Origin of the sequence: Halovivax asiaticus JCM 14624 (assembly GCF_000337515.1) — an archaeon.
GTDB lineage: Archaea > Halobacteriota > Halobacteria > Halobacteriales > Natrialbaceae > Halovivax > Halovivax asiaticus.
Map to the genome: position 1 here is coordinate 392,091 of NZ_AOIQ01000021.1, position 56,159 is coordinate 448,249.

At 61.7% G+C, this 56,159-nt stretch carries 59 protein-coding genes and 1 tRNA gene (2 of these 60 cut by a window edge); 43 read left to right on the plus strand and 17 right to left on the minus strand.

Annotated elements, in window-relative coordinates; genetic code table 11:
- From C479_RS14480 to C479_RS14510, 7 genes are all read left to right on the plus strand, one after another.
- A protein-coding gene (locus C479_RS14480) for a VWA domain-containing protein (RefSeq protein ID WP_049907366.1) crosses the window boundary here: on the plus strand, positions 1-1,767 show its final stretch. The gene continues 5,391 nt to the left of window position 1, outside the view; 1,767 of the gene's 7,158 nt are visible here — the last part of the coding sequence; its start codon lies beyond the left edge, outside the window; it ends in the stop codon at positions 1,765-1,767.
- Positions 1,768-2,143: 376 nt separating this feature from the next.
- Entirely contained in the window at positions 2,144-2,476 is a 333-nt protein-coding gene (locus tag C479_RS14485; protein WP_007704151.1) for a hypothetical protein, read from the plus strand.
- Between the two features lie 290 nt (positions 2,477-2,766).
- On the plus strand, positions 2,767-3,750 hold the full coding sequence (locus C479_RS14490) for an aldo/keto reductase (RefSeq protein ID WP_007704154.1): 984 nt from the start codon (positions 2,767-2,769) through the stop codon (positions 3,748-3,750).
- 72 nt (positions 3,751-3,822) lie between these two features.
- The gene (locus tag C479_RS14495) at positions 3,823-4,176 is read left to right on the plus strand and encodes a four-helix bundle copper-binding protein (protein ID WP_007704156.1); all 354 of its coding nucleotides are present in this window, start codon (positions 3,823-3,825) and stop codon (positions 4,174-4,176) included.
- A 108-nt stretch (positions 4,177-4,284) separates the two neighbouring features.
- On the plus strand, positions 4,285-4,680 hold the full coding sequence (locus tag C479_RS14500) for a RidA family protein (protein ID WP_007704159.1): 396 nt from the start codon (positions 4,285-4,287) through the stop codon (positions 4,678-4,680).
- Between the two features lie 98 nt (positions 4,681-4,778).
- Complete coding sequence (gene dph5 / locus C479_RS14505; protein ID WP_007704162.1) at positions 4,779-5,552, plus strand: diphthine synthase; 774 nt, start codon at positions 4,779-4,781, stop codon at positions 5,550-5,552.
- A 104-nt stretch (positions 5,553-5,656) separates the two neighbouring features.
- Complete coding sequence (locus C479_RS14510) at positions 5,657-6,949, plus strand: MFS transporter (protein ID WP_007704165.1); 1,293 nt, start codon at positions 5,657-5,659, stop codon at positions 6,947-6,949.
- Between the two features lie 83 nt (positions 6,950-7,032).
- Here C479_RS14510 and nirK read toward each other — a convergent pair whose 3' ends face one another.
- The 3 genes from nirK to C479_RS14525 all read right to left on the minus strand — a co-directional run bounded on the left by nirK (position 7,033) and on the right by C479_RS14525 (position 9,026).
- A complete protein-coding gene (gene nirK, locus C479_RS14515; RefSeq protein WP_007704166.1) occupies positions 7,033-8,067 on the minus strand; it encodes a copper-containing nitrite reductase in 1,035 nt (344 codons plus the stop codon).
- 187 nt (positions 8,068-8,254) lie between these two features.
- Entirely contained in the window at positions 8,255-8,569 is a 315-nt protein-coding gene (locus C479_RS14520) for a thiamine-binding protein (protein ID WP_007704169.1), read from the minus strand.
- A 109-nt stretch (positions 8,570-8,678) separates the two neighbouring features.
- Positions 8,679-9,026 carry a HalOD1 output domain-containing protein gene (locus tag C479_RS14525; protein ID WP_007704172.1) on the minus strand — a complete coding sequence of 116 codons (348 nt, stop codon included), beginning with the start codon at positions 9,024-9,026 and terminating at the stop codon, positions 8,679-8,681.
- Positions 9,027-9,316: 290 nt separating this feature from the next.
- Between C479_RS14525 and C479_RS14530 the strand changes: the two genes are divergently transcribed.
- The 5 genes from C479_RS14530 (at position 9,317) to C479_RS14550 (ending at position 16,844) form a co-directional block, all read left to right on the plus strand.
- Positions 9,317-10,798, plus strand: a complete 1,482-nt coding sequence (locus C479_RS14530) for a type I restriction-modification system subunit M (RefSeq protein ID WP_007704176.1) — start codon at positions 9,317-9,319, stop codon at positions 10,796-10,798.
- The gene (locus tag C479_RS14535) at positions 10,791-12,191 is read left to right on the plus strand and encodes a restriction endonuclease subunit S (protein WP_007704178.1); all 1,401 of its coding nucleotides are present in this window, start codon (positions 10,791-10,793) and stop codon (positions 12,189-12,191) included. Before C479_RS14530 ends, C479_RS14535 begins: the two co-directional genes overlap by 8 nt.
- Positions 12,192-12,568: 377 nt before the next feature.
- The gene (locus C479_RS14540) at positions 12,569-12,823 is read left to right on the plus strand and encodes a hypothetical protein (RefSeq protein ID WP_007704182.1); all 255 of its coding nucleotides are present in this window, start codon (positions 12,569-12,571) and stop codon (positions 12,821-12,823) included.
- Positions 12,824-13,180: 357 nt separating this feature from the next.
- Positions 13,181-16,138: a type I restriction endonuclease subunit R gene (locus C479_RS14545; protein ID WP_007704185.1), complete on the plus strand. Its 2,958-nt coding sequence runs from the start codon at positions 13,181-13,183 to the stop codon at positions 16,136-16,138.
- Positions 16,122-16,844, plus strand: coding sequence for a M48 family metallopeptidase (locus tag C479_RS14550; protein ID WP_007704188.1), 723 nt, complete (start codon positions 16,122-16,124; stop codon positions 16,842-16,844). Before C479_RS14545 ends, C479_RS14550 begins: the two co-directional genes overlap by 17 nt.
- A 284-nt stretch (positions 16,845-17,128) precedes the next feature.
- Here the strand turns inward: C479_RS14550 and C479_RS14555 are convergent, their stop codons facing one another.
- Entirely contained in the window at positions 17,129-17,923 is a 795-nt protein-coding gene (locus tag C479_RS14555) for a zinc-ribbon domain-containing protein (protein WP_152415921.1), read from the minus strand.
- Between the two features lie 623 nt (positions 17,924-18,546).
- Positions 18,547-18,617, minus strand: a tRNA-Gly gene (locus C479_RS14560).
- Between the two features lie 298 nt (positions 18,618-18,915).
- On the opposite strand from C479_RS14560, the gene C479_RS14565 reads away from it, so the two are divergent.
- The 25 genes from C479_RS14565 to secY are packed head-to-tail and all read left to right on the plus strand — an operon-like array spanning position 18,916 to position 33,440.
- Entirely contained in the window at positions 18,916-19,791 is an 876-nt protein-coding gene (locus C479_RS14565; protein WP_007704194.1) for a putative RNA uridine N3 methyltransferase, read from the plus strand.
- 4 nt (positions 19,792-19,795) lie between these two features.
- On the plus strand, positions 19,796-20,818 hold the full coding sequence (locus C479_RS14570; RefSeq protein WP_007704197.1) for a 50S ribosomal protein L3: 1,023 nt from the start codon (positions 19,796-19,798) through the stop codon (positions 20,816-20,818).
- A 3-nt stretch (positions 20,819-20,821) separates the two neighbouring features.
- Positions 20,822-21,574, plus strand: a complete 753-nt coding sequence (gene rpl4p / locus C479_RS14575; RefSeq protein WP_007704200.1) for a 50S ribosomal protein L4 — start codon at positions 20,822-20,824, stop codon at positions 21,572-21,574.
- Positions 21,571-21,825, plus strand: a complete 255-nt coding sequence (locus C479_RS14580) for a 50S ribosomal protein L23 (protein WP_007704201.1) — start codon at positions 21,571-21,573, stop codon at positions 21,823-21,825. The genes rpl4p and C479_RS14580 overlap by 4 nt, the downstream gene beginning before the upstream one ends.
- 2 nt (positions 21,826-21,827) lie before the next feature.
- On the plus strand, positions 21,828-22,550 hold the full coding sequence (locus C479_RS14585; protein WP_007704202.1) for a 50S ribosomal protein L2: 723 nt from the start codon (positions 21,828-21,830) through the stop codon (positions 22,548-22,550).
- The gene (locus C479_RS14590; protein WP_007704203.1) at positions 22,547-22,969 is read left to right on the plus strand and encodes a 30S ribosomal protein S19; all 423 of its coding nucleotides are present in this window, start codon (positions 22,547-22,549) and stop codon (positions 22,967-22,969) included. Before C479_RS14585 ends, C479_RS14590 begins: the two co-directional genes overlap by 4 nt.
- 7 nt (positions 22,970-22,976) lie before the next feature.
- Positions 22,977-23,453: a 50S ribosomal protein L22 gene (locus tag C479_RS14595; RefSeq protein ID WP_007704205.1), complete on the plus strand. Its 477-nt coding sequence runs from the start codon at positions 22,977-22,979 to the stop codon at positions 23,451-23,453.
- Positions 23,453-24,397, plus strand: coding sequence for a 30S ribosomal protein S3 (locus tag C479_RS14600; protein ID WP_007704208.1), 945 nt, complete (start codon positions 23,453-23,455; stop codon positions 24,395-24,397). The genes C479_RS14595 and C479_RS14600 overlap by 1 nt, the downstream gene beginning before the upstream one ends.
- Positions 24,397-24,609 (plus strand): 50S ribosomal protein L29, encoded by a 213-nt coding sequence (gene rpmC / locus C479_RS14605; RefSeq protein WP_007704210.1) that lies wholly within the window; start codon positions 24,397-24,399, stop codon positions 24,607-24,609. Before C479_RS14600 ends, rpmC begins: the two co-directional genes overlap by 1 nt.
- Before the next feature lie 2 nt (positions 24,610-24,611).
- Positions 24,612-25,076, plus strand: a complete 465-nt coding sequence (locus tag C479_RS14610) for a ribonuclease P protein component 1 (RefSeq protein ID WP_007704212.1) — start codon at positions 24,612-24,614, stop codon at positions 25,074-25,076.
- Positions 25,067-25,516, plus strand: coding sequence for a 30S ribosomal protein S17 (locus C479_RS14615; RefSeq protein WP_007704213.1), 450 nt, complete (start codon positions 25,067-25,069; stop codon positions 25,514-25,516). Before C479_RS14610 ends, C479_RS14615 begins: the two co-directional genes overlap by 10 nt.
- Positions 25,516-25,914 carry a 50S ribosomal protein L14 gene (locus C479_RS14620; RefSeq protein WP_007704216.1) on the plus strand — a complete coding sequence of 133 codons (399 nt, stop codon included), beginning with the start codon at positions 25,516-25,518 and terminating at the stop codon, positions 25,912-25,914. Before C479_RS14615 ends, C479_RS14620 begins: the two co-directional genes overlap by 1 nt.
- Positions 25,915-25,918: 4 nt before the next feature.
- The gene (gene rplX, locus C479_RS14625; protein ID WP_007704217.1) at positions 25,919-26,275 is read left to right on the plus strand and encodes a 50S ribosomal protein L24; all 357 of its coding nucleotides are present in this window, start codon (positions 25,919-25,921) and stop codon (positions 26,273-26,275) included.
- The gene (locus tag C479_RS14630; RefSeq protein ID WP_007704218.1) at positions 26,272-27,006 is read left to right on the plus strand and encodes a 30S ribosomal protein S4e; all 735 of its coding nucleotides are present in this window, start codon (positions 26,272-26,274) and stop codon (positions 27,004-27,006) included. The genes rplX and C479_RS14630 overlap by 4 nt, the downstream gene beginning before the upstream one ends.
- Positions 27,003-27,536, plus strand: a complete 534-nt coding sequence (locus tag C479_RS14635; protein WP_007704219.1) for a 50S ribosomal protein L5 — start codon at positions 27,003-27,005, stop codon at positions 27,534-27,536. The genes C479_RS14630 and C479_RS14635 overlap by 4 nt, the downstream gene beginning before the upstream one ends.
- Positions 27,529-27,705, plus strand: a complete 177-nt coding sequence (locus C479_RS14640; protein WP_007704220.1) for a 30S ribosomal protein S14 — start codon at positions 27,529-27,531, stop codon at positions 27,703-27,705. The genes C479_RS14635 and C479_RS14640 overlap by 8 nt, the downstream gene beginning before the upstream one ends.
- A complete protein-coding gene (locus C479_RS14645; protein WP_007704222.1) occupies positions 27,702-28,094 on the plus strand; it encodes a 30S ribosomal protein S8 in 393 nt (130 codons plus the stop codon). The genes C479_RS14640 and C479_RS14645 overlap by 4 nt, the downstream gene beginning before the upstream one ends.
- A 4-nt stretch (positions 28,095-28,098) precedes the next feature.
- Positions 28,099-28,635, plus strand: a complete 537-nt coding sequence (locus tag C479_RS14650) for a 50S ribosomal protein L6 (RefSeq protein ID WP_007704224.1) — start codon at positions 28,099-28,101, stop codon at positions 28,633-28,635.
- A 2-nt stretch (positions 28,636-28,637) separates the two neighbouring features.
- Positions 28,638-29,381, plus strand: a complete 744-nt coding sequence (locus tag C479_RS14655) for a 50S ribosomal protein L32e (RefSeq protein ID WP_007704226.1) — start codon at positions 28,638-28,640, stop codon at positions 29,379-29,381.
- On the plus strand, positions 29,378-29,827 hold the full coding sequence (locus tag C479_RS14660; RefSeq protein ID WP_007704228.1) for a 50S ribosomal protein L19e: 450 nt from the start codon (positions 29,378-29,380) through the stop codon (positions 29,825-29,827). The genes C479_RS14655 and C479_RS14660 overlap by 4 nt, the downstream gene beginning before the upstream one ends.
- Entirely contained in the window at positions 29,827-30,378 is a 552-nt protein-coding gene (locus tag C479_RS14665; protein WP_007704230.1) for a 50S ribosomal protein L18, read from the plus strand. The genes C479_RS14660 and C479_RS14665 overlap by 1 nt, the downstream gene beginning before the upstream one ends.
- The gene (locus C479_RS14670) at positions 30,371-31,024 is read left to right on the plus strand and encodes a 30S ribosomal protein S5 (protein ID WP_007704232.1); all 654 of its coding nucleotides are present in this window, start codon (positions 30,371-30,373) and stop codon (positions 31,022-31,024) included. Before C479_RS14665 ends, C479_RS14670 begins: the two co-directional genes overlap by 8 nt.
- Positions 31,021-31,488, plus strand: coding sequence for a 50S ribosomal protein L30 (gene rpmD, locus C479_RS14675; RefSeq protein WP_007704234.1), 468 nt, complete (start codon positions 31,021-31,023; stop codon positions 31,486-31,488). The genes C479_RS14670 and rpmD overlap by 4 nt, the downstream gene beginning before the upstream one ends.
- Positions 31,489-31,490: 2 nt before the next feature.
- Positions 31,491-31,976 (plus strand): uL15m family ribosomal protein, encoded by a 486-nt coding sequence (locus tag C479_RS14680; protein ID WP_007704236.1) that lies wholly within the window; start codon positions 31,491-31,493, stop codon positions 31,974-31,976.
- 3 nt (positions 31,977-31,979) lie between these two features.
- Entirely contained in the window at positions 31,980-33,440 is a 1,461-nt protein-coding gene (gene secY / locus C479_RS14685; RefSeq protein ID WP_007704238.1) for a preprotein translocase subunit SecY, read from the plus strand.
- A 106-nt stretch (positions 33,441-33,546) separates the two neighbouring features.
- Here secY and C479_RS14690 read toward each other — a convergent pair whose 3' ends face one another.
- Positions 33,547-33,954, minus strand: a complete 408-nt coding sequence (locus tag C479_RS14690) for a high-potential iron-sulfur protein (protein ID WP_241430198.1) — start codon at positions 33,952-33,954, stop codon at positions 33,547-33,549.
- A 227-nt stretch (positions 33,955-34,181) separates the two neighbouring features.
- Between C479_RS14690 and C479_RS14695 the strand changes: the two genes are divergently transcribed.
- A complete protein-coding gene (locus C479_RS14695) occupies positions 34,182-35,501 on the plus strand; it encodes a 4Fe-4S ferredoxin N-terminal domain-containing protein (protein ID WP_007704243.1) in 1,320 nt (439 codons plus the stop codon).
- A 119-nt stretch (positions 35,502-35,620) separates the two neighbouring features.
- On the opposite strand, the gene C479_RS14700 is transcribed toward C479_RS14695, so the two are convergent.
- From C479_RS14700 to C479_RS14715, 4 genes are all read right to left on the minus strand, one after another.
- The gene (locus tag C479_RS14700) at positions 35,621-35,887 is read right to left on the minus strand and encodes a cytochrome C oxidase subunit IV family protein (protein ID WP_049907419.1); all 267 of its coding nucleotides are present in this window, start codon (positions 35,885-35,887) and stop codon (positions 35,621-35,623) included.
- Between the two features lie 213 nt (positions 35,888-36,100).
- A complete protein-coding gene (locus C479_RS14705; protein WP_007704256.1) occupies positions 36,101-38,794 on the minus strand; it encodes a cbb3-type cytochrome c oxidase subunit I in 2,694 nt (897 codons plus the stop codon).
- A complete protein-coding gene (locus C479_RS14710; RefSeq protein ID WP_007704259.1) occupies positions 38,794-39,717 on the minus strand; it encodes a cytochrome c oxidase subunit II in 924 nt (307 codons plus the stop codon). Before C479_RS14710 ends, C479_RS14705 begins: the two co-directional genes overlap by 1 nt.
- A gap of 219 nt (positions 39,718-39,936) precedes the next feature.
- Positions 39,937-40,335: a hypothetical protein gene (locus C479_RS14715; RefSeq protein WP_007704261.1), complete on the minus strand. Its 399-nt coding sequence runs from the start codon at positions 40,333-40,335 to the stop codon at positions 39,937-39,939.
- 58 nt (positions 40,336-40,393) lie between these two features.
- Here C479_RS14715 and C479_RS14720 point away from each other — a divergent pair, with 58 nt between their 5' ends.
- On the plus strand, positions 40,394-41,047 hold the full coding sequence (locus tag C479_RS14720; RefSeq protein ID WP_007704264.1) for an adenylate kinase: 654 nt from the start codon (positions 40,394-40,396) through the stop codon (positions 41,045-41,047).
- Positions 41,048-41,244: 197 nt separating this feature from the next.
- On the opposite strand, the gene C479_RS14725 is transcribed toward C479_RS14720, so the two are convergent.
- The 3 genes from C479_RS14725 to C479_RS14735 form a co-directional block, all read right to left on the minus strand.
- On the minus strand, positions 41,245-43,881 hold the full coding sequence (locus C479_RS14725) for a DUF7289 family protein (protein ID WP_152415922.1): 2,637 nt from the start codon (positions 43,879-43,881) through the stop codon (positions 41,245-41,247).
- A gap of 279 nt (positions 43,882-44,160) precedes the next feature.
- A complete protein-coding gene (locus tag C479_RS14730) occupies positions 44,161-46,581 on the minus strand; it encodes a vWA domain-containing protein (RefSeq protein ID WP_007704269.1) in 2,421 nt (806 codons plus the stop codon).
- 306 nt (positions 46,582-46,887) lie between these two features.
- Positions 46,888-48,393 carry a DUF7289 family protein gene (locus C479_RS14735; protein WP_007704272.1) on the minus strand — a complete coding sequence of 502 codons (1,506 nt, stop codon included), beginning with the start codon at positions 48,391-48,393 and terminating at the stop codon, positions 46,888-46,890.
- A 238-nt stretch (positions 48,394-48,631) separates the two neighbouring features.
- Here C479_RS14735 and C479_RS14740 point away from each other — a divergent pair, with 238 nt between their 5' ends.
- Positions 48,632-49,288 carry a potassium channel family protein gene (locus C479_RS14740; RefSeq protein WP_007704275.1) on the plus strand — a complete coding sequence of 219 codons (657 nt, stop codon included), beginning with the start codon at positions 48,632-48,634 and terminating at the stop codon, positions 49,286-49,288.
- A 57-nt stretch (positions 49,289-49,345) separates the two neighbouring features.
- On the opposite strand, the gene C479_RS14745 is transcribed toward C479_RS14740, so the two are convergent.
- Positions 49,346-50,371, minus strand: a complete 1,026-nt coding sequence (locus C479_RS14745; RefSeq protein WP_007704285.1) for a DNA methyltransferase — start codon at positions 50,369-50,371, stop codon at positions 49,346-49,348.
- 189 nt (positions 50,372-50,560) lie between these two features.
- On the opposite strand from C479_RS14745, the gene C479_RS14750 reads away from it, so the two are divergent.
- Together C479_RS14750 and C479_RS14755 are read left to right on the plus strand one after the other, a co-directional pair.
- Positions 50,561-51,553, plus strand: coding sequence for a glutathione S-transferase family protein (locus C479_RS14750; protein WP_007704287.1), 993 nt, complete (start codon positions 50,561-50,563; stop codon positions 51,551-51,553).
- 66 nt (positions 51,554-51,619) lie between these two features.
- The gene (locus C479_RS14755; protein WP_007704288.1) at positions 51,620-52,087 is read left to right on the plus strand and encodes a MaoC/PaaZ C-terminal domain-containing protein; all 468 of its coding nucleotides are present in this window, start codon (positions 51,620-51,622) and stop codon (positions 52,085-52,087) included.
- 48 nt (positions 52,088-52,135) lie between these two features.
- On the opposite strand, the gene C479_RS14760 is transcribed toward C479_RS14755, so the two are convergent.
- The 3 genes from C479_RS14760 to C479_RS14770 all read right to left on the minus strand — a co-directional run bounded on the left by C479_RS14760 (position 52,136) and on the right by C479_RS14770 (position 55,419).
- The gene (locus C479_RS14760) at positions 52,136-52,771 is read right to left on the minus strand and encodes a helix-turn-helix domain-containing protein (protein WP_007704290.1); all 636 of its coding nucleotides are present in this window, start codon (positions 52,769-52,771) and stop codon (positions 52,136-52,138) included.
- An 87-nt stretch (positions 52,772-52,858) separates the two neighbouring features.
- Positions 52,859-53,515 carry an HAD family hydrolase gene (locus C479_RS14765; protein ID WP_007704292.1) on the minus strand — a complete coding sequence of 219 codons (657 nt, stop codon included), beginning with the start codon at positions 53,513-53,515 and terminating at the stop codon, positions 52,859-52,861.
- Between the two features lie 119 nt (positions 53,516-53,634).
- A complete protein-coding gene (locus C479_RS14770; protein ID WP_007704294.1) occupies positions 53,635-55,419 on the minus strand; it encodes a DNA mismatch repair protein MutS in 1,785 nt (594 codons plus the stop codon).
- A gap of 586 nt (positions 55,420-56,005) precedes the next feature.
- On the opposite strand from C479_RS14770, the gene C479_RS14775 reads away from it, so the two are divergent.
- Positions 56,006-56,159, plus strand: the 5' portion of a protein-coding gene (locus C479_RS14775) for a hypothetical protein (RefSeq protein ID WP_007704295.1). It continues 59 nt past the right edge of the window; the window shows 154 of its 213 coding nt (coding positions 1-154); it begins with the start codon at positions 56,006-56,008; its stop codon lies off the right edge, out of view.

Below are 56,159 nucleotides of genomic sequence, written 5' to 3' on the forward strand. Positions count from 1 at the left end.
GCGCTCGTCGCCGGCGGTTCGGTGGCTCTCGACACCGTACAGTCCGCTGGGAAAGGTGCGAAGATCGTCGCGAATGCGATCAAGCGAGACCTAGTCGAACCCGGGCAGATAGTCCGCTGGGTCTACCACAAATTCCCGATCTCGGAACTGGACATCGACTTTACGGGCAAGGTCACCGCGAACTTAGATGATGGCCAGGACATTGCCCGGGTCGAGGAGGCCGCTGCGAAACAACAGACCCACAAGATCCTGACCGATGGCGGCTTCCCGAACGAGGAGGCCGCCGCGCTCCGGCCGATCCTGAGCCGGACAGGTGCGACCGTCGAGGAACTACAGGGAATCGAGCGAAATCTCGACACATTCGACGATCTCGGAGGGCTTCAGAAGCAACGGGCCCTGGCGAAGCAACTGGTGACGGAGACGGACGAACCGGTTGAGGCGGCGAAGCGACTCGACAAATTCGACGGCACCCGGCTGGTCGACGTCGATCCGGCACTACGCGAAGGAGTCATCCGCGCCCTCGATCAGGCCGACACGGCGGTGGTCAATCGCGTGGTCGACGAAATCGCTGCGCTGGACGGGGCCGCTCAGTACAATGCACTGGTCTTCCTCGGGACGGACGGAAGCGAGGACGCAATCAGGTTGATAGACGAATTCGACCAGACGACTCCACAGAAGTTCTTCTCGGTCGGTGCCGAGCAGTTCTGGCGAGGTGTGGGCAAGTCACTCGATAACGGCAATATCGGGTCCTCGAAGATCCGTACCGCAGTGACCACGATCGACGATCTCGGTGGCGTCAAGCGATTACGGGCGAAAGATGTCGTCGAAGATGCCGGCGGGACTGGTGGAATCGAGTTCATCGGGGACGCCAGCCAGGGAACGCTCGACGACTATCTGGAGCTCACCATCGACACGAGTGGGACTCCCTATCCAGCTGCTCTCGCTGACGACGTCCGGGTTGGGCTTGCGCAGGGTCATTCACGTAATCATTTCAGCGCGAATGGCTGGACACAGCATCTCTATCCCAATGCGGACGATTCCACGGAGGTCGTCGGGAAGATCGCCACGGAACTCGATGAACTCGATCGGGCGTCAAATGTCGAAGACGTGGTGCGAGTGGTCGAGAAAACGGATGGGGCCGGTAGTGGGTCCTATCTCGTCGACCTGCCGAGTCCCGGTGTGTCGTCCAAGGCGGTCAAAGGCGCAACCCTCGAGATCCGTGTCGGAAATCACGTCGCTGATGGCGGTGACACCGTCCGACTCAGCTGGAAGCCCGAGGTCGATCTGTCCGACATGAGCGACACGAAACTCAAAGACGTCGCCGAGAAAATGTACGGCGTCAGGGACAAAGCTCTCGTCGAAGATGCTGTCAGGAGTAACAAGATGGAATTCGACGCGGTGGAAAATCCGACCGGACAGACTGCGATCTATCACGAATCGAAAAATCGGAAGATTCCAGCCAGCTATGACAACAAACCGGACAAGTATGCCAACAGGATCTTAGATGATCTTAGAGAACAAGGCGCTCGATACTTCACAGCACGACGAGGGATGGACGCCGATGTGGCGGATGATACGATGGTCGTGTACGTTCGGACGGAGCGTCTCGCTACCGAACTACGTGACCTAGTCACGCAAAAGGGGTACCAGTGGTTAGAAGTCGAAACACCGCCAGCGGCGACTGATGCTGCCGGACAGACCTTCGTAAAGATATCCGGAACCTCCGCGGGTCTAGACTCATGTGAGGTCTTCTGTCCGGCAGTCTGATTGACTGTTTTCCCAATTCTTTATTTGCCTTTATCATGTATGGGCAAGTATGTCCTCAAATTGTGACTCCCGCCTATATATTAATTTCTGGACTGAAAATGTAGAAAACGTATTTCAAGATTGTATTGATTTCTTGGAACGTGAGGGGGAACCGGACTATCTTCAGGAAAGTGAGTCCAGTCTGCTACTGCATGGGTCTCTGTATGGCGGATTTCACCATTATGAACCCCAGTTGTCAGCATCACAAGGATGTGTAGAAAATATAGAATTTAACACGCCGTGTAATAACTATACATCGCCGGACGATGGTGCCGATAGACTCACTACGCTGCTCGGGTTTGTCTCCCGTCTCTATCAGGCCATTACTCCCGTATACGTGTACGGGATTCACAATTGGCGTGTCGAAGGGTGGCAGGAAGGCAGATCGGAGTACAAGATTCCCGATCCAGTCAGCGACGAGGCCCTCGCGAACAACCGAATCGACCACCCGACCTGGTTGATGCTGTTCCCGCCTGAGATGGTCGAGGGGTACGGCCGCGAGTGGTTGCTCGACCTTCCAGCCGAGCATATGGAGGAACTCGACGACGGTGCGATCATGGTTGTCGCTACGCGCGCATTTCCCGAGTGTGAAACGGATATGGAGACCGTCAAACTGATCGATGACGCGGTGACGCCGCTGGAAGAGTCGTTTCAGACTCGCGACCTCTGACCGTCCGCTAGAGTAGCGACGGATGGTGATCTTCCCTCCTGCAATAGACGACGGTATCGAACCCAAATCGCCGTACGCAGACGGGGGCGCGTTTCGCGTGTCCCACCCGGTGAGGGGATCGGTACAGTGCCCGATCTTTATTCCTTCTACGGCAGTCCGATGAGGCCACACGTTTCGTCGGTTAGTGGGCACGTCCGCTGGCGTCGAGTCACCTGGGTCACGGCTGGCGGGGGCCCGGCGACGCGTTCCGGAGGGTCGACAGTTTTGGTCCTCGTGCACGCGTACCCACCATGGAGTATACGACGCTCGGCGACTCGGGGATGACAGTCAGTCGAATCGGCCTTGGCACGATGAACTTCGGCTACGAGGGCGATGGCTGGAAACTCTCCGCCGACGAGAGCCGCGAACTCATCGAGCGCGCGATCGATCTCGGTGTCACCTTCATCGACACGGCGAACGTTTACCGCGACGGTGAGAGCGAGTCGGTGATCGGCGACGTGATCGCCGACTACGATCGGGACGATCTCGTCGTCGCCTCGAAGGTGTACTTCTCGATGGACGACGACAACCCCAACGCAGGCGGCCTCTCCAGGAAGGCCATCGAGCAGGAACTCTCGAACTCGCTGGATCGGCTGGGGCTCGACACGCTCGACCTGTATCAGATCCATCGCTGGGATTACGACACGCCGATCGCGGAGACGCTTCGCGCGCTCGACGACGCCGTCCGGCGGAACCAGGTGCGCTCCCTCGGCGCCTCCTCGATGTGGGCCCACCAGTTCGCCGAGGCGTTGCACACGAGCGATCGGCTCGGTCTCGAACGGTTCGTCTCGATGCAGAACCACTACAACCCCGTCTACCGCGAAGAGGAGCGCGAGATGCTGCCGCTGTGTGAGCGGGAGGGGATCGGCGTCATCCCGTGGAGCCCGATGGCGCGGGGATACCTGACCCGGCCGCACGACGAGTTCGACACCACGTCGCGGGCCAGCCGGGAGAACGAGAACCGTCCGGATCGACACGTCAAGTACCGCGCGGGCGGTGGCGAGGAGATCAACCGGCGCATCGAGGAACTCGCCGCGGAGTACGGCGTCTCGATGGCGCAACTCACGATCGCCTGGCACCTCCATCAGGAGCCGGTCACGGCACCGATCGTCGGTGTTTCCAGCATCGAGCACCTGGAGGAAGCCGTCGAGGCGGTCGACATCTCACTGTTGTCGTCCGATCTCGAGTACATCGCGGAACCGTCCGGACCCGTACCGATCGAAGGCCACGAGTGAGGGGACGTCGGCACCGGCCCGTTGCATACGCCACGGGTCCTATTAGGGTGCCCGCCGGTGGAGTGAGCGGCGATGGCGTTACAAGAAATCAAGCACGTCGCCGACGATCAGCGAATGGAGCGGTGTATCGACAGTTGTTCGGAAGCCTCCCAGGCCTGCGAGTGGTGCGCCGACGAGTGTATCGGGATGGGTGAGGAGATGGCCACCTGTATCCGACTCTGTCGAGACGTGGCCGACCTGACGTCGATGAACGCACGCTTCATGTCGCGAAACTCCGGGTACAGCGTCGACCTCTCGGAGCTCGTCATCGACGCCGCCGAGGAGTGTGCGGACGAGTGCGAGCAGCACGACCACGAACACTGCCAGGTCTGTGCCGACAAACTGCGAACCTGTGCCGACGCCTGCCGCGACATGGTGTCGGCGTAGGTCGCAGGGGTAGTCGAAGTCTCGTTTTTCTGCTCCAGTGGGCGAATCGATGGAGCCGATCGGCTCGATACCGATAGGTATTCTGTCGCCTTCGACCAGTTCATTCGCATGTCGCGGGAACGCCGTCAGGTTGCGAGCGGTACCGAGTGGGAAGATACCGTGGGCTACTCGCGTGCCGTCCGCGTCGGGGATACCGTCCACGTCTCGGGAACGACCGCGACCGACGAGAACGGCGACGTGGTCGGCGTCGGTGAGCCGCGTGAACAGACACGGCACGCGCTCGAACTGGGGATCGACGCCCTCGAAGCGGCGGATGCGTCGGTATCGGACGTCGTGCGAACGCGCCTGTTCGTGACCGACATCGACGACTGGCCCGAGATCGGGGCTGCGCACGCCGAGTTCTTCGACGACGTTCGCCCGGCGGCGACGATGGTCCAGGTCGAGCGCCTGATCGACCCCGAGCACCTCGTCGAGGTCGAACTCGAGGCGATCTGCGAGAACTGAAGCGATCGGGTGGAGGGAACTGGTGGCCGCGTCGAACCGTCGGTGGATCCGCGGGAACGGATCCGTTCGCCTAAGACGCTTCGCGGCCACGATCGGGTATGCTCACATTCGTCGGTCTCGGTCTCTACGACGAGCGCTCGATCACCGTCGAAGGTCGCGCGGCGATCCGCGACGCCGACCGGGTCTTCGCAGAGTGGTACACGAGCGAACTGATCGGGACGACCGTCGAGGCGCTCGCCGATCATCACGGCGTCGAGATCGAGGTACGCGACCGCGCGGGCGTGGAGCAGGATCCCGATCCTATCCTCGACGCGGCCGCGTCCGGCGACGCCGTCTTTTGCACCGCTGGCGATACGATGATCTCGACGACGCACGTCGACCTTCGTCTGCGGGCCGAAGAACGCGGTATCGAGACGCGAATCGTCCACGGCGTGACCGCTCAAACCGCGGCGAGCGGACTCACTGGCTTGCAGAACTACCGGTTTGGTCCTTCGACGACGCTTCCCTTCCCCTGGGCCCACGGCGCGGACGGGCTCCCGGCGAGCGTGACGAACACGATCGACGAGAACCGCGATCGGGGTCTCCACACGCTGGTCTTCCTCGACATCAAGGCCGCGGAGGAGGAGTATATGCGTGCGGATACCGCGGCATCCCTCCTCACCGAGGCGTACCCGGACCTCGTGGGGATCGTCGTCGCCCGGGCTGGCTCACCCGATCCGCTGGTGGATGGCGGGCCGCTCTCCGATCTCGCCGAGCGTGACTTCGGCGACCCGCTCCATCTGCTGGTCGTACCTGGCGAGTGCCACCTCCTAGAGGCTGACGCACTCGAGACCCTTGCGGATGTCGACCGCAAATCACTGGACGTGGCCTGATGAGCGCTCTGCTGTGTGGAAGACCTACGTATCATGTGTCGGTAGCCTCGGCCCCTTTCCAAGCGGATAAGTAGCCACATCGATCCCCTCTAGGCGAGATCACCATGGGCCTCTCCGGAAACGACCGGGCGATCGCCGGCTTCGCGATGACTGGCCACGGGCTCGTCCACTGGTTCGAGACCTCGATCCCGATCTTTCTGGTCGTCTGGCTCGCCGAGTTCGAGGTATCGACCCTGCTCGCCGGCCTCGTCGTCGCGCTGGGGTACGCACCGTTCGGCCTCGGCGCGCTCCCGGCCGGCATCCTCGCCGATCGATTCGGCGCCAAAACCCTCGTCGTCACCTGTCTGGCCGGCATGAGCGCGTCGTTCGTCATCCTCGGACTGAGCGGCTCGCTCGTCGGCGTGGCGATCGGCCTCGTCTGCTGGGGCGCCGCGGCGAGCATCTATCACCCGGCCGGCCTCTCGCTGATCAGCACGGGCGTCGAGCAACGCGGTCGCGTCTTCGCCTGGCACGGCATGGCCGGTAACGCAGGGATCGCCCTCGGCCCGTTCGTCGCCGCGACGCTCATGTTTCTGGGCCTGACCTGGCAGACCACGGCCCTGATCCTCGCGATACCCGGTGCGCTCGCCGCGGTGTACGGCCTGCGCGCTGACTTCGATCCGACCGCCGCGGTCGACCCGGACGTCGACGCCGGCGCCGACGAGGCACTATCGCTTGCGGACTTCGTCGGGAACAGTCGGGTTCTCTTCGCGAGTGCCTTCGCGCTCGTCTTCGTCATCGTCACCTTCGAGGGGCTGTTCTACCGCGGGATGTTGACGTTCCTCCCGGAGATCTTGCACGGCTCGTCCGTGCTGGCCGGCGTCGCTCCGGGGCCGTCGCTCGAGGGCTTCGAACCGGGTCACTACATCTACGTCGGCCTGCTCGTCGTCGGCATCGCCGGGCAGTACGTCGGTGGTCGGCTAACCGATCGGATCCGGCCGGCGACGGGTCTGCTCGCGTTCTTCGCCGTCCTGGCGATTCTAGCTCTCTCGTTCGTGCCGATCCTCTCGATCGAGGCCGGCGGGACGGCCGGACTGGTTGCCGTCGTCGGGCTCAGCGCGCTCTTCGGCTTCTTCCTCTTTGCCATCCAGCCGTTCTACCAGGAGGCCGTCGCGGTCTACACGCCACCCGATTCGCGCGGTCTCTCCTACGGCTACACCTACCTCGGCGAGTTCGGGTTCGGTGCGGCCTCGATCGCCATCGGCGGCTACGTCCTCGATGTTTCGACGCCGACGTTCCTCGTGACGATGGCCACCTTCGCCGTGATCGGGGTCGCCCTCTCGGTCGGTCTCTCCGTCGGCGTGGGGCGATTCCTGGGAACCGACTCGGAGCCGGGGGCAACTACCGCGGACGAGTAGCGATCACCGACGGCCGAGTGGACCGTGACAGCGTCGAACGCCCGCCGACCCGGTCGCAGTCTCGTCTCCGAACGTCTCGTCTTCTATTCGGGATCGGGGTCGTAGATCGATTCGTTCGGGTCGCCGGCGACGTCGATCGCAGCAAGGTTGCCCTTCCTCAGTGTTCGCGTGATCGCGTGGTCGACGAGTTTGATCGGGCCCGGAACCGGCGTGTCGAGTTCCGCGGCTGTCACCGTCCCGGGCGTGACCGGCGTCGTCTCCACCCAGTTGGCGGCGTCACCGAAACTTCCGTCGCGGTAGAGCGTCTCCCAGACGTTCCCGATCGGGTGCACTGCCGCAGTCAGGTTCGGGCCGCCGTTCGCGTAGTAGATCCGAACTCGCTCGCCGCGTTCCGCCTCGACGGCCCCGTAAGGGCCGTCCTCCGCGAACGCGTAGGCTTCTCCGTTCAGCAGCACGTAGGTCGGATTCTCCGCTACCATGGCGTCGAAGTCGACCTGGTGGTGGCCCGCGTCGCCGGCCTCGCCGTTCGTGTACAGTTCGTGCTGTCCGAAGTACAACTCCTGATCGACCTCGGGCAGTCCGTCTTCGGGTTCGACGAGTATCGCTCCGAACATCCCCGAGCTGATGTGGTGATCCATGTTCGGGACCGCACAGTGATAATCGAAGATTCCGGGATACTCCGCGCGAAACTCGATCTCGACTGGGCCTTCGCCGGGGGCGATCGTGGTGTCGTCGGCGCCGCCGCCCGGGCCGTAGACGGCGTGAAAATCGATATTGTGGGGGAGCGCGTTGCGATCGTCGGGAACGTCGAACGTCAGGTGGATCGTATCCCCGCGACGAACGCGGATCAGCGGTCCCGGGATGCGCCCTTCGAACGTCATGTACTGATAGGTCACCTCGGGCTCGATCTCGGCGACGTGTTCTTCCGTTCGAAGCGTGATCTCGTGGCGGCGTGGTTCGTCCCAGTCGACCGGGGGCGGGAGATCAGTCGGATCGGCCGCGATGCGATCGACGTCCGGCTCCTGGGCCGGCGCCAGGTCGTCGTCGCGGTCCGCATCGTACCCCGACCCGTTGTCGTCGGATTCGTTCGTCTGTGCGAGCTGGCCCGCCAGCAGCACGGAGCCACCACCGGCAACGCCTTGCAGGAATCGTCTTCGAAGTGAACTGAGCGTAAGCGGCATGTGCTCTCTGGCGTTCAGGTGGTGCCCGGATAAGGCGTCTGCCGACGTGTGACTGCATCCCACCCGTTAGGTGCCGCTCGGTCCGGGGCGACCGAACCGCGGCCGGCTGGTCTCGTTGGACGGCTTACTGTCGATCGGTGCGTGCTTCACGGCCGAGGTGGTCCTCGACGGCAGCGACTTTCTCGCTCGCCGGCTCGTCGCTCGTCCGTTTGTCATCGACTTTGAGGAACGTACTCACTCGATCGGCGTCGATCGATTCGTGTGCAGCTTCGACGGCCTCCAGTAACTCGACCATCGACTCGGCCTCGATTGTCGTCCCCATCGGGCCCGTCTCGTAGGTCAGTCCCGTCTCGTCGATCGCTTCGATCGCGCCCGCGACGTCCGCGGCCATGCTTTCGTCGGTTGCCGGGGCAGTGCTGAGGAATCCGATGACTGTCATACCGGCGGCTACTGCTCGACCGGACCTAAAACCGTGGGTCGCCTTCGTGGAATGCAGCCCAGTGACTCCTGGTGGCACGGAGAACAGGCGTGTGGTGCACTGGTCCGAATCAGTTGGTCGGCCGCTCGACCTGCGGTGGCGGGTAAATGTAGATCTCGCCGTTCGCGTAGACGTAGACCTCACACTCGAGGGCGGTGAACGCGACGTGGCCGCCCGTTCGCTCCTCGCCGTCGGCTTTCGGACTGAAGATGCGCTCTAAGGCGTCGGGATCGACGCTATCGTAGAGTGAGAACTCGCCTTGCGAGACGTCGACGTCGACGACCGCGGTGAGGCCGTGGACGATCGTCGAGAGCAGTGTCGCGCTGCCATCCGGATCGTAGTCGACCTCGAAGCGGTCGTTCGACTCGTCGTACGAAAGCTCGCTCGTCTCGGAATTACGGGTGATTTCGGTTTGCATTGGCGCTACAGGATCTACGATCGCTCACCACTCCGTACCGCATCCTCGTACAAAAGGTAATCGGCTGTGGCAGGCATTGACTCTCGTGACTGTCGCGGGAGTCGACTGATACGGTTGATCGGTTGGTCACTGCCCACGTCCCCGATCGGCGTTGTTGCACCTGTCATTGGGAGCAAACGTGGTGACCACTCCGACATTGGCGGCGAATCGCCGCGTCGTCTCTTCTCTCCCGAATCCCGCTACGGGTGAAATCCACGGAAGATAAGACGGATGGATGGAATGGATGTGCTATGTCTCTCAGTCTTCCGGAACTGGACTCCCACCTCTTCAAGTGTGCGGATATCATCCGTGACGCCGTCGATTCGACGGATTACAAGGACTACATCCTCCCGCTGGTCTACTACAAGACGATCTCGGACAACTTCGAGATCCAGTACGAGGCCTACGCCGAGGAGTACGGTGAGGATCACGCCCAGCGGCCGAACCTCTACGACGTGCCGTACGTTCCCGAGGGGTACCTGTGGGCGGATCTGCGGGCGGTCACCGAGAACGTGGACGAGGCGATCAACGACGCCTTCGACGCGCTTCGCGAGGCGAACGACGGCGAGGTCGAGGGCGTGTTCCGGGCCGACTACGTCGCCGAGGACGCGTTGACCGACGATCGACTCACGCGACTGATCGAGCACCTCTCGACGTACGATCTCGACACCGAGAGCATCCCCGCCGATATGCTCGGCGAGGCGTACATGGACCTGGTGCGTCACTTCGCCGAGGAGGAGGGCAAGTCGGGTGGCCAGTTCTTCACGCCGCCGCACATCGTCGAGCTGATGGTCCGCTTGCTCGCCCCGTTCGAGGACGGCGACACCTTCCACGACCCGACCGTGGGCTCCGGTGGGATGCTGGTCGAGGCCGCCACCCACTACCGCGACGAGCAGGGCGAGGATCCGTCGAAGCTCACCTTCACGGGCCAGGAGATCAACCCCGATATCGCCGCGATCGCGAAGATGAACCTCTCGATCCACGGGCTCACCGGGCGGATCGAGCGCGAGGATTCCCTCCTGCGGCCGCAGTTCACCGAGGACGGATCCCTGACCCAGTTCGATTTCGTGCTCGCGAATTTCCCGTTCTCGGCAGACTGGCAGAAGGACGACCTCCAGGACGACACCTTCGGCCGCTTCGACTGGCACGAGAAGCTACCCCGCGCCGACCGCGGCGACTACGCCTTCATCATGCACATGGCCGAGCAGTTGAACGCGACCGGCCAGGCGGCGATCGTCGTCCCCCACGGCGTGCTCTTCCGGAAGCACGAGGCGCGGTATCGCAAGCCGATGATCGACGACGACATCGTCGAGGCCGTGATCGGCCTACCCGAGAACCTCTTCCAGAACAACTCGATCCCGAGCGCGATCTTGGTCCTCAACCGCGACAAACCCGACGATCGCGCCGACGAGGTCCAGTTCATCCACGCCGCCGACGGGGACTTCTACGAGGAACTGAGCAACCAGAACGAACTGACCGAGGCGGGCCTCGACCACATCGAGGAGAACTTCGCGGGCTGGACGACCGAGGAGCGCGTGAGCCGGACGGTCTCACTGGACGAGATCCGCGAGAACGACTACAACCTGAACATCGCGCTGTACGTCGACACCACAGAACCCGAGGAGGAGATCGACGTCGCCGAGGAACTGGCGAAATTGCGAGAGCTCCAGGCCGAGCGCGACGAAATCGAGACGCGCATGACCGAGCACATGGAGGCGCTTGACTATGAGTGAGCAGGCCAACGTCAACGAACATGTAGACGAGGAGAACGAACATGGTCAGCCAATAGACGAGGATTCCGATGAGCTGGATCAGGAAGATTTTGGACCGTTCACTCTGTCCACCCCTGGCGATTGGACAGCGAAGCGGTTGGGGGACATTAAACGACTCATCACGAGGGGGAAGCAACCAACATACGCTGATGAGGGAGTTCCAGTCATCAATCAGGAGTGCATTTACTGGGACGGCTGGCATTTCGAGAACCTTCGTTATCTGGATCAAGGCGTTGCAGAAGACTGGAAGGACAAATACTTTCCACAAAAAGGTGACGTAATTCTTAATTCAACTGGGCAGGGGACACTCGGCCGCGCGCAGGTGTATCCTGATGGTGAACGGCGAGCCATTGATTCCCACGTCACTCTTCTCAGAACAGATGACAAACTGAGTCCTCACTTTCACAGGTACTTTCTGGAGAGTCACCTCGGACAGGCGCTTCTCTATTCAATGTGTGTAAACGGGTCCACTGGACAAATCGAACTCTCCAAAACTCGACTCGATCTTCTTCCAGTGCCGCTTCCACCACTAGAAGAACAGCGCAAAATCGCCAGCGTGCTCTACACCGTTGATCGGGCGATCCAGAAGACGGATGAAATCATTGAGCAACTGAACTGCGTTAAAACCGGTGTAGTCCAAACCGTGTTCCGGCGTGGAACCAAATCTCATGATACCTTCCAAACGACGGGCTCAGGCGAATACCCAGATCAATGGAATCTCGTTAAGTTCGAGAATCTAATTGAAGACACGCGCTATGGGACGGATAATAAGTCGAATACCGATAAAGATGGGTATCCAACGTTCAGGATACCTAATATCGTCGAAAAACGGATTACGACGGACGATCTCAAACACACGCCACTGACTGACGACGAGTTGGAGCGTCTTCGATTGAAAGAGGGTGATATACTCGTTATTAGGACCAATGGAAATCCAAACTACGTTGGTCGGTGTGCAACCTTCTCCAATAAGGAGGAACCGTTCGTTTTCGCGTCATATCTATTCCGACTTCGAGTTGACGAGTCACGAGTTCGACCGGCGTTTATCCGTGAGTTCCTGAACTCACAGCGTGGCCGGAGCGAAATGTCTGGGTGGGTACGCAGTTCAGCTGGAAACTATAACCTGAGTGTAGGCGCAATTGAGAGGTTCAACGTTCCCGTTCCGCCCCTTGACGAACAGGATAAAATTGTAGAGAGAATAAATGATGTAGAGCGGTCAATTCGCGTGAACGAAAGAGACCGCGACCGCCTCCAACGTCTCAAACAGGGCCTCATGCAAGACCTTCTCTCAGGCGAAGTCCGTACTCACGACACGGACATCGAGATCGTGGACGAAGTCCTTCAACACGGCTAACGATCGACATTCCGTTACTGCGATTACTTGGAAACGGCGCGCTAAACAAGAGACGAACTGTATTCTCCCTCACTTGACCAATTGATTCCGCCCTCTCACCAGTAACTATATTACCTTTCACGTCAATGAACCAGACGGAAGCCCCGTCCGTTGGGTACGAAAGTGCCCCGGGTGCTAGGAACACCCGAGACGTGGCTTCCAAATCCCACCCAAGGGATTGTGGTCGCCATGTTCCGCAAGACACCATCGAGACAAAAAGGTCTCGCACGCCCGTTGCCTAGAGAGTCGTATCGCTATCCGTCGCTGACCTTCGTTTTCGGGGATGGGGGGCCGAGCCCCTCCGATCGGTTCGGACTGCCGGACCGGGAGGTGCTCGGATGAAATCCGTCGAGCGAACGAGCGACGGCGCCGGCGATGAGACTCCCGACCGGGAGTGCTACCGGTGCGATCGGGACGTGGCACCACGGCGGCTCTTTCGGATCACCACCGAGCCGCCGGCGTCGCTCTCGCAGGACTACCAGACTGCGGAGCGATTTTGCTGTCCGGACTGTGCAGCTGGCATGAACCTCTCCGAGTTCTCCGAGCAACTGAAAGCCCGCGCTCGTCGGGGTGGGAACTCGGCGACGAAGTGACCGCGGCCATCATCACCTGACACCGCGGTTTTGGAACCTGGGTGTGGGCTCCCTCTGCTTATCTAACCACCACGCCGACTGCGGGACCTGTCCGTTGCTACGTGACCGTATCGTGACTTTCTGCGACCCGGTTCCTGCGACAATTGTCATTTGACTTAGCGAGTGAGAACCCCCGCTAACCCAAATTGTAGGGTCGGAATTTTGACTTAGCGCCGAGCACGGGCGTACTGTTTATTAGGCAGGTAGCTTCATCGGTCTGTCTAACCCAAATTGTCCCGGACGTCCCCATCAAAGATTCATCGACGCCGGTTACGACTACCGATAGAAACTTCGGGCTCGCATCAAAAGGGACATTAAATGACAAAATCGGTTCCCACCGAGGGCGGGCTCCAGCGGTCGGTCCTCCAGTGGCTCGACGGCCTCGGGTGGGAAACGTACGGACTCGACGAGGGTTATGGGGCGACGGTCCTCGACGAGCGCTACGGGCGGACGCGCTCTGAGGTCATCTACTGGGACCTGCTCGCCGAGGCCGTCGTCGACCTCAACGACGAACTGACGGCGGAGAACGTCGACCGCTTCCTGAATTCGCTCCGGCGCGACCTCGACCACGACAACCTCTTCGACGGCAACCAGGCGTTCCACGAACTCCTGACGACGGGGAAGAAACACACCGTCGATCAGCAACACAACGGCACGAAGACCATCTACGCCGACCTGATCAACTTCGACGAGCCCGAGAAAAACCGACTGCACGCCGTCGACGAGTTCGCCATCACCCGGCGCGGGTCGATCCGCCCCGACGTGACCCTGCTCGTCAACGGCATCCCGATCGTCCAGCTGGAACTCAAATCCGTCACGCAGGACGCCGACGTCTACGACGCGATTTCGGACCTCCAGGAGTACGAGGAGACGGTCCCGCGGGCGTTCGTCCCGACGCTGTTCAACGTCGCCGCCGACCAGCGGACCCTCCAGTACGGCGCAGTCGGCGCCGCCCGCGAGTTCTATCAGGGCTGGACGACCGCTCCCGACGCCTACGAATCGGAGAACGCTGTCGAGCAGGCTGTGCACGCGCTGTTGAACCCGACGACGCTGCTCGACATCCTGAAGCACTTCGTCTTCTACGAGCGCCAGGCCGACCAGGACGCGAAGATCGTCCCGCGACACATGCAGTACTACGCGGTCAGGGAGATTCTCGAACGCGTCGACCGGGGTGAGCATCGCAAGGGGTTGATCTGGCACACCCAGGGCTCGGGCAAGTCGTTCACGATGCTGTTCGCGGCGAAGAACCTCCTCGAACGCGACATCCTCGACGCCCCGCAACTCTTCATCGTCGTCGACACGGACAAACTCAACAGCCAGATGCGCGACCAGCTCGCCAACCTCTCCTTCGAGCGCTGGACCGAAGCCGAGAGCATCGAGGGGCTGGAAGCCACCATCGCCGCAGGGCGGAGCGAACTCGTCGTCACGACGATTCAGAAGTTCCAGGACGTCGATCCCGGCGTGGGGGCGACCGACGAGGCCGTCGTGCTGTCGGACGAGGCCCACCGCTTCATGGAGGCCGATCTCAAGAGCCGACTCGACGCTGCCCTGCCCGACGCCTACCAGTTCGGGTTTACCGGCACGCCGGTCCGCGAAGGCGACCGGGACAAGGATCGGAACACGTTCGACGAGTTCTCCCCCGAGGGCGAGGAGTATCTCCACCGCTATTCGATAAAGGACGGCATCGACGACGAGCTGATCCTCCCCGTCTTCTTCCGCCTCCGGCACGAGATGGAGTGGGACGTCGACGAGACGGGTCTCGACGAGGAGTTCGACGAAGCGTTCGCCACCCTCCCCACAGACGAGAAGCTGGCCGTCATCCGCGACCACGTCACCAGCCGCATGCTCGCCGAGATCGAACCCCGCGTCGAGCGCGTCGTCGACGAGATCGACGACCACTTCGACGGCGTCGCAAAGAACGGCTGGAAGGGCATGGTCGTCACCCCGAGTCGGGAGTCGGCGGCCATGTACGGGGAACGCCTGATCGACCGACGCGGCGAGGACGCCGTCGAGGTACTCTTCACCGCGACCAACGACGATCCCGACCTGCTCCAGCAGTTCCACACCGACCCCAACGAGCGCGACGAGATCGTCCGGGGGTTCAAAAAGCAAGACGAGCCCAGACTGCTCGTGGTTCACAACATGCTCCTGACGGGCTTCGACGCACCCGTCCTGAAGACGATGTACCTGGATCGGGAACTGCGGGATCACACCCTCATGCAGGCCATCGCGCGGACGAACAGACCCGCCGACGGCAAGGAAAACGGCGAGATCGTCGACTTTCAGGGCGTTTTCGAGAACATCGACGACGCGCTCGATTACGACGACACGACCAGGCAGTACGCCGCCCAGGACAGGGAGAAGCTGTTCGAAAAACTCGAGAACCAACTCGACGCAGTGCTCGCCATCTTCGAGGGGATCCCCCGCGAGGACAGCCAGGAGACGGTCGACGCCTGTCTCGACCGGGTGGGTTCCCAGCCCGAAAAAGGCGAGTTCAAACGAAAGTTCCGCCGCCTCCAGGACCTCTACGAGTCCGTCTCGCCCGACCGTCGACTCGTCGAGGAGGGGATCGTCGAGGACTACGGCTGGCTCGGCCGGATCCATACGGCGTTCCAGCGGACGGCCAACCGTTCGGAGCGCCCCGAAGACGAGATGCGGGAGAAGACCCGTGAAATCATCGAAGAACACGTCGACATCGGCGAGATCAAACGGGAGTACCCGGTCTACGAACTCGGCGCCGAGTACCTGGACGATCTCGATCACTTGCGCAGCGACGCGGCGAAAGCGACGACCATCGCCCACGCGATCAAGGAGAGTACCCAGCCCCGGATGGGGCAGAACCCGCGTTACGAACGACTGAGCGAGCGCGTGACCGACATCGTCGACGAGTGGCGGGCCGGCGATCGAACCGATCCCGAAACCGTCGAGGCCCTGCGGGAAGTCGAGGAGGCGGTCCTCGAAGTCGACGAGGAGGCGAACGAACGGGGGATGACGGACGCCGAATTCGCGATATTCACCGACCTGACGGAGGAGCGAGACACCGAGCTCTCCGAGGACACCGCAGCCACACTCGCCAGGGACATCGTTTCCGAGTTCGACGACCGCATAGACACGAGTTACCAGGGGTGGGAGACGAACCCGAAGACCGTCCAGCAGATCGAACTGGTCCTGCTCGATGTTTTGGTCAAAACGCACGAGCGTGGCGACCTGGTTACCGACGAGTTCATCGACGCCGTTCACACCTACCTGATTCAGAACTATGTCGCGGACGAGTGAGCGAACGACGACGCTGGCCGGTGAGGAGGTGGTCTACGACGTCACGACGAGTGCCGACGCCTCGCAGTCTCGAATCGACGCTGGCATCGATGGCATCACGGTGGTTCTTCCTGCAGATGGTGACGACGATCCCGAAGCGATCCTCTCCGAAAATGCGACGTGGGTCCTCGACAAGAAGGCGAAGTTCGACAGCTACCGAGACGACGTCCCGGATCGGACATTCGAACCTGGCGAGCGGTTTCCGTATCTGGGTGACGAGCACGAACTGGTCGTCGAGCCACGACAGAAATCCGCCGTCGAAGACGGAACGATTCGCCTCCGACGGAGTGCGGTCGACCAGTCGTCGGTCGAGCGGGCGCTACGGAACTTCTACCGACGGCAGGCCCGTGATTATCTCTCCGACCGGCTCGATCAATTTGCGGACGAGATGGGGGTTGCGTACGACAGGCTGGAAATCAGGAACCAGCGAACCCGCTGGGGGAGCTGTTCGACGACCGGCACGATCGGCCTGAACTGGCGATTGCTGATGGCACCGCCGGCGATCATCGACTACGTCTGCATCCACGAACTGGCCCATCTTCGTGAGGCCAACCACACGGACGCGTTCTGGGCACTCGTCGCCGATCACGATCCGGCCTATCGAGAACACGCCGAGTGGCTCGACGAACACAGTGCGCGGTTGATCTTCTCGTCGGAGGATCTGTAACAGAATCCGCGCTCACTTTGTCTTGTTTGGGTAAGGAACATTCTCTACGGGGGAGGAGTCGTCCGGGAAGTGTTGGCCCAGGAATGAATGGTTGTTGTCCACCGGCAGTTGGGCGGTCGCATTTTCAGGGGCGTGTACACGAGTCGAGGGTCATTTACGAAGTGAATTGGTCTCCATGGTCGAACGTACGTGCAACTCCAGTATGAGTAATGGAAGTGATGGATATCTCATGGCAGTGTGATGCAAAAAGCGGGTACCGGAAACGACTGGTCGATCCGAGTGAACTACGGCCCGTGAGTGACGCTGACTACCCCAAACTCGCTGGACGTACTTTGTTCCGATACAACCTCTCCGTCTTCGAGGATCTGTACTGTGAGTTCGGTATTTGAACCATCTTCTTTTTGAACCGTTGCGCTGATGATCATTGTATCGTCGGATACGTCGAGCGTGTCATCTCCGCTGCCATCGACACTACGGGTGGCAGATTCTTCACCGATGGCTCCTGACCACTCGCCGTCGTAGAGGATTCGTATTTGGTTGCCTTCGGCCCCTTCCTCGGCGCCAGTTACCCCATCGTCAGCGGTTGGTTCAACTTCAGCCGCAGACGGGCCTGCGTCATCTACATCCGTTTCTGGCTCAACACCATCCTGACCCATGAGTCCACCTGCTATGACGAATCCAATGACCACCACGCCCAGGACGATCCATCGTGAGAATGTTACGTTATACCCCTCTCTGATTCGACCTCGGGTTGCTGGGAGGGCAAACAAACCAACCGCTACCACTATCGCGCCAGCGGCTGGATCCGTTAGAAGCACCGCTAACCCAACGAGGATAATCAACGGTGCGATGATCCAAGCGAGTATGCGACCGATTGTGATTTTCTTCTCTTTTGACGGATTGGATCCATCATTACGGATTTCTGCTTCACCCTCATTGGATCCACTCATTCGTTCGGTATCGGCCAGGTCGGTACGTGTACCGGTCTGATCTGCCCCGCAATTAGGGCAGAACTGTGCGGTCTCCTCCAGTGCTTCCCCGCATTGATGGCAATTCGTATTTGGTGCCTTCTTGTCCATTGGTACCAACCCACATGATTGGCTATTCTCCACTACTAAGTATAGTTAGTGTAACATTTGCTTGAGTTTCGTTCCTGTTGGATAGAGGTCTTATGAGGTACGAGGGTTACAGTGGGCTACCTCGGGATACCGAACTAATTGAGATGAATCCACCCGTGGAGGGTGCGAACGAGAATCGAGCGGTAGCCAAGGGAATTGGGTAAGATCGAGAAAGTAGGCCAGTGCAATAGCCTCGATGAGGGCAGGACGTCGCTATGTGGAAATAACGTGGTAGGGGGGGAATTCGATGAACCCAAGTCTCAGAGGCTCGGTTTAAAGAGGATTCGTATCTTACGGAGATGCGCTGGCTGGGATTTGAACCACCTGAAGACGGTCTCACTCGCTTCGCTCGTGAGCGTGCGTCTTCCGTACTTCAAATCTCAGGACGATTTCCGTCGCTCGCGGATTTGTTCGCGACAGAGATGCGCTGGCTGGGATTTGAACAACGCGAAGACGGTCCTGCTCGCTCACTCCGTTCGCTGTGCGGGCTGCGACTTCTCTCGTTCAAATCCAGGGCGACTTCACGGCTCACGGGTTCCGAGCACACGCTACGCGGTGCTCGGGAAAGTTGTTCGCCGTAGAAGTGCGCTGGCTGGGATTTGAACCCAGGTTGTGACCATGGCAAGGTCACGTGATACCACTACACTACCAGCGCCCTGCTGCACTCTCATCTAATCGCCGATGGAGGTATAAGGGTTGCGAAAGGCGGGCGTTTCGCCACGCCGTGTCACGGTTGTCGTTGGTGGAGGAGCTGGCGGGTGTGCGCCCGGAAATGGTAATATATCGGGATCTCCTTCTCAGGCTGACAATTTCCCCGTGGGTACCCTGTCGCTGTCTATCACGTTTTCGTGGGTGAGAGGCCGTCACAGCCCCGAATCGTTTCGCCATGCTTTTAAGACCCTGTCCGCAATGAATCGCTACAGTCTAGTGACGAGGCGCCGAAGCGCTACGGTATGACCGTCAGCGTACTCGTGCCGTCGTCGATCGCCCGTGAAGCCGAGGACAAACGCGAGGCTACTCGCAAACTCGGATACGTCGCCCGCGCGGCGACGATCTTCCGGGCCGACCGCCTGATCGTCTTCCCCGACGGGGATGGCGAAACGGGTCGATTCGACGGCGGGTTCGTCGAAACCGTGCTGCGGTACGCCGCAACGCCCCCGTACCTCAAAACCGAGGCGTGGGGCAAGCGGGACGAACTGGAGTATGTGGGCGTCTTACCGCCGCTCCGCGCTTCATCACGGACCGGCTCCGAATCGAACGGTTCGGGGTCGTTAAGACGAGGGATCGTGACCGAGGTCGGACCTGAAGGCCGCGTCCGGGTCAATTGCGGACTGCAACACCCGATCTCCCTCAACGTGCCACCGAAAATGGTGGTCGATGAGGGGGAGCGCGTGACCGTCAGGATCTCTTCGCGACGACCGGTCCGGGCGAAGCTCGTCGACGAGCCCCTTGCGGGGCTGTCGATCGAGCGGACGGACCTCTCCGCAGCACTCGGCCGTGAGGACGCCGGTGTTCGCATCGCGTCGTCCCGGTACGGTGAGGAACTCACCGCCGGACGTCTCGAGACACTGGCCGGACGCGTCGAGCGCGACGGCATGACCGTTGCGTTCGGTGCGCCCGAGAGAGGGCTGCCGGACATCCTCGGAATCGAGGAGTCACGTGCCGGCGCGTCGTCCAGCGGGGACGGCGGGGCGGCAGACGGAGTCGAACCCAGCGGCGATCCGGGGTTCGACCTCTGGCTGAACACGGTTCCGAACCAGGGCAGCGGGGTGGTGCGAACGGAAGAGGCGATGTTCGCCACCCTCGCTTGCCTCTCACTGAGAGCGTGATAGAATGCCACAAGCAAATAGACCACGCAAAGGCTCACTCGGATTCGGCCCACGCAAGCGGGCGACCAGCGAGGTCCCGCGCTTCCGTTCGTGGCCGGATGACGACGGACAGCCGACGCTACAGGGCTTCGCGGGCTACAAGGCCGGCATGACCCACGTGGTGACGGTCGACGACGCGGCCAACTCGCCGACCGAAGGGATGGAGACGACCGTCCCGGTCACCATCGTGGAGACGCCGCCGATGGCCATCGCGGCCCTGCGAGCGTACGAAGAATCGCCATACGGACAACAGCCGGTCGCCGAGGTCTGGGCGGACGAGCTCGACGACGAGCTCGAACGCACACTCGACCTGCCGGGCGACGACTACGACCGCGACGCCGCTGCGGACGAGTTCACCGCCGCTCTCGACGAGGGGCGCGTGGACGACGTCCGCGCGATCACGTACACGACGCCGGGCGAGATCCAGTCCGTGCCGAAGACGAAGCCGGACGTCATGGAGACGCGCATCGGCGGCGGCTCGGTCGACGACCGCGTCGAGTTCGGTCTCGATCTGCTCGAGGCCGACGGTGGCGAGCACGTCATGAACGACGTGTTCCGCGCCGGCGAGTACGTCGACGCGAGCGGCGTCACGAAAGGAAAGGGCACCCAGGGCCCCGTCAAGCGCTGGGGCGTCCAGAAGCGCAAAGGCAAGCACGCCCGTCAGGGCTGGCGTCGCCGTATCGGTAACCTCGGCCCGTGGAATCCGAGCCGCGTTCGCTCGACGGTTCCCCAGCAGGGTCAGACCGGGTACCACCAGCGCACCGAACTGAACAAGCGCCTGCTCGCCATCGGCGACGGCGCCGACGCGACGGTCGACGGCGGCTTCGTCAACTACGGCGAGGTCGACGGCCCGCACGCGTTGATCAAGGGTTCGCTCCCCGGGCCATCACAGCGACTCATTCGCTTCCGCCCGGCGATCCGACCCGGAGACCAGCCGCGCCTCGATCCCGAGGTCCGGTTCGTCTCCACCGCATCGAACCAGGGATAATCTATGCAGGCAACAGTACACGACCTGGACGGCGCCGACGCGGACACGGTCGAGCTCCCGGCGATCTTCGAGACGGAGTATCGCCCGGACTTGATCTCCCGCGCGGTACGCGTCGCCCAGGCAAACCGAACACAGGCCTACGGCGCCGACGAGTTCGCTGGGAAGCGAACGTCGGCGGAGAGTCCCGGCAGCGGCCGGGGGATGGCTCACGTCCCACAGCAGGGTGGACGCGCACGTCGCGTTCCCCAGGCTGTCGGTGGACGGAAGGCCCACCCGCCGAAACCCGAGGCCGACCGCACCGAATCGATCAATACGAACGAACGAAAGCTCGCGACGCGGAGCGCCATCGCGGCGACCGCGGACGCCGACCGCGTCGCCGAGCGCGGTCACGAGTTCGACGACGACCTCGACCTTCCACTGGTCGTCGACGACGAGTTCGAGGACCTGGAGAAGACCAGGGAGGTCGTCTCGTTCCTCGAAGCGACCGGGCTCGACGCCGACATCGAGCGTGCCGACGAGGGACGCTCCGTCCGAGCCGGCCGTGGTAAGACCCGCGGTCGCAAGTACAAGCAGCCGAAGTCGATCCTCTTCGTAACGGGGAGCGAGGCCGGTCCGTCGCGGGCCGCTCGCAACCTCGCGGGCGCCGACGTCGCGACCGCAGCTGAGGTCAACGCCGAGGATCTCGCGCCCGGTGCGCATCCGGGTCGACTGACCGTCTGGACCGAAGCCGCACTCGCGGAGGTGAGCGATCGATGAGTTCGATCATCGACTACCCGCTCGTGACCGAGAAGGCGATGAACGACATGGACTTCGAGAACAAGCTCCAGTTCGTCGTCGACGTCGACGCGGCGAAACCCGAGATCCGTGAGGTCGTCCAGTCGCGGTTCGACGTGACCGTCACGGACGTCAACACGCAGGTACAGATGGACGGCACGAAGAAAGCGATCGTCACACTGAGCGAGGACGACGACGCGCAGGAAGTCGCCTCGCGAATCGGGGTGTTCTGACCATGGGACGACGAATTCAGGGACAGCGACGTGGTCGCGGGACCTCGACGTTCCGCGCACCGTCGCACCGATACAAGGCCGATCTCGAGCACAAAAAGCCCGAAGAGACGGACCTCGTCAGCGGGACGGTCGTCGATATCGAGCACGATCCGGCTCGATCGGCGCCCGTCGCCGCCGTCGAGTTCGACGACGGCGATCAGCGCCTCGTCCTCGCACCCGAGGGAATCACCGTCGGCGAGGAACTGCAGATTGGCATCTCCGCGGAGATCAAGCCCGGTAACACGCTTCCGATCTCGGAGATCCCGGAAGGGGTTCAGATCTGTAACGTCGAGGCCAAGCCCGGCGACGGTGGGAAGTTCGCGCGCGCATCGGGCGTCAACGCGGACCTGATCACCCACGACCGCAACGCTGCGGTCGTCCAGTTGCCGAGCGGCGAGACGAAGCGTCTCGACCCCAACTGCCGCGCGACGATCGGCGTCGTGGCCGGCGGTGGCCGCACGGACAAGCCGATGGTCAAAGCCGGAAACAAGTACCACAAGATGCGCGCACGGGGGACGAAGTGGCCCCGCGTTCGTGGTGTCGCCATGAACGCCGTCGACCACCCGTTCGGTGGCGGCGGTCGCCAGCATCCCGGTCGCCCGAAGTCCGTCTCGCGGGACGCCCCGCCGGGACGGAAGGTGGGCGACATCTCGTCGCGGCGAACGGGCCGCGGTGGTAACAAATGACCCAGGAGTACCGAACCGGCCGCGAGGGTGAGTTCACCTACCGTGGCCACACGTTAGACGAGCTGCAGGAGATGGAGCTCGACGAGGTCGCGGAACTGCTGCCCGCACGTAAGCGGCGAAGCATCCGACGCGGGCTCTCGACCGAGCAGGAGAAGCTGCTCGAGAAGGCCCGTAACCGAACGGAAGAGGAGACCGCGAACGATCCGATCCGGACGCACCTGCGCAATATGCCGGTGCTGCCGGAGTTCGTCGACCTGACTTTCGCCGTCTATGACGGCCAGGAGTTCGGTCGCGTTCGCGTCGAGCCCGAGATGATCGGTCACTACCTGGGCGAGTTCCAGCTCACCCGGACGTCCGTCGAACACGGACAGGCCGGTATTGGCGCAACACGCTCCTCGAAGTTCGTGCCACTGAAGTGATCGTCCAATGGGAATCAACTACTCAGTCGACGCGGACCCGGACTCCACGGCGAAAGCCATGCTCCGGGAGCGTCACATGAGCCACAAGCACAGCAAGGAAATCGCCCGGGAGATCAAGGGCATGACCGTCGGTGACGCCCAGGAGTACCTGGCCGCCGTCATCGAGGGTGAGCGCTCGGTCCCGTTCAAGTCCCACAACACCGGTGCCGGACACCGTTCGGACGTCGACGGCTGGGACGCCGGCAAGTATCCGGAGAAGGCGAGCAACGCCTTCCTCGACCTGCTGGAGAACGTCGCCGCTAACGCAGCCCACCAGGGCTTCGACGGCGAGACGATGAAGATCGCCCACGTCGCCGCCCACAAGGTCGGCGAGTCGATGGGCCGCAAACCCCGCGCGATGGGCCGAGCGACGGCCTGGAATACGCCAGAGGTCGACGTCGAAATCGTCGTCGCCGAAACCGAAGACATGGAGGGTGATGCCTGATGGCAGACGAACACCAGTTCATCGAGAACGGATTGCGCCGCTCGCAGATCGACGAGTTCTTCGCGGACGAACTCGGTCGCGCCGGCTACGGCGGCATGGACGTCGCCCAGACGCCGATGGGGACCCAGATCGTCCTCAAGGCCGAGAAGCCAGGGATGGTTATCGGCAAGGGCGGTGAGAACATCCGGAAGGTTACGACGGCCCTCGAGGACCGATTCAACCTCGAAGATCCACAGATCGACGTCCAGGAGGTCGACGAACCCGACCTCAACGCCCGCATCGTCGCGGACCGACTGGCCAACGCCCTAGAGCGTGGCTGGTACTTCCGCAAGGCCGGGCACACGACGATCGACCGGATCATGGACGCTGGCGCACTCGGTGCCGAGATCGTCCTCTCCGGAAAGGTCACGGGCGCACGCTCGCGCGTGGAGAAGTTCAACCGTGGCTACATCAAGCACAACGGCGAACCCGCCGACGAGGTCGTCGATCACGGTCAGGGCGTCGCCGTCATGAAACTCGGGACGATCGGCGTGGACGTCAAGATCATCCCGCCGGGTGCCGAGTTGCCGGACGACTTCCACGTCGAGGAAGACCTCGATCCTGAGGAGGTCGTTCCGGACGCCGTCGAAGCAAACGAGGGCGTCGAGGAACTGCTCGAAGGCACGCCTGCGGAAGACGAAGCCGAAGCGGATGTCGACGAGGAACCGGCCGAGGACACCGAGGCCGAACCCGAACTCGACGAGGAGGTCGTCGAGGAAGCCATCGAAGAAGAGATCGTCGAGGAGACGGTCGAAGACGAGACCGAGGCGGACGCCGACGAGGCTGACGCCGCGGCCGACGAGGTCACGGAGGATCTCGACGAAGAGATCGAAGCCGAGGCCGAGGAACTCGTCGCCGAGATGGAAGGCGAGGAGGACGACGCAGACGAGGGAGGTGACGCCTGATGGCGATCGTTCACGTCGAGGAACTCCGCGACATGACGCCCGCCGAGCGCGAAGCCGAACTCGAAGAACTCGAGACGGAACTGCTGAACCAGAAGTCCGTCCTCGCGGCCGGTGGGGCCCCGGAAGATCCGGGCCGCATCAACGAACTCGGCAAGACGATCGCTCGGATCAAGACGATCCAGCGTGAGGAAGGCGACTTAGACGAAGAATAACCATGCCACTGACACCCGAGACGCTCCCGCGACACGAACTCACTGGCCTTTCGGTCAGGGTCGTCGAGAGTGACGACCCTGGTCGGGTCGGTATCCGGGGACGGGTCGTCTGCGAGACGACCAGCACCCTCCGGATCGAGCGCGCTTCGCCGGAGGCGGAGCGACGCGAGTCGCGAGACGGCGGTGACGACGCCGACGCACGTGACGCGGACGGCGCTCGGGTGGTTACGGTACCGAAGGTGGGAACGACGTTCGAATTCGCGATCACAGATGACGCCGCCGGGGTCGAAAAGGCCCCGGGGACCGCGTCCAAACTGGCCGACACTCAACCTGCGGGGGAGTCCGACCCGGATTCCACCACAGACAGCGCTGGCGAGGGCGTGGCCTACGTTACGGTCGATGGATCGCGCCTGAACGAACGACCGGCCCGCCGTACCGAAACGGCAGGAGATTCACCATGGCAATAGGACTAGATGTAGACACCCCTCCGGAACCGGCAAACCCGGAGGAATACGACTACGAGAAGTGTCCGTTCTACGGCGAGCTTCCCGTTCGAGGACAGGTCCTCGAAGGGCAGGTCGTCTCGACGGACATGGACAAGACCGTAGTCGTCGAGCGAGAGTACGACGTGGCCGTACCGAAGTACGATCGGTACATGAAGCGTCGCTCGCGCATTCCGGCACACGTGCCGGGCGTGCTCGAGCCGCTCTCGGTCGGTGACTCGGTCAAGATCGCAGAGACCCGACCACTGTCGAAGACGAAATCGCACGTGGTCGTCGAAGTAACACAGGAGGCGACCGCCGAAGACGTCGCCGAGCTCACGCGTCAGGAGGAACCTGACCGTGAACTCTCGGCCGAGGACGTGACGGCGGACGCCGACGCCGAGGAAATCGAGGGTGAGCAGTGATGGAGGCGATCAAGGCCGACGTCACGCAGGGACTCAAGAAGGGGTCGCTCGTCACCTGTGCCGACAACACCGGTGCCCGAGAGCTGAAGGTTATCAGCGTCGCGGGCTACCACGGCACGAAGAACCGCCAGCCCAAGGCTGGCCTCGGCGACAAGGTGACCGTTTCCGTCACCAAGGGGACGCCCGAGATGCGCCGCCAGGTGCTCGAAGCCGTCGTCGTCCGTCAGCGCCAGACCGTTCGGCGCCCGGATGGCACGCGCATGAAGTTCGAGGACAACGCGGCCGTCATCGTCGACGAGAACGAGGAACCCCGCGGAACGGAGATCAAGGGACCGATCGCTCGCGAAGTCGCCGAACGGTTCGGTGCCATCGCGAGCACCGCCACGATGATCGTATAGAACCATGAGCAAGCAACCACGCACACAGCGAACGCAGACTGACCGTGCCCCGCTGCACAAGCGCGGCACGCAGCTGCACGCGACGCTCACCGAGGAACTCCGCGAGGAGTACGACACCCGTCGCACGCGCGTCAACGCCGGTGATACGGTCGAAGTGATGCGCGGCGATTACGCCGGGACGGAGGGAGAGGTTCTCACCGTCTCGCTTCGCGACGGCGTCATCCACGTCGAAGACGTCACGGTCGAGACGGCCGACGGCGAGGAAGTCGCTCGCCCGCTCGACGCGTCGAACGTCCGCATCACGGACCTCGACCTGAGCGACGAGCGTCGCGAGGCACGACTCGAAGGTGATAGCGAATGAGCAACCATCAGAAACGACTCTCGGTACCGAAGTCCTGGCCGGTCGAGCGAAAGACCGACACCTTCACGGTGAAGGCCGGGGCCGGCCCGCACGGTGAAGACGGCGTTCCGCTGCTCATCCTGCTGCGGGACGTGCTCGAGTACGTCGACAACCGAAAGGAGGCGCGCTACGCCCTCGCGAACGACGCTGTGCTCGTCAACGGCGACGAGATCAGCGACGAGGAGCGTCCGATCGGAATGTTCGACATTCTGGCGTTCCCCGACCGCGAAGAGGCCTACCGCGTCTTCCCGGACGAGGGTGGCCGCCTCTCGCTGACCCCGATCGACGCCGAATCGGCCGAGAGCCGACTCGGCAAGGTCGAGGGCAAACGACAGGTCACCGGCGGCGTCACGCAGCTCTCGCTGCACGACGGCACCAACGTGACCGTCGACGACGAGGCCACCTACGGTGTGAACGACTCCGTCGTCGTCGACAACGAATCGAAGGAGATCGTCGCACACTTCCCGTACGAGGACGGTGCGCTCGTGACGGCCGTTCGCGGCAACCACGCCGGCAAGATCGGCCAGATCGCCGAGATCGACGTCACGCCCGGGAGCGGCTCGAACATCGTCACCGTCGAAGCGGCCGAGGCGGCCGTGACGGACGAGGAATTCGAGACCGTCGAGGAGTACGTCGTCGTTATCGACGAGAACTTCGTAGACGGCGAGGCGACAGGAGGTGACGACGAATGAGCGACGCCGAATCGTCGGCAGACTTCCACGCGATGCGCGAACCGCGCGTCGAGAAAGCTGTCGTCCACATGGGCGTCGGGCAGGGCGGTCGCGAACTCGCCGACGCCGAGGACATCATCGAAGAGATCTCCGGTCAGCAGAGCGTCCGCACGCAAGCGGCCGCGACCGAACCGGAATTCGGCATCCGCCAGGGTGAGCCGATCGGGACGAAAGTCACGCTCCGTGGCGACGACGCCCACGAGTTCCTCGAGACGGCACTGCCGATCGCGGACCTCTCCGCTCGCCAGTTCGACGAGACGGGGAACTTCAGCTTCGGTGTCGCCGAACACACCGACTTCCCCAGCCAGGAGTACGACCCGAACATCGGGATCTACGGACTGGACGTGACCGTCAACCTGGTCCGTCCCGGCTATCGCGTTGCGAAACGCGATCAGGCGACCCGGTCGATCCCGTCGAACCATCGACTGACGCCCGAGGACTCGATTCGATTCCTCGAGGCGGCGTTCGACGTGGAGGTAGACGATGAGTGAAAGTGAGAACGAACAGACGGGCGAGCACGCCGCAAAGCGCACGGGACAGCTTGAGTCCTGTCAGCGCTGTGGCCGTAAGCAGGGACTTGTCGGGAAGTATGACATCAATCTCTGCCGCCAGTGCTTCCGCGAGATCGCCCGCGACATGGGATTCAAGAAGTACAGATGACAGGTAACGACCCACTCAGTAACGCGCTCTCGGGCATCGACAATGCAGAGAGCGTGGGCCATCTGAGCCACGAGGTACGGCCCGCCTCGAACGTGATCGGACAGGTACTCGAGGTCTTCTACGACCGCGGGTACGTCGACGGCTTCGAGTTCGTCGACGACGGCAAAGGCGGTCAGTTCGAGGTCGAATTGAACGGAGCGATCAACGAGTGCGGCCCCGTCAAGCCACGCTACAGTGCCGGCGCCGACGAGTTCGAGAAGTGGGAGAAGCGGTTCCTCCCCGCTCGGGACTTCGGTGCGCTCGTCGTCACGACGAGCGAGGGCATCATGAGCCACTACGAGGCTCGTGAGCGCGGTATCGGGGGCCAGGTGATCGCGTACGTCTACTAGCACAATGGCACGAACAACACTCACCATTCCCGACGACGTAACTGTCGAGGTCGACCACCTCGACGTGACGGTCGATGGGCCGGAAGGGACGGTTTCCCGTCGCCTCTGGTACCCGGACGTCACCGTCGAGGTAGATGGCGACCAGGTGGTTATCGAGAGCGACGCCGACGACGCCAAGACGACGGCGACGGTCGGCACGTTCGAGAGCCACGTCCGCAACGCCTTCCACGGCGTGACCGACAACTGGGAGTACGAGATGGAGGTTTTCTACTCGCACTTCCCGATGCAGGTCGACGTCGAAGGCGACGAAGTCGTCATCGAGAACTTCCTCGGCGAGAAAGCACCGCGACGAACGACTATCCACGGTGATACCCAGGTGAGCGTCGATGGCGAGGCCATCACGCTCTCCGGCCCGAACAAAGAAGACGTCGGCCAGACCGCAGCTGACATCGAGCAGCTGACCCAGGTCACTGGGAAAGACACGCGTGTCTTCCAGGACGGCGTCTACATCACCGCCAAACCCAGCACGGGAGGTGCCTGATCATGTCCGAAGACGAATCTGACGACGCCGAAGCAGCAGTCGAGGAGGGAACTCCCGAGAGCTTAGCGGAGATCAGTGGCGTCGGCGCGAGCAAGGCCGACGCACTTCGTGAAGCCGGATTCGAGTCCGTCGACGACGTCAAAGAAGCCTCCCAGGACGACCTGGCGGCGGTCGAAGGCGTCGGCATGGCGCTTGCGGCCCGAATCAAGGCTGACGTCGGCGATCTCGAGGTCGACGAGGAGACCGAGGCCGAGATCGAAGACGAGGCCGAACCCGAAGCGGAGGCCGAGGCCGAAGACGTCGAGACCGAACTGCAGCCCCGGGGCCTGACCGAGAAGGAGCCCGATCTCTCAGACGAGGAGGGCCGGCTCCTGACCGAGCGGCGCCACGAGGGCAACCCGCAGTTCAACCGACAGGACTACCACAAGAAAAAGCGGACGCCGGAATCCTGGCGAAAGCCACGTGGTGGTCTCTCGAAGCAGCGCCGCGGCGTGAAGGGCAAGGGCCCCAAAGTCGAGGCCGGCTACCGGACGCCGACGACGGTGCGCGGCAAGCACCCGAGCGGCTTCGAGGAGGTTCGCGTCGAGAACACGGACGACTTGGACGGCGTCGACGGCGACACCGAAGCCGTTCGTATCGCCGGTTCGGTCGGTGCTCGCAAGCGCGAACGCATCGAAGAACAGGCCGAGGACGCAGGCATTCGCGTCCTCAACCCGACCTACGTCGAAGTGGAGGTAGACGAATGACGGACCTGAGTGCACAGAAGCGACTCGCAGCGGACGTCCTCGACGTCGGCAAGAATCGTATCTGGTTCGATCCGGACGCCCAGGGAGAGATCTCCCAGGCGATCACGCGCGAGGAGATCCGCGAACTCGTCGACGACGGCACGATCCGTGCCGAGGACGCCCGCGGCAACTCCCGCGGTCGTGCCCGCGAACGGAACGCGAAGCGAGCATACGGCCACCAGAAGGGGCCGGGCAAGCGACGCGGGAAGGCGGGTGCCCGTCAGGATAGCAAGGAACAGTGGCGAAATCAGATTCGGGCTCAGCGACGGAAACTGCGCGAACTGCGCGACTCGGACGAGCTTACACCGACCGAGTACCGCGAACTCTACCGCAAAGCTGGCGGTGGCGAGTTCCGCAGCGTCCGGTACATGCTGACCTTCATCGAGAACGAATACGGTGACGAATAATGGCAACAGGACCACGATATAAGGTACCGATGCGACGTCGCCGGGAGGTCCGGACGGACTACCATCAGAGGTTGCGCCTGCTGAAATCGGGCAAGCCGCGCCTCGTCGCGCGGACGTCCAACGCGCACGTCAGGGCGCAGCTGATCACTCCCGGCCCCCAGGGCGACGAAACACATGCAAGCGCACACTCGGGTGACTTGGCCGAGTTCGGCTGGGAAGCACCCACGAGTAACCTGCCTGCGGCGTATCTGACCGGCCTCCTGGCCGGCATGCGCGCGGTCGAGGCCGGTGTCGAGGAAGCGGTCCTCGATCTGGGTCTCCACACGGCGACGCCGGGCAACAAGGTGTTCGCGGTTCAGGAGGGTGCGATCGACGCGGGGCTCGAGATCCCGCACAACGACAGCGTCCTCGCCGACTGGTCGCGCACGCGCGGCGAACACATCGCCGAGTACGCAGAGTCGCTCGACGAACCGCTCTACAGCGGTGATTTCGACGCGACCGACCTCCCCGAGCACTTCGATACGGTACGAGAGGAGATCAGCAATGAGTAACCGACAGGACGGCGGGTGGGAGCCCGTCACACGACTAGGGCGAAAGGTACAGGAGGGCGAGATCGACACGATGTCGGCCGCACTCGACTCCGGGCTTCCGCTGAAGGAGCCGGAGCTCGTCGATCAGCTCCTGCCGGGGCTCGACGACGAGGTACTCGACATCAACATGGTCCAGCGGATGACCGACTCCGGACGACGCGTGAAGTTCCGCTGTGTCGTCACCGTCGGTGACCGAAACGGCTTTGTCGGTTACGCCGAAGGGCGTGACGACCAGGTCGGGTCGGCCATCCAGAAGGCTATCGAGATCGCGAAACTGAACATCATCGAGGTTCCCCGCGGCTCCGGGTCGTGGGAGGATCGATCGGACCGGCCCCACTCGCTGACCCACCGAACGAGCGGCAAGGCCGGCTCGGTCGAGGTCGACGTCATTCCGGCACCCGAGGGCCTCGGACTGGCCGCGAGCGACACTGTTCGTGCCGTCCTCGAACTCGCGGGTATCGAGAACGCCTGGACGCAGAGCCACGGCAACACCCGGACGACGGTCAACCTCGCGAAGGCAACGTTCAACGCGCTCGAAAACGCCTCACAGTCCCGCATGCAAGCTCGGACGCAGGATAACGAGGGCGCCGAGGTGGCCGAGCGATGAAGGCGCTCGTCCAGCTTCGCGGCGAGGTCGATCGCTCGGATGCGGTCGATGACACGCTGATGATGCTCAACATCCCCGAGGTCAATCACGCCACGCTCGTTCCCGAGCGGGACACCTACCGCGGGATGATCACGAAGGTTCACGACTACGTCGCGTACGGCGAACCCAGCGCGGACGTGCTCGCGACGGTGCTCTCGAAGCGAGCCGAGCCGCTCGAGGGCCGTCAGTCCGACGTGGACGAGGCGTGGGTCGCCGACAACACGGCCTACGACGACTTCGACGGGCTCGCCGAGGCGCTACTCGAAGAGGAAACGACACTTCGCGAGGAAGGACTCTCCCCGACGCTTCGCCTGCACCCGCCACGTGGTGGGCACGACGGGATCAAGAAGCCGACGGGCGACGGTGGCCAACTCGGAAAGCATACAACGGAGCAGATTAACGACCTGCTAGAATCGATGCGCTAACCATGACGAGTAAGAAAAAGCGCCAGCGCGGATCGCGAACCCACAGCGGCGGGACGCACAAGAACCGCCGTGGAGCCGGCCATCGAGGCGGCCGCGGCCGCGCCGGGCGGAGCAAACACGAGTTCCACAACTACGAACCGAAGCACAAACACGGCTTCAAGCGCCCGCAGGACGCGCAGCCGACGGTCGAAGAGGTAGACGTCCGTACGCTGGACGAGGACCTCCCGCTGCTCGTTGCCGACGGCGTGGCCGAGGAGACCGACGATGGGTACGCGATCGATGCCCGCGACGTCGCCGACGACGGAGACGACGTCGACCTCGTGAAGGTTCTCGGCTCCGGTCAGGTCCACGACGCGCTCTCCGTGACCGCCGACGCGTTCACCGACGGCGCACGTGAGAAACTCGAAGCCGCTGGTGGCGCCGCCGTCCTCACCGAGCGTGGCGAGGCGCGAGCCGCCGAAACCGACGACGAGGAGACAGAGGACTAATACATGGGCTGGAAGGAAGCCGCAGAACCCGTACTCGCGCGGATGCCCACGGTCCGCAGACCGGAGGGACACGTTCCCTTCAAGCGAAAACTCATGTGGACCGGGGCGATCCTGGTACTGTACTTCTTCCTGACGAACATCTCCCTTCTCGGGTTAGGTCAGGGCGGAGAGGACCTCTTCGGTGAGTTCCGGGCGATCCTGGCCGGGCAGCAGGGCTCGGTTCTGCAGGTCGGGATCGGTCCGATCGTCACGGCGAGCATCGTCTTACAGCTGCTCGGCGGGGCGAACCTGCTCGGACTTGACACCGACGATCCGCGCGATCAGGTCCTCTATCAGGGGCTGCAGAAGCTACTCGTCGTCCTCATGACGGCGCTGACCGCGGCACCGATGGTACTGGCCGGGGGCGGCTTCCTTCCGACGGCCTCCCAGCTCACGCTGGGGAGTCTCACGCTCGGTCCGACGGGCGTGAAACTGATCATGTTCGCCCAGATCTTCGTCGGGGGGATCCTCATCCTCTACATGGACGAAGTCGTAAGCAAGTGGGGTGTCGGCAGCGGTGTCGGCCTCTTCATCATCGCCGGGGTGAGCCAGATGCTCGTCGGTGGCTTCTTCGCATTCGAACGGGGAGCCGGGTTCTTCTACAACTGGTTCCTCATCTTGACCGGTGACATCCAGATCGACTCGCTCATCGGCGGGAACGGGCTCTATCAGCTGCTCGTCTCGGAGGGGAAGATCGTCGCCCTGTTGACGACGCTCCTGATCTTCCTGATCGTCGTCTACACGGAGTCGGTCCGCGTCGAGATTCCGCTCAGTCACTCGCGTGTGAAGGGCGCCCGGGGACGATTCCCGGTCAAGCTTATCTACGCGAGCGTCCTGCCGATGATCCTCGTTCGAGCGGTCCAGGCGAACGTCCAGTTCATGGGTCAGATCCTGAACCAGCAATGGAGTGGCATGCCGGCGTTCCTCGGCACCTACACCAGCGGGGAACCTGTGAGTGGGTTCTTCTACTACACCGCACCCATTTACTCCCCGCAGGACTGGATGTGGTGGACCGGTGTCACCCAGGAGACGTGGCAGGTACTCCTGCGGATCGGGGTCGACCTCACGTTCATGGTGGTCGGTGGCGCCATCTTCGCCATCTTCTGGGTCGAGACGACCGACATGGGGCCGGAGTCGACGGCCAAACAGATCCAGAACTCCGGGATGCAGATCCCCGGCTTCCGCCAGAACGTCGGCGTCGTCGAGAAGGTCATGGAGCGGTACATTCCGCAGGTGACCGTCATCGGCGGTGCGCTCGTCGGCTTGCTGGCCGTCTGGGCGAATATGCTCGGGACTATCGGTGGCGTTTCCGGGACCGGTCTCCTGCTGGCCGTCTCCATCACCTACAAACTCTACGAGGAGATCGCCGAAGAGCAGATGATGGAGATGCACCCGATGATGCGCCAGATGTTCGGCAGCGAGTAACCGATCATCTACGTTTCGCCCGCGATCGGCTATTCGGACCGCTTTTGCTCCGGTCGGCTTTTCACGGAGTGGTTTCCCCGCGATCGGCGACCGACGGGCACACGTTTCAACCTCCGTCTCCGCCGTACCCGTCGCGAGGTTGCCAGAGCCCGCACCAGTCGACGGATCTGACCTCGCCAGCGACGACGGCACAGGCGCCGATCCCGTCACCCGATTTATCGTCGATGTAGAACGTACAGTTTCCACAGAGCATGCCTTCCTGCGGACCGCACGCGTAGCCAGCCTCTGTCTTCGACGCGAGGTTTGCTTCGGCCTGTCGTTCGACTCCGTCGATACTCAGAGCTGTCGCCTCTTCCTCGGGGACGCTGTCGTCGAGTTGTTCGAGGCAGTCGTTGGGTTCTTCGACCGCGATCGGCCCGCTCGTGGGTGTGTTGATGCACCCGGCCGAGAGGGCCAGCGAGCCACCGGCGGCGAGCATGAGTATCCGTCGGCGAGTCGACCTCCGTGAATCCATAGCCCGTCGTACACCGCTCGGCGTTATAATGCCCATCCGAGCCAGCGCGTGGCGTGACCGAACGTACGCATTCGGTACCGAACCGGTCGGTGAACGTGAATACGGGTTATTTGTCAATCGTTGTGGAAGGGGCCCGTGAGAATCAATGACGGACCCAGCCCACCCTGTCGAGCTGGCTTGGCTTACCGGGACTTGCACGGGTACGACCGACGCGGGGGTGAAACCCAATGAGTGATTCGGCGGATGATTCGTTCCACCCGCTCGGCCCCGAGTGGGAAGCCGACCTCGAGGCGGCACTGGAGGAGACCGAATACGATACCGAACTCGGGCTTGCCATGGCCGAAGACGCCATGGCCGTCACGGCCGGTGAACTTTCCGAGGAAACCTTCCACGATCGGTATCACGAGGCCGTGTTGTCGGAATTCGGCCAAGATGACCGACCGACTGCCGAGGCAGCGGAGCAAGCCGCACAGTCGCGGGTCGAATCGCTCACCGACCTCGACGGTGACGTCGATCGCCGGGCAGTGCTCGCGACACTCGGCGCGGCGGGAGCCGCCCTTGGACTGGGCGGTGCTGTCGACGACGATCGAACCGAATCGACCGCTGCCCAGGTCGACGAGGGAACGGAGACCGGCGTCCAGTGGGGGATGGCGATCGACCTGGAGATCTGTGACGGTTGTCTTGCCTGCATGCAGGCCTGTCAGCAGGAACATCGCTGGAATCCGGGTATGAACTGGATGTACGTGATGGACTGGGAGTCGCCCGAAGAAGATCTCAACACGGGCCGAGGCCGTCTCGTCCGGCCCTGTCAGCACTGTACCGATGCGCCCTGCGAGAAGGTCTGCCCGACGACGGCACGACACACACGGGGCTCGGACGGGCTCGTCCTGACGGATTACGACGTCTGCATCGGGTGTCGGTACTGTCAGGTGGCCTGTCCGTACGGCGTCAACTACTTCCAGTGGGACGAACCGAACGTTCCGCTCAGTGAGATCGAGCAGAATCACTACTACGATGCCCGTGGCCGACCGGTCTCGAGCCGGGCTCCACGCGGTGTGATGAGCAAGTGTACGTTCTGTCCGACGCGCCAGGACGGTTCACGAGGTCAGGAGGCAATCGGGACGACCGCATGCGAGGACGCGTGTCCACCGGGGGCGATCCAATTCGGCGATATGAACGACGAGGAGAGCGAACCGCAGCAGTATCTCTCTGACGTTCCGTTGGCCCGACTCCAGGAAGGCGACCCCGAGGACGAGGAACTGCAGACAGCCGTCGCCATCCTCACCGGAGAAGCGGACCCGGCAGAGACGACGGACGAGGGACTGACCGAGGAGGAAGCCAGAGAACTCGTCGACGCCGCAGCCGGCGAGAGCGCCTCGACCTTCCAGCTCCTCGCCGACGTCGGCACCGACCCGAACGTCATCTACGTCGGGAACGAGCCAGGACCGCACGCAGAACAGGTACCGGGCCCGATCAGCTACGAAGAAGCTGGCCTCCTCGACAACCACATGGATCGACTCGAGGAAGGCACGGTCAGGTTCGAATAGGTGGCGAGTTGGGCCACCATCGAACTGACGCGGTCTCACCGAACGTCAATTGAATTCACCGCAGTAGAACAGCCGTCCGCGTTGGGCTAACTTACCGAAGTGGGCGAACGTCCGTGAAATTAGGCGCCCTGGATCGAGTACCCAGCCGCGGCGACGAGCAGGAGTACCATGAACAGCGACGTCAACATCATGTACGTGATCGATCGCGGCTCCTCGATGAGGTGCTGGAAATAGCCGGCGATGAGAAGTATCTTGACCGTAGCAAGCACGAGGATAATTCCGATAAACGCCGTATTACCGAGGCCGAGCCCGTGAAACCCAACCTTTGCCGTCGCCAGCACCATCAACAGTATGTAAACGACCGTGTAGGTCCTGATGCTACTCATTATGACGTACTCGGTGTGGGCGTCACTTATAGCTTCCTCATGCGTGTCGTCGCCGGTAGCTCCCGTCTGCGGGTTTTCCGGCATCGCTCGCCCGTGACTTTCACGATCGGTTGGGTTCGTGAGACTACTGGTGAGGTGTGAAATTCAGCGCGGCGATGATCGATGAAGGAGTCGGGTTTCGAGCGAACAATTCGTGTGGGTGTCTTCCGCCGTCTACATCAGGTAGAACAGCGGGAAGAGGATGACCCAGACGATGTCGACGAAGTGCCAGTAGAGGCCGAAGTACTCCAGGTGGCGGTTATCACCCAGGTAGGCATCGATCGTGTAGACACGGTAGAGCATGAAGATCCCGATCAGGAGCCCCATGATCACGTGCAGCGCGTGGAGGCCGGTGGTGACGTAGTACATGGAATACTCGATGCCGCTGAACCAGTAGTCCCCGTGTGAGAACTTCTCGGCCCACTCCCAGCTCTTGATGCCGAGGAAGCCAAGTCCGAGGACGATGGTCGCACCGAGCGTCGCCAGCACGCCCTTCTTGTTCGAGCGTTCGGCCATCACGAGCGCGAGGATGACCGTGAAGCTCGAGGTGAGCAGAATGTACGTGTTGAGCAGACCGGGCCAGGCAGCGCTCGGGATCGTGTGGAACGTCTCCCAGCCGGACCACAGGCGCATAAAGATGTACGCGCCGATAGCCGCGCCGAAGACGATCACGTCGGACGCCAGGAACACCCAGACGCCGAACTTCGTGGTGTCGATTCCTTCGAACGGCCAGCGCTCGGCGATGTTCATCGTCGGTCCGGTGAAGTCCTCGGTCCCCAGCTTGAACAGCGACACCAGCAGGAGGCCGAGCCCGCCGAGGAACGCGGCGATGTAGTTCGGTCGGATGGAGCCGGAATCGGCGATCCGACCGACCGACGCCTGATCGGAGACGGCTTCCTGACCGAGATGGTTCGTCATCTCTGTGCTGAACAGCTCGATGATCACGTCGGTCATACCCGAGAGCCCGGCGAACATGATGAACGTGCTGAGCCCGAGCATGAACGGCCAGATACTCGCGTGATCGATGTGCGCCTCTTCGTGAGTGGTCGCCGCTTCGTCGGCGCTATCGGCGTCGATCGTCGCGTCGGTGACGGCGCCGCCGTCGGTTGCGACCGGTTGATCGGTCACCTTGTCGGTGACTTCGTCGTTGATGACTGTGCCGCCGTCCGTCATGATGATCGGATCGTCATCGTCGTCGGTTTCCGTGTCGTCCACGGTCGTTCCGCCGTCAGTCGCGACTGCTGGATCGTCCGCCTCTCCGCCGTCGGTTGCGGTCTCCGCAGAGTCGTCGACGAACTCGAGTTTACCGGACCGGTAGGTCGGTCGACCGGGCCAGTTGTCGAGCGGTGGCGGCGATGGAATCGCCCATTCGGCCGTGCGGGAGAATTTCCACGGGTTGTCGGGCGCCTTTGGCCCGTAGAGTAGGCTCCAGGCGAAGTTCCCGAACATGATCAGGAACGAGAATCCGAAGAAGTACGCTCCCACGGTCGCGAGCTGGTGCCAGATCAGGTCGCCAGCCTGGTAGTGGAAGACGCGTCGGGGCGTCTCCCAGGTGAGGAACATCGGGAAGTAAAGCAGGTTGAACCCGATGAAGTAGGCGGCGAAGTGAACCTTTCCGGCGAACTCGTGGTACATCTTCCCTGTGATTTTCGGCCACCAGTAGTACAGCCCTCCGACGAGGGCGGTGACACCGGAGACCATCACGTAGTGGAAGTGCGCGACGACCCAGTACGTACCACGGAACTCGTAATCGAGCACGACGGCACCCAGGAAGACTCCGGTGATCCCGCCCAGGATGAACAGGACGAGGGCACCGAGGCTGAAGAGGAACGGCGTCGTAAAGCGGACGCGCCCCTTGACCATCGTGTAGATCAGCGCGAAGACCATCAGGTCGAACGGTAACGAGATCCCGATGGTCGTTGCCATATAGAGCGTCTTGATCTCCAGGTTGATCGTCGTGAGGAACATGTGGTGCATCCAGACCAGGAAGGACTGGACGGCCACGAGGACCATCGCGATGATGACCCACTTGCGGCCCACGAGGCGTCGACCCGTGAAGGTCTGGAACGTCTCGAACATGAGCCCCAGCGCGGGGAAGAAGACGATGTAGACCTCCGGGTGGCCGAAGAACCAGAAGAGGTGGCCCCACAACAGGGACGATCCCTGGTCCGTCGCGAAGTACTGCGTCAGGAAGACGCGGTCGATCGAGAGGAGCAACAGCGCCGCGAGCAACGCTGCGAACGCAAAGAGCATCATCCAGACGGTGAGGAGCCACGACCAGGTGAACAACGGCATGTTCCAGAGGCCGAGTCCCTCAGCTCGCATGCGGTGGATGGTGGTCATGAAGTTGACCGTCCCGAACGTGATCGACATGACGAACATCATCAGTGCGATGATCGTCATGTTCGATCCTGCGGTCGCTTCCATCGCGAGCGTGTAGGTGGGCACGTTGAGCGGTGCGTACATCGTCCACCCACCGCCGAACGAGCCGCCCTGGAAGAACGCGAGCATGAAGAGGATGCCCGAGAACAGGTAGAACCAGTAACTCAGGGCGTTTAGCCGGGGGAACGCGAGGTCGTCGGCGCCGATCTGTAGCGGAACGACGTAGTTCGCGAACCCGGTTGCGAACGGCGAGAGGAACCAGAAGACCATGATGAGTCCGTGTGAGGTCACCGACTGGTTGAACTCGGAACCGCTCAGTAGCCCCGTTCCACCGGCCTCCCAGAGGTGTGCCCGGAAGACGAGGGCGAAGATCCCGCCCAGCAGTAGGAAGAACATCGCGGTGACGAGGTACATGACTCCAACGTCCTTGTGGTTGGTCGTCACCAGCCACCGTTTCAGCGAGCGCCGTGGTGGAAGCTCACTCATCAGTTCTCACCTCCGGACTCGTTGGTCTGTTCGTTATCGTTGGACGTTCCCTCGTCGGGACTGTCTGTACCTTGATCATTACTGTCTCCACTGCCATCGTCACTGCTGTTTCCGCTGTCGCTCTCACTGCTGTCCGACTCTTGGGAAGCTATGTGGGACTCGAACTCTTCGGGCGTCGAATCGACCGAGAGCTCCCCTGACTGAATTGCGTCGAAGAGCGTTCCCGACGCCTCTGCATCCATGGCAGCGGCGAAGAGTTCCTCGTTGACGACGATGAGATCGTGGTTCATACTGCTGTGGCGATAGCCACAGAGTTCGTAGCACTGAACGCCAGTGTCGTATACGCCTGTCTCGTCGGCCTCGAACCAGGTGGTGGCGTGCTCGCCCGGTATTGCGTCTGCTTTCACGCGGAATTCGGAAATTCCGAACGTATGCCAGACGTCACGGGAGCTGACGTTTGCTGCCACCGGGGTGTCGGCCGGAATAACGAGCTTCATACTGGTCTCCACCCCCGTGTTATTCTGGTACGAGTACGCGTAATCGAAACCGAACGCCCACGCAGTGACTTCCAGATCGAGGTATTCATCCACCTCTTCTTCGTTCTGGACCTGAATGTCACCGCCCTGCCCGATACCGCCAGGGCCGTCCTCGACGTACAGCAGCATGCCGTACGTCCAGACAATCAGCGAAATGACGATGATCGCCGAGAGGATGAACGACATGAAGAGTTTCTTTCCGCCCGTTCCACCGACCGGTAGCTCCCCGACTTCGGGTCGACTATCCGCTTTGGGATCGACCGTGGTTTCGTCGTCGCGGTAGATGTACGCGTTGTACATGATGTACAGCACGACGACGATACCAACGAGCGTGCCGAGTCCCATGAAGACCTGGAAGATTAACTCGAACACGTCCCCGCGGGTCATGTCCGCTGTCGGAGTTAGTAGTGCGTGATAGATCGTATTCACCTCTGTTTGACCGTTGTGCGACGATGGCGTGCGTATCTACTTATCTATTGGGACTTCGCTCTGCGGCCCGCGAAATGGAGGGCCCTTACGACCATGCCATCGTATCTCACGAAAACAGGATCGGGATGACCTTGATTCTATCGTTTTCGGAGCTGGTGGGAGTTCCCGGTACTTCTCTCAGACGGAACTCACCCACAGTCTGTATGACGCTGGGAGCCCGAACACGTCGGTGAAGAGTTCGTCGACGAACCGTGTCCGTCGGTCTAGCTCACCTGGTGTTTCGATTACCACGTGAACTCCGCCGGCTTCTTCCGGCCGAAGTAACTCCGCAATCTGGTACCGGGGATACGATTCGAGGAGTGTCTTTGCTCGGTCGAGTTCCGCCTCGGTACTGTCGAACGACGTTTCGTCGCCAGTGCATTGGACCCAGGGAATCCCGAGGTTCGATACGTCGTCGGTTGTGGACTCGTCCGCCTCGAACGTGCAAAACCCGCTCGATCGTTCTTGGTGGGCCCGAATGCCGTCCTCGATCAGTGCTCGCCGTTCGTCTCGCGCGGTTGCGTCGAACCGACTCACAGGCGCAGTTCGCGGTCCATTCTTTAAGCATTTATGCGGGGCCGATGAACGCCTTCTCATGACCGACCCACGAATTCTCATCATGGGCGCGCCGGGCGCCGGGAAAGGAACACAGAGCTCACGTATCGCCGAGACGTTCGATGTCGAACACGTGACGACGGGCGATGCCCTCCGCGCGAACAAAGACATGGACATCTCCGACCTCGGGCTCGAGTACGACACCCCGCGGGAGTACATGGACCAGGGCGACCTCGTCCCCGATGAAGTCGTCAACACGATCGTCGAGACGGCGCTCATCGAAGCCGACGGATTCGTCCTCGATGGCTACCCCCGAAACATGGACCAGGCGCGAGAGCTCGCGGAGATGACCGACTTGGACGTCGTCCTCGCCCTCGACGTGAGCGAGGACGAACTGGTCGATCGACTCACCGGCCGTCGTGTCTGTGAAGAGTGCGGGACGAACTTCCACGTCGACTTCGATCCGCCGGCAACCGACGGCGTCTGCGACGAGTGCGGTGGGGAACTCGTCCAGCGCGACGACGACACCGAGGAGACCGTCAAAGACCGCCTCCGTGTCTACCACGCCAATACCGAACCGGTGATCGAGTTCTACGAGGAACAGGGACAGTTGGAGCGGATAGATGGTGAACTGACGCCTGACGAGGTCTGGGCCGACGTGAAAGCGACGATCGATCGAGAAGCGTCTTCCTGATTCGAATAGCGGTTTACGGACATAGGGAGGGACGAATTCACTCGATTTTCCAGCTTTTTTGCGACTGTATTCGACAGTATTGGACCGGGTGCCGATAGCGGCCTGATCGATCTACGTGGGGCTCGCGTTTATCGTGACTTTATCGGACTAGCGTTCACTCCATTTGGCTCCGGAGTCTTGCTTCCGTCGCCCGGCGGTTACTGATCGAGCTCGATCGTCGTTTGACGCACCTCGATGGCGTATTCGTTCGACCAGTCGTTCGACTCCTCGAACGAGCCGATATCCATCGAGGCGATCGAGCGGTCCTGGACGTCCTTGCCGATGTTCTTGAAGAGTTCGTTGAGTTGACTTGCACTTGAGACGTGCGTGTAGTTCCCACCGGTGATGTCGGCGATGTCTTTCAACAGATCGACGTCAATGTCGTTCTCGTTGCCGAGCCCGACCGTGTACACCGTCACGTCGTCCTCGTCAGCTTCGGCCGCAATGGTTCTCGTCGTCGAACCGTCTTCGTCCGTTCCGTCGTTTTTCCCGTCGGTCAACAGGATCATGATCTTCTCGGAGTCGGTCGACGGTTCGTAATATTCAAGCGCATAATCGACGCCGTCACCGATGTAGGTCCCGCCGTTCGCATTGGCATCGAGTGACGAGTTGAAGTCGTCGAAGTTAGCGTGTGTGTACAAGTCAGTGGTAAGAGGTGAGGCCCGGGAGTTAAATTCGATAGCACCCGCCCGGTCACCATCTTTCATCTGTCCAACGAATTTCTTTGTTGCCTCGATTCGTTTTCCATCTGGGTCATTACCTGGATTCGAATATCTGTTTAGGGTGGTTTCCGCATCTGTACACCAGTTCCCGTAGCATTTTTCTTTCGCACGAATTCGCTCTCCTGGTTCGATTACAGCATATTCTCCTGGGTTTACAGTCTCAACATCCGATCCATTTTTTATCTGAACGGAGCCGGAGAATCCAAACCCTGAATCATCAACTCTGAAACTACCTGTGAATGGCGGCGATTGCCAATCGGCGCCATTAATCTCGTGTGATCTGATACGATAGCCATGCGGCCCCATTGACCCGGATCGATCGAGTGCAAACATGACGTCGACCGGTTTTCGTTCCCCTGGGTGTGGAATTTCGAGGCCCTGATTGGCATTAGGAATCGGGACGTCCGTCCGGAGCGTTTCGTCGAAGTGGATCTCCGTTCCCGCTTCAATATTTGTTATCTCGCCACCGACCACCGCACCGTGAACTTCGGGGTGGGCGTTACTGCCCGTCGTAGTGAGCGAAACATCGCTTCCGGGGGCGTAGAGAACACCCTGGAAATCGTTTCGGATTTTTACGTTCTTGTCGCTTTTTCCGTAGACCCAGAGTTTACTCGCTCCTTGATTCGGTTCGATGGTAACGTCTTCGGCGATGATTGAACCCGAGACGTAGAAGTACGCCCGTCCGTTTCCGGTCACCTCGACGTCGTCGAGTTTGAGATTACTGTCGACAGCAACGTGAATGATTCCGCCCGAGGTATCGATCTCATCGAGTTGCTGGCCGGCAGCACTCGACTCGTAGTAGATTGCGTCCGCTTCGCCATCCGGGACCCTAAGTGTCTTTTTGGTCTTGAACCCCGTTTTTCGGTCCATCTTTCCGATCTGTTCGACCGCTGTATCGATGTCGTCGTCGACCGCGCTAACAGTATCGAACCCGCCGTCCATTTTCGCCCCGTAGACCGTAGCGGGGTATGTTGGACGACTTACGTTGTAGAGCTTCGTCCCGGTTGCGTTGTCTTCACCGAACGACGGGACGTCGAATTTGGTCGCGTACCCAACTGCAGAGAGGTTTGCATCGGAGTCAGCCGTGAATTTACCGTTCGTTACGGGAATCCCGGTTACTAGCGAGTCGTCCGTGAGGCCGATGGTGTCAGCGGAGACGAGCAGGTCTTCGGTAACGTTGTTCGGGTCTGGATCGTGCCAACCGTCGTTTCCGTTGTACCTGTCGACTGTGAGGTCTTTGTCGAGCTGTAGGGGGTCGTCTGTGTACAGCCCGCCGTATATCGTCGGATCGACGCCGACGTAGCTTTCGAGTGGTTGGTCCGTTCCGAGCGTGGCGTTTACCGTCACCGACTGTTGGTCCGGTTTCGCGTCGACGTTTTCAGTTCCAAACTCTGCGTTGAAGAACTCGGCCCACCCGTGATGGTACGGCGTGTCCTCGACGGTGATTTCGACGCCGGTCGCGTACCTGGCTGCTGGGCAGTCGATGCTATTGTTCTGTTCGTATTCGGCCGAATGCGTACCCTGGCCTGGGTTCCCCGTAAGATCCGTGATCGAGATCTGGATTCCCGGGACCGATTCCCCATCGACTTCGTCGGTGTAATATCGAATATCGGGTCGGGAGACCATGGTCGAGCCACTTTCTGTCCGTGTGAAGACACCCCCGCCCTGGTGAGCCACGGATCTTCCATCGGCCGTTTCGTAGTGTAACGTCCCCAGTGAATCGTCGTCTATCAGTGAACACGTCGTTCCGAACTTCGTTCGAGCGGTGACGGAGATCGATCCTTGTCCATCGATTTCGTAGTTTCCGTCCTCGAGGAGCTGTACGGCATCTTTCTCGCTCGCCAGATCGTGATCGACTTGCTGCATAGCCCGCTCGGCCTGTTCACCCGTCGAATCCGTCTGTAAGTCATCGACGAGCGTCATTCCAGCGACGGCGACGACGGCAGCGCCGATGAACACCATCCCGAATAGCAGAATTATGCCGACGACTGGTGAAACAGCTCGTTCTGTCTCCCCGTCCGAATCGCCTGCATGCCGCAGACCGATTTCCGACCCTTGTTCCCCAGAACCCATTAGTTGTCTTGGTATTCTCTCAGACCATCATAATTGTATGGGAATATATAGGCGTATAGTTTGGTAAATTGAATTATTATGCCGCTATGCCTTTTAGATTGTAGGATGATGAATATGGGCGATCCAATTCTCACCCAACAACTGGCTACCTCGACTGCAGTTGCCGATCTGCGTTTTTCTCGACGGTCAACGTCTCACGCCGCGAGCGCTCTGCCTCACGCCGTCGGAATCAGGAACAGACCGTCCGTGAGTAAAAGCCTGTGCTCACTACGTTGGTGACTACTCGTCGAGGTGGACAACAGTCTCGCGGACCTCGATCCGTTGTTCGTTCGACCAGTCGTTCGACTCCTCGAACGAAGCTATCTCCACCGACACCACTGATGTTTCCTGGATATCTTCACCGATGTTCTCGAAGATATCGTTGAGTTGGTGAGCATCGGAGACGTGCGTGTAATTCCCACCAGTCTTGTCGGCAATATCCTCGAGAAGATCTTCGTCGATTTCGCCGGCGTCACCGAGGCCGACGGTATAGATCGTCACGTTGTCTTCGTCGGCGTCGTCGGCAATCGCTCTCGTCTCCGAACCGTCTTCGTCTCTCCCGTTGTTCATCCCGTCCGTCAGGAGGATCATGACCTTCTCCGAGTCATGGGCGGGGTCGTATAACTCCAGCCCGGCATCGATCCCATCGCCGATGTAGGTTCCGCCATTTGCGTTCGCTTCAAGGGATGCGTTGAAAGCGTCGAAGTTCGAGTGCGGATAGAGGTGGTCGGTGAGTTCGTAGGCATCGGTGTTGAACTCGACGGCGCCGGCTTGATCTCCGGGTTTCATCTGGCCGACGAAGTTCTTCGTCGCGTCGATACGCAGTCCATTGGGATCGTTTCCTGGGTGCCAGTCCACACAGTTCCAACCGGCCCATGCTTTGCAATGTCGATCCATCGACCCCGATCGGTCGAGTGTGAACACGACGTCCAGGGGTTTCCGTTCACCGGGGTGTTCTATCTCGAGACCCCGGTTCCCCTTCGGGATCGGGACGTCGGTCCGGAGCGTCTCGTCGAAGTGGACGGTGGCGTTCGCTTTGATCTCGGTTTGACCGCCCACGACCGCGCCGTACACCGTGGCATCGTTGTGCAGTGTGAGGTCACTTTCCGGTGCGTAGAGGACGCCCTGGAAGTCGTTACGAACGTCGACCTGGGTGGCGCTCTTTCCGTACACCCACAACCCGCTCGCACGTTCGCCGTGTACCGTCACATCGTCGAGAGATATCTCTCCTGAAACGTAGACGTATACCTGTCCACTCCCGGTCACGTCGACGCCGCTTAGATCCAGGTCACCATCGACGGCGACGTGGATCGTTCCGCCGGTCGTGTCGAGTTCATCGAGGTCGTCGCCGACGTCGGCTCCATCCCCGTAATACAGCATCTCGGACCCGTTTGCCGGAATACGTAGCGTGTCTTTGTCGTCGATCCGCTCGCTTTTACTTGCATTGTCGATCTGGGAGACCGCTCGATCGATGTCGTCGTCGATATCGTCGATATCGGTGAACGTATCGTCCATCTTCGCACCGTACACTTCCGGAATAGACGTCTCAGTGACGTTGTACAGTTGCGTGCCTGTCGCGTTGTCGCTTCCGAAGGACGGCACAGCGAAGTTTGTCGCGTATCCGACCGTCGTGAGGCTTGCACCCCGTTCTCCCGTGAGCTTTCCGTTTGTGACCGGAACGCCGGTGATCTTCGCATCGTCTTCGAGGTCAAGTCCGTTCTCGGCGACGAACAGATCCTCGGTTACATTCGTCGTGTCTGAACCGTCCCAGCCGACGCTTCCGTTGTACCGATCGATTGTGAAGGACTGATCGATAGGTGCCGTTTCCTCAACGTAGAGCCCTCCGTAGATTGTCGGATCGACCCGGACGTAGCTGTTGAACGGGAGATCGCTACCGATCGATGCACTTACACTCACTTTCTTGCGCGGTTCGTTGTGGATGACGGTCCCATCGAACTCGGATTTCAGGAAGTTGGCCCACCCGTGATGATACGGCGTGTCCTCGACAGTGATCTCGACCCCCGTTGCATACCTGGCGTCTGTGCATGCAGACCTGTGCTGTCGTTCGTATTCTGCAGCGTGAGTTCCCTGCCCAGTCGTCCCCGTTAAATTCGTCACGGACATCCGAAGTCCGTTGACGGTTTCCCCGTCGACTTTGTCCGTATAGTACCGGATCGTCGGGTCCGAGAGAGCGACGGAACCGTTTCCGCTTTGCTTAAAAACGCCGCCAGCTTGGTGGGCGATCGTATTCCCATCGTCGGTTTCGTACCGTAAGGTCCCCATCGGTTCGTCGTCGAGAATCGAACAGGTCGTCCCGAACTGTGTCGTCACGGTTACGTTGATCGTTCCTTCATCGACGATCTCGTAGTCGCCGTTCCCGAGCAGTTCGATCGTACTCCGTTCGCTCGCGAGATCGTGATCGATCTGTTGCATGGTCTGTTCTCCCTGTTCGGCGGTTGCCGTCGATTGCAGCGAGTCGATCAGTGCCATCCCGGAGACAGCGAGTACTGCGGCACCGATGAGAACCATCCCGAACAGGAGAACGATGCCCAGAACCGCTGAAACGCTTCGATCCGTCCGCCTTCCGAACCGACGATGCCAGCCACCCTCAGCGGTCGATGGACCTTCGTTCGTCCGATCCGCCCCCAACCCTTGAGACATTATTAGAGCCCAACGCTCTCTTTCGTAATAACATTATTTATTACAATTGCTAAATTATGCGGGTGCGTCGATCGTCGTGATGGGTCTGGGGGGAAAATTCACTATCGGGGAAGGATGGATCGTTCGCTAGGGGTCGCTGTTGGGACTATAACCGGGTGCGACTGCTTCCAGCTGCGTTTCCGACTACGGTGAGCGAGATCGAGTGTCGGGCCACCAGATCTGACTCCGGTAGAATGAGTTGCTTACGAGTGACCCGCTCTCACTCGCCGATCGATCCACCGTTTGGCTCCGTCGCCGGTTTTCGGTCTAGCTATTGTCCACGTCCATTTCGTACACGGCAACATTCAGGTACGTAATGCGTGGGGGTGGCGTATACTGATTTGGATACGGGTCGATGTCTGCGTTGTTGAGCGTCGAATCGTAACTGAACCCATACGACGAACTATGGCCGCAGATACTTCCAGCGATTAGCGAGCCGGTAAAGTCTCCATTAGCCTGAAAAGCGACTTGATACTTTTCGGAGTCGCATTTCCCTCGGCGGTCGTTGTAGTCCCACGACTCTTCATCGCTGGCAACGTAGATGACTCCCTCGTATCGTGGACTGCCCTGATTGATGCTGACCGATGATTCTGACGTTCCGTATACTTGGATACGAGAGGCGTCAGTGTCCTGATTGCACGGGTCTACGCAGATACTCCCTCCGTTTTGGATATCGAGATTCCCTGTCGTATATATCTTCAACTGGTTATTTCCGGAATATCCGGTCACAGTCATAAAGTCGCTCACCCCGTCCGAGGCGATATCGCCGTCGACGAGGAGTGTAATATTGCCGGTGGTGAGATCAAATTCGTGCGAGCCGCCCTTGATAGAATTGATGAGGTACGTCCCGCTATCGAATGATCTGTCGCTAGTTATCTGTCCGTACGTTGCATCAACCGAGTACGATCCATCTTTGGCGTCAGCCATCATCTCGGAGATCGTCTCGTCCATCGGTGGGAGCATTCCTACTTCACCATCGTCTATAATGTCTCCTGGGTGGTTACCGCCCGGCTCTGAAACGTACGTTGCGCCACGCGATAACGCGTCCTCGAATGATAACGGGCCGAACTTTACTTCGACTGTCTGTGATGTGTGATCGACATTCCGGATCGCTCCATCGCCGGCTTTACTTCGGAAGTACTCCTCCCAGCCACGGTAGTACGGACTCTGGATCGTCAGAGTTACCGTGTCGTTTTCGACCAGACTCGCCTCACGTAACGGGTCCGTGGCGGCAGTCGAAACATGAACTGGCCCGGACGAGAGGTCCTGGCTCTTGCTCATGTCCGTGATTGGGAGTGTGAGTGTTTCGTCGACGGGATCGTACGAAATAGGCGGATTAGAGATGACCCGTGTTTGATTTCCGCGTTCGGCGAAGACGCCACCAGCCTGGTAGGCGACGATGTTTCCGTCGTCGTGTCTGTACTCGATCGCCCCGACCGTTCTGGTGACGTTCACGTTCCCGCCTTGTATCGTGAACGTCCCGGCGTCCGTTTTGGTAATCGCGCCGGACTCACCAGCGTCGAACGAGACCGCTTTGGGCATGTCACCGGCTGTCGTTGCCGTCGCCATCGTCTGGCTAAGCTGGACGAAGGATTGTTCGATCCGTTCCGTCTCTGCCTGGCTTTGGGTGTCCGAGACGGCGCCGGTCGCAACCACCATGAGCGACAGCGAACCAACGGCAACCAGGCCGAGCAGTAACACGACTCCGAGAACCTCTGCCTGTGCCCGATCCGGCGGCGACTCCTCCGCGGGCACGGCGACACGTCCGGTCATGTACTCCTGAAATTCTGTGAATATGATAAACGGTGCCGCCAGTCCTTTCCGTTTTTTCCGTTTATATCGTTCACTGGGTGGTTCAATTCATGCACTATCCGAGAGAGCTTTCCTGGTCGCCCAACTCCTGGCCGTAATCTGTCGAAACGGCGGAATCGTGTCGCCGTCGGTCCCCAACCAGTCAATCGAATTACGATAACCCTGTGTACATTTGTGTGATGGGCCCGAACCGCTTCCCATGCACATTGTTATCGTGGGATATGGCCGCGTCGGGCGGCGAACGGTGCGAATCCTCTCGACCGAAGGTCACCGGGTCACGATCGTCGATTCCGACCCGGATCGCGTCGACCGGGCGACGAACGCCGGGTTCGACGCAATTATCGGCAGCGGGGACGAGGAACGCGTTCTCGAAGAGGCGGGCATCGAAACGGCCGATGCGATCGGTGCGTTCACCCCGGACCTGAACGTCAACTTCACCGCCTGTATGATCGGTGACCACCACGGCTGTCGAACCGTCCTCCGAATCGACGAAGACTATCGAGAGGAACTGTACGACAGGTACGCCGAGAACGTCGACGACGTCATCTATCCGGAACGCCTCGGCGCGGCCGGAGCGAAGACCGCACTCTTGGGCGGGAATTTCAACGTCGTGACTGAACTCGCGACCGACCTCCAGCTACGTGTCGTCGAAGTCGAAGCCGGTTCCCCGGCGATCGGGCGGCGATTGAGCGAACTCGACCTCCCGGCTGATGTCCGCGTCTACGCCCACGGGGGCGCAGACGAATCGCTGACGATTCCGCTTCCCGGCATCGAACTCGCCTCTGGTGACGAACTGGCGATCATCACGGACGACTCCGCCGTCGAGTCGTTGCGAACCCAGTTTACCGCCGCTTGAGTGCGTTCGCTGCGAACGGTTCCTCCGCGTTCTGGTCACTGATTCGTCCACGACCGGTCACGTGTCGGTGGATTCTACTCGGAAGACGAGCACGTTCTGATGAACCATCGACGGGACGAACGAGAAGGGGTAGCCGTAGACGTGCAAGTCTTTGGTCGGGTCGTACCACACGAGCGAGGCCTTCAGTGTGAGCGGAGCCGCCTCGCCGATGGACCGGGCGAGATCCGCCGAGAGAAATTCGTAGGACTGGTCGCGGTACATGTCGCCGATGAAGACGACGACGTAGCCGTCCGGTTTCACGGCGTCGGTGAACGATGCGAACCACTCGCCCATGTCCGCCAGCCAATCGGCCTTCGATTCCCACTGCGTCGCGGTCCCGTCTTCGCCGTCGTCGAACGAATCGAGTTTGCTCTCGCGTACGTTGTCCGCGTTGCGCGTCTGTTCCAGGTCGTCCATGTGCCAGTACGGGACGTCGGTCAACAGGAGGTCGATGCTATCCGCGTCGACGTCCTCGATCAGTGTCCTACAGTCACCATGACGGATGTCCTGTTCGGCAAGCGGTGGTTCACCGCGAGCCCGGCGCTCGGCGTTTTCACGCTCCAGGGCCGTCTCGTAGACGTCGATCCAGCGTTCCGTTTGTTCGAATCCGACCGCGGTTCGCCGGCCCGTCCCCTCGTGTTCGCACAGACTCGTCCCGAGGAGCGTGCCGCCGACACCGGCGAAGGGATCGAGAACACGGTCTCCGGCCGAGCTGAATCGCTCGATGAGGTCCGTACACAGCCTGGGCGGTTTTTGCCCACCGTGTTCGCTTCGCAGGTCGTGCTGGAGGTCGGGCGGATACCGGTCCGTGATGACGGACTTCGTCGCGTACTTCCACTCGCGACCGGTGAGGTCGTTGACTCGATTTCGTTCGTCGTAGATCCCCCGACCCTCCAGGTACGTCTGGTGATCGGCGAGTTCGTCCGTGTCGACGACCTCACCGTCTTCGACGGGAAAGGCTTCTTCGCGCGCACGCGACTCGTCGAACGACCCGTCTTCGTCGGTGAACAGCCGACTCTGTCGGTGCCGGTCCCCCTCGTCCATGGAGAGATGTCCCGCCCCCCGTCGCATAAACGCTGTGTCCGTCGCCCGTTCGCGTCGTTCCCCGAGTCTCGTCCCGACATCGAACCGGTGGGATGCATCGGTGATGGCCTGTGCGGGCGAGTACCGACTGGGGGCGGTTACATCGATGTCAGTTGAGTGCCTAAATACGGTGAGCCCCTAGCGCCGGTGATGAACATGCTCGTCGACGGCGAGTGGCGAACCGACGCCTTCGAAGCGACGGACGAGTCGGGGTCGTTCGACCGTCAGGAGACTCAGTATCGAGACTGGGTTCGAGACAGACCCGACGCGGCGTATCAGCCGGAAGCTGGCCGATACCACCTGTACGTCTCCTACGCGTGCCCGTGGGCGCACCGAACGCTGATCGCGCGGCGTCTGCTCGGCCTCGAAGACGTAATCTCGGTGTCGGTCGTCGACCCGTTCCGCGACGAAGGCGGCTGGCAGTTCACCCCCGAAAAGGACGGCTGTACGCCCGATCGCGTTCACGACGCCGATTACCTGCGAGAGCTGTACGTTCGATCCGACCCCGAAGCGACCTGCCGGGTCACCGTCCCCGTCCTCTGGGACAGGGAGACGGACACCATCGTGAACAACGAGTCGCGCGAAATCATGCGAATATTCGAGACGGCCTTCGCCGATCTCGGGACGGCCGATCGCACGCTGCTCCCGGACGGGCTCGAAGACGAGGTCGACGAGATCATGGACGCCATCTACGAACCCATCAACAATGGCGTCTACCGGGCCGGATTCGCGACCGATCAGGGGCCCTACGACGAGGCGATCGACGACCTCTTCGGCGCCCTCGATCGCTGGGACGAGCACCTGGCCGACCAGCGCTACCTGGCCGGCGACCGACTGACGGAGGCCGACGTCGCGATGTTCACGACCCTCGTCCGCTTCGACCAGGTCTACCACACGCACTTCATGTGCAACGTCAACCGAATCGTCGACTACGACAACCTCTGGCCGTACCTCCGGGACGTCTACCAGACGCCAGGCGTCGCCGAGACGGTTCGGATGGACCACATCGCCGAACACTACTACACGACCCACCCGGACGTGAACCCACACCGGATCGTCGCCCGTGGCCCCGATCTCGACTTCGAGGCGCCACACGACCGAGATCGGCTCACCGACCGCGACCCGCTGGCCACCTCGCCGTAACGACCGAGCCACGCCCTGGCGATCACTTCGATAAGTATTATCACGATAGGTGAACTCTATCGAAGTATGCCCTACAGCTACGAACCGCACTACTTCGAGGATCTCGAGATGGGCCAGACGTTCGAGAGCGCCGCCCGGACGATCACCGAGTCGGACTTCGTCTTTCACTCGATGTTCACCGGCGACTGGACCGAACTGCACACGAACGCCGAGTACTCCGAGGACGGCCCCTTCGGCGCGCGGATCGCCCACGGCCCGATGACGTTCATCGTCGCGACCGGGCTCTTCCAGCGCACCGGCATCGTCGAGCGCACGGTCGTCGCCTTCCTCGGGATGAACTACATGGACATCCCGAACCCGATGTACATCGACGACACGATCAGCGGCGAGTACGAGGTGACCGAACTGCGCGAACTCGACAGCCGCGACGACGCCGGCTACGTCGAGATCGACACCACGATGACCACCGATGACGGCCGTTCCGTCTTCGAGGGCGACATGAAGTTCCTGTTCAAGCGCCGCGACGCAGAATAGCCGTTGCGTTCGTCGATACTCCCCATCGACCGTTCTGGGCGGCTGCCCCTATTCCATCGCCCGCTCCAGTAGCGTCCCCTCAGCTCGTCGCAACCGCTCGAGGAACGCCGACTTCGAGACGCCCAGCTCGGCGGCGACCGCGGCCGCGTCGTTTCGTCGGGGGACCTCGAAGTAGCCCATCTCGTGGGCCGTTTCCAGAGCCTCGGCCTGGCCAGCGGTCAGGTTCCATCGTGACACGATGGGCGAGTCGTCGTCTTCGCCCAGTGGTGTGAGCCGGACCAGTTGGACGCCGACCGTCTCGCCGGCGGTTTCGAGAACGTCCTGGAGAACAGTCTGCCCCACAACCGCGCCGACGTGGCGCTCGCTCCCGTCCCGATAGCGAATCGATTCGACGAGAAAACCGCGGTCGATCAAGCGATGGACCACGCAGCGCTCCGTGGAGACGCAGCGGAACGTCGTCCCCTGCTCGCCAGTGGTGCGGTGGAGGTACCGGATCCGGTCGTCCGCGTCGAGCACCTCTCCGACCTCGCCATCGGGGGTCGAGAATCGCAACAAGGTCGTTCCGTTCGCCCGATCGAGCGGCGGGGCGGCGTCGATCGGTGCCTCGACGGCCGCGGACGCCTCCGCGAGCGGGCACCCGTCGCCCGTCACACGGAACTCGACCACGAGACACTCCTCGATCATACAACCACTGGGAGTCGAACGGCAATCAATCCAGCGTCCGGCGAACCCTCGTGTCACGACGGTCCTACCGCCGTCACTCCGTCGGACTCACTCGCTGGCCACGAGCGACGCGAGCCCGTCGAGCGACGACAGTTCGTGGGTCGGTTCGGTCTCGAGTTCGTATTCTGCTCGATGATCGCGCCGGACGAACGCGGCGTCGATGCCAGCGGCGCGGGCCGCGGTGATGTCTTTGTGACTGTCGCCGACGTACAGCGGGTTCGACGCGTCCAGGGCCTCGACGGCCCGTTCGATGTAGTACGGTCGCGGTTTCTTGCGACGGATTCCCTCGAGCGTGGGCTCGCGCCCGATCCACGGGTCGAACCCGTCGAGTTCGAAGTGTTCGACGATGTTGCCGATCGTCTCGTGCTGGTTGTTGCTGACGATGGCACGCGGCACCGACAGGTCGGCGATCGTCGCGACGTCGTCGTACAGGCGTTTCTCGCCCGCCCGGATCGCCTCGAGCTGGGCGTCGATCGCCGCCTCCTCGCGAGCGGCCCACAGGTCGTGTGGATCGACCTGGTGGGTCCGCGCGACCGACTGCAAGCCGTCGACGGTCGGCCCGATCAGCGTCTCGACGTGTTCGGCTGGTGGCTCCGCGACGCCGACGCGCTCGAACGCGGTCGCCATTGCCCGTTCCAGCACCGCCAGCTCAGTCGGCGTGGTGAGAACCCCGTCGTTGTCGAACACGAGGGCGTCGTATCGCATCGATGTTTCCTACGGGCTCGACCAATTTCTGCGTTACGTCGCCGAGAAGATCGGGCGACGGCTGATCCAGACCCACGTCCAGCCGGTGCGTGGACCGTGCACGAAGCCGGAGGGGCACACTACTCGCCGACCGTCGACGAACTCCCGTCGGTCCACCGCGCGTCGGCGAGGGTTCGCTGGACGATCTCCTGACCGACGGCCTCGGCGAGGGTCTCGAAGCCGACGCGTTCGGTGCGGTCGTCGGCGTTGGCGACCAGTCGGGAGACGATGAATTCCGGCGTCGACCGTCCGAGCGTGTCGAACCGGGGCTGGTAGTCGACGCGCAGTTCGAGTTCGGGGTTCAACCCTTCGGCGAAGATGCCGTCCACGCGTGCCGCGTCGGGCAGCGGATCCAGGTCCTCGGCGAGGTGGGTGACGAAGACGCCGAGTGCGTCGCGGTCGACGGCCAGGGTCACCAGCCCGAGCAACAGGTCGGCGGCCCGACCGGGTTCTGTGATCGCCTCGAACTCGTCGACGAGCATGAGCGTCTTGCCGTCGTCGGTCAGCGGTGGCACGATCGATCTGAGCGTCGATTCGAGGACGCCAGCGTTGAAACTCGCGTGGCGCCGGTGGAAGACGAGCGAGTCGACGGGCGTCACCTCGGCTCGCGCTGCCGGGACGGGGAGCCCCATACTCGCCAGGACGGTCACCTGACAGAGCGTCTCGAGGAGGGTCGTCTTCCCGCCGCTGTTCGCGCCGGTCAGCACGCTGACGCGCTCGTCGCCGGGGGTGCCGGCCGCATCCGGGCCGGACTCGACGTCGTGGGAGCCCAGTGCGTACGTGATCACCTGCACCGACTCGTCTGCCTCCGCGGCGAGTCTGAGGTTCCGGGCCTCGACGACGGAAATCGCCGCGTCGTCGGCGTCGGCGAACGTCGGTCGCGTGCAGTCGTAGGCGTCGGCGAACCTGGCCAGAGAGAGCGAGAGTGCGATCTCGTCGACCGCCGTGACGGCGTCGTCGATGGCATCCCGGTGGCGTTCGACGGTCGACTCGACGTCCGTGATCACCGCCTCTTCCCGCTCGTCGGCCGCCGATTGCACTGAGATGCGCAGTTGTCTGAGCGTCTGGGCGACGAAGTCCGCGGCGTCGGCCGCGTCCGTCGCCATCGCCTCTCGGATGCGGTCGATGGTGAGATCGGTTTCGGCCAGCAATCGATCTTCGAGCGCCTCGCGGAACCGATCGACGTCCGTCACGCCGCCGTCGCGCAACTCCGAGACGAGCGTGTCGGCGTCCAACCCCTCGAGCGAATCGAGTGCCGTCCGCAACGAGTCGAGTTCCGCGTCGACGTCGCCCTGAATCCGGTCACCGGCACTGGCTTCCAGCGCGGTCGTTGCATCGGCGAGTGCCTCGGGATCGAGCGACGAGACGGGTTCGAAGGGGCCGTCGTCGACGCCGATCTCGGCGAGGCTGATGGCCGTCTCGACGGCGGCGAGTTCCGTTCCGTCCCGTTCGTCGTAGGTGTCGTACGCGGCCAGCACCGCACGCTGGTCGTCGTCGGAGAGCGCGGCCCAAACTTCCCGGGCCCGCTCGACGTCGTCGAGCCGCGATTCCATCGCCGCCGGATCGATTAGCGGTGTGAGAATCCGGATCCGATCCGCGGCTCGTTCGGTCAGCGCGTGTTCGACGACCAGATCGAGGACGTCCTTGTACGCCTCCCTGGCGTCGGCCGTCGCTAACGTCTCCATGCCGTCGTTGCCCGTGGCCCGGCGAAGGATATGTGTCGCACGCCCACGCGTGAGGCCGGCGTCGGTGAGCGCCCGAACGTCACCTCGTTCGATCGCCGTCGCTGCTCGATCGGCACCGAGTGTGTCGACGAGTCGCTCCCGCGTCTTCGGACCGACTCCCCAGTACTCCTCCAGTCGCATATCCGTGGTATGGGGAAGGGGGTACAAACGTGGTGGGATCCACGCCGAGTGCACGCACCGATCGCTGCGTGGTCGTGGATGGAACTGTGGAACGTGGGTAGGGGGAAGGGGCGGGGCGTTCCCGCCCTGGCGTGAGAGACATGAGCGCACTCGAAGCGGGGGCGAGTCCACTTGAGTACTGGGCGCGAGCCCTGGCGGGCCGGTGGGCGCATGGTGGGCGGAGCCGAGGCCGCACCCGACGCGGGGCGTCCGCCCCGCATCTGACCTCTCGCGTTCGGACCCTTTTGTTATGGAGTTATTGGCAATTCGCCGCCGTCGTTGGCGACTTCCTACTCCGATCGGTGGCGCCGTAGGCGGTTCGTACCGGCTGCTGCTGGCAGATAATACGTATCGCGATTCGATGAGACGACTCGGTATGCCAGTCCAAGAGCAGTATCGAGTACTCACTTCGAGGGATCCGAGCGTCGAAAACGTATCGGTCGTTTCACCGACTGGGCGCTGGTAGTCCCCGTCTAATCGCCCGCCTGCGTCCGGCCCCGTCCAGTACCTGCTGGATAACTACGTCTCTCTCCGCCCCAGTAGGTGTATGATCGAGTGTACGAACTGTGAGACGGCCCAGTTCCTCCAGATCGTCAGGAGCCGGGTCTACTTCGAGGACGGGGAGGTGATCAACGAAATCTCCGAGCGCTACGAGTGTACGCTCTGTAACGCGACCGGCACCTACGCCCGGTCAGACGACA

Excerpts from the sequence above, each read along its gene's own strand:
- C479_RS14490 (WP_007704154.1), top strand. The coding sequence starts at position 2,767 with ATGGAGTATACGACGCTCGGCGACTCGGGGATGACAGTCAGTCGAATC.
- C479_RS14495 (WP_007704156.1), top strand. The coding sequence starts at position 3,823 with ATGGCGTTACAAGAAATCAAGCACGTCGCCGACGATCAGCGAATGGAG.
- C479_RS14500 (WP_007704159.1), top strand. The coding sequence starts at position 4,285 with ATGTCGCGGGAACGCCGTCAGGTTGCGAGCGGTACCGAGTGGGAAGAT.
- dph5 (WP_007704162.1), top strand. The coding sequence starts at position 4,779 with ATGCTCACATTCGTCGGTCTCGGTCTCTACGACGAGCGCTCGATCACC.
- C479_RS14510 (WP_007704165.1), top strand. The coding sequence starts at position 5,657 with ATGGGCCTCTCCGGAAACGACCGGGCGATCGCCGGCTTCGCGATGACT.
- C479_RS14520 (WP_007704169.1), bottom strand. The coding sequence starts at position 8,569 with ATGACAGTCATCGGATTCCTCAGCACTGCCCCGGCAACCGACGAAAGC.
- C479_RS14525 (WP_007704172.1), bottom strand. The coding sequence starts at position 9,026 with ATGCAAACCGAAATCACCCGTAATTCCGAGACGAGCGAGCTTTCGTAC.
- C479_RS14530 (WP_007704176.1), top strand. The coding sequence starts at position 9,317 with ATGTCTCTCAGTCTTCCGGAACTGGACTCCCACCTCTTCAAGTGTGCG.
- C479_RS14535 (WP_007704178.1), top strand. The coding sequence starts at position 10,791 with ATGAGTGAGCAGGCCAACGTCAACGAACATGTAGACGAGGAGAACGAA.
- C479_RS14540 (WP_007704182.1), top strand. The coding sequence starts at position 12,569 with ATGAAATCCGTCGAGCGAACGAGCGACGGCGCCGGCGATGAGACTCCC.
- C479_RS14545 (WP_007704185.1), top strand. The coding sequence starts at position 13,181 with ATGACAAAATCGGTTCCCACCGAGGGCGGGCTCCAGCGGTCGGTCCTC.
- C479_RS14550 (WP_007704188.1), top strand. The coding sequence starts at position 16,122 with ATGTCGCGGACGAGTGAGCGAACGACGACGCTGGCCGGTGAGGAGGTG.
- C479_RS14555 (WP_152415921.1), bottom strand. The coding sequence starts at position 17,923 with ATGGACAAGAAGGCACCAAATACGAATTGCCATCAATGCGGGGAAGCA.
- C479_RS14565 (WP_007704194.1), top strand. The coding sequence starts at position 18,916 with ATGACCGTCAGCGTACTCGTGCCGTCGTCGATCGCCCGTGAAGCCGAG.
- C479_RS14570 (WP_007704197.1), top strand. The coding sequence starts at position 19,796 with ATGCCACAAGCAAATAGACCACGCAAAGGCTCACTCGGATTCGGCCCA.
- rpl4p (WP_007704200.1), top strand. The coding sequence starts at position 20,822 with ATGCAGGCAACAGTACACGACCTGGACGGCGCCGACGCGGACACGGTC.
- C479_RS14580 (WP_007704201.1), top strand. The coding sequence starts at position 21,571 with ATGAGTTCGATCATCGACTACCCGCTCGTGACCGAGAAGGCGATGAAC.
- C479_RS14585 (WP_007704202.1), top strand. The coding sequence starts at position 21,828 with ATGGGACGACGAATTCAGGGACAGCGACGTGGTCGCGGGACCTCGACG.
- C479_RS14590 (WP_007704203.1), top strand. The coding sequence starts at position 22,547 with ATGACCCAGGAGTACCGAACCGGCCGCGAGGGTGAGTTCACCTACCGT.
- C479_RS14595 (WP_007704205.1), top strand. The coding sequence starts at position 22,977 with ATGGGAATCAACTACTCAGTCGACGCGGACCCGGACTCCACGGCGAAA.
- C479_RS14600 (WP_007704208.1), top strand. The coding sequence starts at position 23,453 with ATGGCAGACGAACACCAGTTCATCGAGAACGGATTGCGCCGCTCGCAG.
- rpmC (WP_007704210.1), top strand. The coding sequence starts at position 24,397 with ATGGCGATCGTTCACGTCGAGGAACTCCGCGACATGACGCCCGCCGAG.
- C479_RS14610 (WP_007704212.1), top strand. The coding sequence starts at position 24,612 with ATGCCACTGACACCCGAGACGCTCCCGCGACACGAACTCACTGGCCTT.
- C479_RS14615 (WP_007704213.1), top strand. The coding sequence starts at position 25,067 with ATGGCAATAGGACTAGATGTAGACACCCCTCCGGAACCGGCAAACCCG.
- C479_RS14620 (WP_007704216.1), top strand. The coding sequence starts at position 25,516 with ATGGAGGCGATCAAGGCCGACGTCACGCAGGGACTCAAGAAGGGGTCG.
- rplX (WP_007704217.1), top strand. The coding sequence starts at position 25,919 with ATGAGCAAGCAACCACGCACACAGCGAACGCAGACTGACCGTGCCCCG.
- C479_RS14630 (WP_007704218.1), top strand. The coding sequence starts at position 26,272 with ATGAGCAACCATCAGAAACGACTCTCGGTACCGAAGTCCTGGCCGGTC.
- C479_RS14635 (WP_007704219.1), top strand. The coding sequence starts at position 27,003 with ATGAGCGACGCCGAATCGTCGGCAGACTTCCACGCGATGCGCGAACCG.
- C479_RS14640 (WP_007704220.1), top strand. The coding sequence starts at position 27,529 with ATGAGTGAAAGTGAGAACGAACAGACGGGCGAGCACGCCGCAAAGCGC.
- C479_RS14645 (WP_007704222.1), top strand. The coding sequence starts at position 27,702 with ATGACAGGTAACGACCCACTCAGTAACGCGCTCTCGGGCATCGACAAT.
- C479_RS14650 (WP_007704224.1), top strand. The coding sequence starts at position 28,099 with ATGGCACGAACAACACTCACCATTCCCGACGACGTAACTGTCGAGGTC.
- C479_RS14655 (WP_007704226.1), top strand. The coding sequence starts at position 28,638 with ATGTCCGAAGACGAATCTGACGACGCCGAAGCAGCAGTCGAGGAGGGA.
- C479_RS14660 (WP_007704228.1), top strand. The coding sequence starts at position 29,378 with ATGACGGACCTGAGTGCACAGAAGCGACTCGCAGCGGACGTCCTCGAC.
- C479_RS14665 (WP_007704230.1), top strand. The coding sequence starts at position 29,827 with ATGGCAACAGGACCACGATATAAGGTACCGATGCGACGTCGCCGGGAG.
- C479_RS14670 (WP_007704232.1), top strand. The coding sequence starts at position 30,371 with ATGAGTAACCGACAGGACGGCGGGTGGGAGCCCGTCACACGACTAGGG.
- rpmD (WP_007704234.1), top strand. The coding sequence starts at position 31,021 with ATGAAGGCGCTCGTCCAGCTTCGCGGCGAGGTCGATCGCTCGGATGCG.
- C479_RS14680 (WP_007704236.1), top strand. The coding sequence starts at position 31,491 with ATGACGAGTAAGAAAAAGCGCCAGCGCGGATCGCGAACCCACAGCGGC.
- secY (WP_007704238.1), top strand. The coding sequence starts at position 31,980 with ATGGGCTGGAAGGAAGCCGCAGAACCCGTACTCGCGCGGATGCCCACG.
- C479_RS14690 (WP_241430198.1), bottom strand. The coding sequence starts at position 33,954 with ATGGATTCACGGAGGTCGACTCGCCGACGGATACTCATGCTCGCCGCC.
- C479_RS14695 (WP_007704243.1), top strand. The coding sequence starts at position 34,182 with ATGAGTGATTCGGCGGATGATTCGTTCCACCCGCTCGGCCCCGAGTGG.
- C479_RS14700 (WP_049907419.1), bottom strand. The coding sequence starts at position 35,887 with ATGAGTAGCATCAGGACCTACACGGTCGTTTACATACTGTTGATGGTG.
- C479_RS14705 (WP_007704256.1), bottom strand. The coding sequence starts at position 38,794 with ATGAGTGAGCTTCCACCACGGCGCTCGCTGAAACGGTGGCTGGTGACG.
- C479_RS14710 (WP_007704259.1), bottom strand. The coding sequence starts at position 39,717 with ATGACCCGCGGGGACGTGTTCGAGTTAATCTTCCAGGTCTTCATGGGA.
- C479_RS14720 (WP_007704264.1), top strand. The coding sequence starts at position 40,394 with ATGACCGACCCACGAATTCTCATCATGGGCGCGCCGGGCGCCGGGAAA.
- C479_RS14725 (WP_152415922.1), bottom strand. The coding sequence starts at position 43,881 with ATGGGTTCTGGGGAACAAGGGTCGGAAATCGGTCTGCGGCATGCAGGC.
- C479_RS14730 (WP_007704269.1), bottom strand. The coding sequence starts at position 46,581 with ATGTCTCAAGGGTTGGGGGCGGATCGGACGAACGAAGGTCCATCGACC.
- C479_RS14735 (WP_007704272.1), bottom strand. The coding sequence starts at position 48,393 with ATGACCGGACGTGTCGCCGTGCCCGCGGAGGAGTCGCCGCCGGATCGG.
- C479_RS14740 (WP_007704275.1), top strand. The coding sequence starts at position 48,632 with ATGCACATTGTTATCGTGGGATATGGCCGCGTCGGGCGGCGAACGGTG.
- C479_RS14745 (WP_007704285.1), bottom strand. The coding sequence starts at position 50,371 with ATGGACGAGGGGGACCGGCACCGACAGAGTCGGCTGTTCACCGACGAA.
- C479_RS14750 (WP_007704287.1), top strand. The coding sequence starts at position 50,561 with ATGAACATGCTCGTCGACGGCGAGTGGCGAACCGACGCCTTCGAAGCG.
- C479_RS14755 (WP_007704288.1), top strand. The coding sequence starts at position 51,620 with ATGCCCTACAGCTACGAACCGCACTACTTCGAGGATCTCGAGATGGGC.
- C479_RS14760 (WP_007704290.1), bottom strand. The coding sequence starts at position 52,771 with ATGATCGAGGAGTGTCTCGTGGTCGAGTTCCGTGTGACGGGCGACGGG.
- C479_RS14765 (WP_007704292.1), bottom strand. The coding sequence starts at position 53,515 with ATGCGATACGACGCCCTCGTGTTCGACAACGACGGGGTTCTCACCACG.
- C479_RS14770 (WP_007704294.1), bottom strand. The coding sequence starts at position 55,419 with ATGCGACTGGAGGAGTACTGGGGAGTCGGTCCGAAGACGCGGGAGCGA.